The sequence below is a fragment of the Microscilla marina ATCC 23134 genome (genome assembly GCF_000169175.1).
Lineage (GTDB): Bacteria > Bacteroidota > Bacteroidia > Cytophagales > Microscillaceae > Microscilla > Microscilla marina.
Map to the genome: position 1 here is coordinate 1 of NZ_AAWS01000008.1, position 57,671 is coordinate 57,671.

Annotated in this window: 42 protein-coding genes; 24 read left to right on the plus strand and 18 right to left on the minus strand. The window is 42.5% G+C overall.

Going from position 1 to position 57,671, the window contains the following annotated elements:
• Nucleotides 1-410: 410 nt before the first annotated feature.
• Entirely contained in the window at nt 411-1,778 is a 1,368-nt protein-coding gene (locus M23134_RS08475) for a 1-acyl-sn-glycerol-3-phosphate acyltransferase (protein ID WP_002695458.1), read from the minus strand.
• Nucleotides 1,779-2,137: 359 nt separating this feature from the next.
• Here M23134_RS08475 and M23134_RS08480 point away from each other — a divergent pair, with 359 nt between their 5' ends.
• A complete protein-coding gene (locus M23134_RS08480; RefSeq protein WP_002695459.1) occupies nt 2,138-2,398 on the plus strand; it encodes an acyl-CoA-binding protein in 261 nt (86 codons plus the stop codon).
• Between the two features lie 542 nt (nt 2,399-2,940).
• On the opposite strand, the gene M23134_RS08485 is transcribed toward M23134_RS08480, so the two are convergent.
• The 4 genes from M23134_RS08485 to M23134_RS37735 all read right to left on the minus strand — a co-directional run bounded on the left by M23134_RS08485 (nt 2,941) and on the right by M23134_RS37735 (nt 6,982).
• On the minus strand, nt 2,941-3,456 hold the full coding sequence (locus M23134_RS08485; RefSeq protein ID WP_002695462.1) for a DUF2480 family protein: 516 nt from the start codon (nt 3,454-3,456) through the stop codon (nt 2,941-2,943).
• A gap of 81 nt (nt 3,457-3,537) precedes the next feature.
• Nucleotides 3,538-4,230 carry a tRNA (adenosine(37)-N6)-threonylcarbamoyltransferase complex dimerization subunit type 1 TsaB gene (gene tsaB / locus M23134_RS08490; RefSeq protein ID WP_002695463.1) on the minus strand — a complete coding sequence of 231 codons (693 nt, stop codon included), beginning with the start codon at nt 4,228-4,230 and terminating at the stop codon, nt 3,538-3,540.
• 242 nt (nt 4,231-4,472) lie between these two features.
• On the minus strand, nt 4,473-5,867 hold the full coding sequence (gene radA, locus M23134_RS08495; RefSeq protein ID WP_002695464.1) for a DNA repair protein RadA: 1,395 nt from the start codon (nt 5,865-5,867) through the stop codon (nt 4,473-4,475).
• Between the two features lie 290 nt (nt 5,868-6,157).
• Nucleotides 6,158-6,982 (minus strand): leucine-rich repeat domain-containing protein, encoded by an 825-nt coding sequence (locus M23134_RS37735; RefSeq protein WP_053337270.1) that lies wholly within the window; start codon nt 6,980-6,982, stop codon nt 6,158-6,160.
• A gap of 521 nt (nt 6,983-7,503) precedes the next feature.
• Between M23134_RS37735 and trpA the strand changes: the two genes are divergently transcribed.
• From trpA to M23134_RS08520, 5 genes are all read left to right on the plus strand, one after another.
• Complete coding sequence (gene trpA, locus M23134_RS08505; protein WP_002695466.1) at nt 7,504-8,295, plus strand: tryptophan synthase subunit alpha; 792 nt, start codon at nt 7,504-7,506, stop codon at nt 8,293-8,295.
• A gap of 414 nt (nt 8,296-8,709) precedes the next feature.
• Complete coding sequence (locus M23134_RS41005) at nt 8,710-8,871, plus strand: hypothetical protein (protein WP_002695467.1); 162 nt, start codon at nt 8,710-8,712, stop codon at nt 8,869-8,871.
• Nucleotides 8,850-9,107, plus strand: a complete 258-nt coding sequence (locus tag M23134_RS08510; RefSeq protein ID WP_053337271.1) for a hypothetical protein — start codon at nt 8,850-8,852, stop codon at nt 9,105-9,107. The genes M23134_RS41005 and M23134_RS08510 overlap by 22 nt, the downstream gene beginning before the upstream one ends.
• A 41-nt stretch (nt 9,108-9,148) precedes the next feature.
• Entirely contained in the window at nt 9,149-9,646 is a 498-nt protein-coding gene (locus M23134_RS08515) for a hypothetical protein (protein WP_045113249.1), read from the plus strand.
• Nucleotides 9,583-10,095, plus strand: coding sequence for a transposase (locus M23134_RS08520; RefSeq protein WP_157558396.1), 513 nt, complete (start codon nt 9,583-9,585; stop codon nt 10,093-10,095). The genes M23134_RS08515 and M23134_RS08520 overlap by 64 nt, the downstream gene beginning before the upstream one ends.
• 481 nt (nt 10,096-10,576) lie before the next feature.
• Here M23134_RS08520 and M23134_RS08525 read toward each other — a convergent pair whose 3' ends face one another.
• Together M23134_RS08525 and M23134_RS08530 are read right to left on the minus strand one after the other, a co-directional pair.
• Nucleotides 10,577-13,081, minus strand: coding sequence for a hypothetical protein (locus M23134_RS08525; RefSeq protein WP_002695473.1), 2,505 nt, complete (start codon nt 13,079-13,081; stop codon nt 10,577-10,579).
• 520 nt (nt 13,082-13,601) lie between these two features.
• Nucleotides 13,602-15,512 (minus strand): transglutaminase-like domain-containing protein, encoded by a 1,911-nt coding sequence (locus tag M23134_RS08530; protein WP_002695475.1) that lies wholly within the window; start codon nt 15,510-15,512, stop codon nt 13,602-13,604.
• 331 nt (nt 15,513-15,843) lie between these two features.
• On the opposite strand from M23134_RS08530, the gene htpG reads away from it, so the two are divergent.
• Together htpG and M23134_RS08540 are read left to right on the plus strand one after the other, a co-directional pair.
• Nucleotides 15,844-17,667: a molecular chaperone HtpG gene (gene htpG, locus M23134_RS08535; protein WP_002695481.1), complete on the plus strand. Its 1,824-nt coding sequence runs from the start codon at nt 15,844-15,846 to the stop codon at nt 17,665-17,667.
• Nucleotides 17,668-18,748: 1,081 nt separating this feature from the next.
• On the plus strand, nt 18,749-19,285 hold the full coding sequence (locus tag M23134_RS08540; RefSeq protein WP_157558397.1) for a CIA30 family protein: 537 nt from the start codon (nt 18,749-18,751) through the stop codon (nt 19,283-19,285).
• Between the two features lie 63 nt (nt 19,286-19,348).
• Here M23134_RS08540 and M23134_RS08545 read toward each other — a convergent pair whose 3' ends face one another.
• From M23134_RS08545 to M23134_RS08555, 3 genes are all read right to left on the minus strand, one after another.
• Nucleotides 19,349-20,017 (minus strand): hypothetical protein, encoded by a 669-nt coding sequence (locus M23134_RS08545; protein WP_002695485.1) that lies wholly within the window; start codon nt 20,015-20,017, stop codon nt 19,349-19,351.
• Between the two features lie 98 nt (nt 20,018-20,115).
• Entirely contained in the window at nt 20,116-22,017 is a 1,902-nt protein-coding gene (locus M23134_RS08550; RefSeq protein WP_002695487.1) for a PP2C family protein-serine/threonine phosphatase, read from the minus strand.
• Nucleotides 22,018-22,369: 352 nt separating this feature from the next.
• Complete coding sequence (locus M23134_RS08555) at nt 22,370-22,990, minus strand: TlpA family protein disulfide reductase (RefSeq protein WP_002695489.1); 621 nt, start codon at nt 22,988-22,990, stop codon at nt 22,370-22,372.
• Between the two features lie 349 nt (nt 22,991-23,339).
• On the opposite strand from M23134_RS08555, the gene M23134_RS37740 reads away from it, so the two are divergent.
• Complete coding sequence (locus tag M23134_RS37740; protein ID WP_002695491.1) at nt 23,340-24,809, plus strand: PorP/SprF family type IX secretion system membrane protein; 1,470 nt, start codon at nt 23,340-23,342, stop codon at nt 24,807-24,809.
• A gap of 115 nt (nt 24,810-24,924) precedes the next feature.
• On the opposite strand, the gene lpcA is transcribed toward M23134_RS37740, so the two are convergent.
• Complete coding sequence (lpcA, locus tag M23134_RS08565; RefSeq protein WP_002695492.1) at nt 24,925-25,503, minus strand: D-sedoheptulose 7-phosphate isomerase; 579 nt, start codon at nt 25,501-25,503, stop codon at nt 24,925-24,927.
• A 398-nt stretch (nt 25,504-25,901) separates the two neighbouring features.
• On the opposite strand from lpcA, the gene M23134_RS08570 reads away from it, so the two are divergent.
• Nucleotides 25,902-26,783: a phosphatidylserine decarboxylase gene (locus M23134_RS08570; protein ID WP_002695493.1), complete on the plus strand. Its 882-nt coding sequence runs from the start codon at nt 25,902-25,904 to the stop codon at nt 26,781-26,783.
• A 32-nt stretch (nt 26,784-26,815) separates the two neighbouring features.
• Here the strand turns inward: M23134_RS08570 and M23134_RS08575 are convergent, their stop codons facing one another.
• From M23134_RS08575 to M23134_RS08595, 5 genes are all read right to left on the minus strand, one after another.
• The gene (locus M23134_RS08575) at nt 26,816-30,064 is read right to left on the minus strand and encodes a SpoIIE family protein phosphatase (RefSeq protein WP_002695494.1); all 3,249 of its coding nucleotides are present in this window, start codon (nt 30,062-30,064) and stop codon (nt 26,816-26,818) included.
• A gap of 142 nt (nt 30,065-30,206) precedes the next feature.
• Nucleotides 30,207-31,358 (minus strand): leucine-rich repeat domain-containing protein, encoded by a 1,152-nt coding sequence (locus tag M23134_RS08580; protein WP_002695495.1) that lies wholly within the window; start codon nt 31,356-31,358, stop codon nt 30,207-30,209.
• A 278-nt stretch (nt 31,359-31,636) separates the two neighbouring features.
• The gene (locus M23134_RS08585) at nt 31,637-32,026 is read right to left on the minus strand and encodes a hypothetical protein (RefSeq protein ID WP_002695496.1); all 390 of its coding nucleotides are present in this window, start codon (nt 32,024-32,026) and stop codon (nt 31,637-31,639) included.
• A 326-nt stretch (nt 32,027-32,352) separates the two neighbouring features.
• A complete protein-coding gene (locus M23134_RS08590) occupies nt 32,353-33,354 on the minus strand; it encodes a glycosyltransferase (RefSeq protein WP_002695497.1) in 1,002 nt (333 codons plus the stop codon).
• Between the two features lie 131 nt (nt 33,355-33,485).
• Nucleotides 33,486-35,537 (minus strand): SpoIIE family protein phosphatase, encoded by a 2,052-nt coding sequence (locus M23134_RS08595; RefSeq protein WP_045113251.1) that lies wholly within the window; start codon nt 35,535-35,537, stop codon nt 33,486-33,488.
• 511 nt (nt 35,538-36,048) lie between these two features.
• On the opposite strand from M23134_RS08595, the gene M23134_RS08600 reads away from it, so the two are divergent.
• The 3 genes from M23134_RS08600 (at nt 36,049) to M23134_RS08610 (ending at nt 39,984) form a co-directional block, all read left to right on the plus strand.
• Nucleotides 36,049-36,657: a hypothetical protein gene (locus M23134_RS08600; protein WP_002695505.1), complete on the plus strand. Its 609-nt coding sequence runs from the start codon at nt 36,049-36,051 to the stop codon at nt 36,655-36,657.
• A gap of 241 nt (nt 36,658-36,898) precedes the next feature.
• On the plus strand, nt 36,899-37,360 hold the full coding sequence (locus M23134_RS08605) for a (2Fe-2S)-binding protein (RefSeq protein ID WP_045113252.1): 462 nt from the start codon (nt 36,899-36,901) through the stop codon (nt 37,358-37,360).
• A gap of 455 nt (nt 37,361-37,815) precedes the next feature.
• Nucleotides 37,816-39,984 carry a xanthine dehydrogenase family protein molybdopterin-binding subunit gene (locus M23134_RS08610; RefSeq protein WP_045113253.1) on the plus strand — a complete coding sequence of 723 codons (2,169 nt, stop codon included), beginning with the start codon at nt 37,816-37,818 and terminating at the stop codon, nt 39,982-39,984.
• 258 nt (nt 39,985-40,242) lie between these two features.
• On the opposite strand, the gene M23134_RS42455 is transcribed toward M23134_RS08610, so the two are convergent.
• Nucleotides 40,243-40,368 (minus strand): hypothetical protein, encoded by a 126-nt coding sequence (locus tag M23134_RS42455; protein ID WP_262492895.1) that lies wholly within the window; start codon nt 40,366-40,368, stop codon nt 40,243-40,245.
• 94 nt (nt 40,369-40,462) lie between these two features.
• Here M23134_RS42455 and M23134_RS08615 point away from each other — a divergent pair, with 94 nt between their 5' ends.
• From M23134_RS08615 to M23134_RS41010, 10 genes are all read left to right on the plus strand, one after another.
• A complete protein-coding gene (locus tag M23134_RS08615) occupies nt 40,463-41,389 on the plus strand; it encodes a hypothetical protein (RefSeq protein ID WP_157558398.1) in 927 nt (308 codons plus the stop codon).
• 388 nt (nt 41,390-41,777) lie between these two features.
• Nucleotides 41,778-43,358 (plus strand): glutamate--tRNA ligase, encoded by a 1,581-nt coding sequence (gene gltX / locus M23134_RS08620; protein WP_002695509.1) that lies wholly within the window; start codon nt 41,778-41,780, stop codon nt 43,356-43,358.
• 313 nt (nt 43,359-43,671) lie between these two features.
• Entirely contained in the window at nt 43,672-43,863 is a 192-nt protein-coding gene (locus tag M23134_RS08625; protein WP_045113283.1) for a hypothetical protein, read from the plus strand.
• Between the two features lie 92 nt (nt 43,864-43,955).
• On the plus strand, nt 43,956-45,404 hold the full coding sequence (locus M23134_RS08630) for an AIM24 family protein (RefSeq protein WP_002695511.1): 1,449 nt from the start codon (nt 43,956-43,958) through the stop codon (nt 45,402-45,404).
• A 112-nt stretch (nt 45,405-45,516) separates the two neighbouring features.
• The gene (locus M23134_RS08635; RefSeq protein WP_002695512.1) at nt 45,517-45,990 is read left to right on the plus strand and encodes a DUF4293 domain-containing protein; all 474 of its coding nucleotides are present in this window, start codon (nt 45,517-45,519) and stop codon (nt 45,988-45,990) included.
• Between the two features lie 383 nt (nt 45,991-46,373).
• Nucleotides 46,374-50,249 (plus strand): IPT/TIG domain-containing protein, encoded by a 3,876-nt coding sequence (locus M23134_RS37745; RefSeq protein WP_002695513.1) that lies wholly within the window; start codon nt 46,374-46,376, stop codon nt 50,247-50,249.
• Nucleotides 50,250-50,253: 4 nt separating this feature from the next.
• Nucleotides 50,254-51,165: a PorP/SprF family type IX secretion system membrane protein gene (locus M23134_RS08645; protein WP_002695514.1), complete on the plus strand. Its 912-nt coding sequence runs from the start codon at nt 50,254-50,256 to the stop codon at nt 51,163-51,165.
• Between the two features lie 1,875 nt (nt 51,166-53,040).
• A complete protein-coding gene (locus M23134_RS08650; RefSeq protein WP_002695517.1) occupies nt 53,041-53,298 on the plus strand; it encodes a hypothetical protein in 258 nt (85 codons plus the stop codon).
• Nucleotides 53,299-53,325: 27 nt separating this feature from the next.
• Entirely contained in the window at nt 53,326-54,825 is a 1,500-nt protein-coding gene (locus M23134_RS08655; RefSeq protein ID WP_002695519.1) for an RtcB family protein, read from the plus strand.
• Nucleotides 54,826-55,251: 426 nt separating this feature from the next.
• Nucleotides 55,252-55,410: a hypothetical protein gene (locus M23134_RS41010; RefSeq protein ID WP_157558399.1), complete on the plus strand. Its 159-nt coding sequence runs from the start codon at nt 55,252-55,254 to the stop codon at nt 55,408-55,410.
• A gap of 149 nt (nt 55,411-55,559) precedes the next feature.
• On the opposite strand, the gene M23134_RS08660 is transcribed toward M23134_RS41010, so the two are convergent.
• Nucleotides 55,560-57,017 (minus strand): sodium:solute symporter, encoded by a 1,458-nt coding sequence (locus tag M23134_RS08660; protein WP_045113285.1) that lies wholly within the window; start codon nt 57,015-57,017, stop codon nt 55,560-55,562.
• A gap of 157 nt (nt 57,018-57,174) precedes the next feature.
• Between M23134_RS08660 and M23134_RS08665 the strand changes: the two genes are divergently transcribed.
• Nucleotides 57,175-57,447 carry an ATP-dependent Clp protease adaptor ClpS gene (locus M23134_RS08665; protein ID WP_002695523.1) on the plus strand — a complete coding sequence of 91 codons (273 nt, stop codon included), beginning with the start codon at nt 57,175-57,177 and terminating at the stop codon, nt 57,445-57,447.
• Nucleotides 57,448-57,671: the final 224 nt, after the last annotated feature.

Consider the following 57,671-nt stretch of genomic DNA (forward strand, 5'->3'; position numbering starts at 1 on the left):
CTTCGTGTAGATATTTTTTAAGTACTTTACCACAAAACCCGGTATCCATTTGAGCAGCTTAGGATTTTTGTCAGCAATCACTCGTTTAATATCTATAAATTTCTGTTGATCAGACATGAAACAATAAATTTAATATAAAATAAAAGTAATAGTTGTTTTCTCAAAATATTGTAGATGCATATAGTGTAATAAGCATGCATATTTATTGATTTTATAGCTTTTAGCCATCAACAACTCTTTTGTGCAAACAACAAAACTAATAAAATTAACTTAAGTATTTAATGGGGAATTATCGTATTTTAAAAACATTGAATCAAATATGATAAAAAAAACAAAACCTCCTTAAATAATTCAACATTATTTGAGAAGGTCTGTTTTTTTTTGTTAAGTAGCGCCGCCAAGGCAAAACTTTAATCTTCTTCGCGGCTAAACCCTTTGATCAGGGTGGGAATCCAGCCTACCAATGGTACATAGAGCAGCAATACTTCGGGATTTTTGAGAATAGTATCTGTAGCAGTTTTAACCAAGCCTACCAGTGACTCTTCGCGGGGCTTTTCGTTGAGGTAAGCTTCTTTGTATGCTTCACGAGCGTCTTCAGCCAGTTGGGCAAGGCGTGTCTTAAAACGACGGTAGCGGCGTTCGTGCTCGGTAAATAAAAATGGCCAGGCTATAGGCACAAAGTAAGGAAGCTTGCTAAAGTTTTGTAAAATAGTGCGGAAGAAACCACCCCAGTCATAAGGGTTTTGTCCGTACATCTCTACCATGCGGCTTAACTCTGCCTGCATGTTTTTCTGAATTTTTTTACTAATTTCTCTAAACTCCTCCAAAGTGATTTCTTCGAAAGGTTTGTCAATCATTTCATAAGGTTTGATACGTTTGCCACGTACATAGGTAAGTTTTGCCGGAGCGGCAAAGTAAAACATCCAGGGCTGGAGCAAAATAAGGGTGGTAAGTGGTCCTACTGGAATAAAAGGAATGCCAATGCTTTGAACAATGTCATCGAGCCATTTCAGGCTATAGCTGAACGGGTTGATATATTCGGCATTGATGGTGGCAAAAGGGATAATATCTGTTTTGTATTTGATGCTCATGCGTACTGCCGATGACGACACCCGCTGTAATTGGTACCTCTTGTCAAACCCTTTGCCTATACCCTTGATGCCCTCTGGGTAAATCAAAAAATTAGACTCACCATAGTGCATCATAGTTTCAAAATTGAGCGATGTGGCATCAATTCCTCCCGCTCTTTTCCAAAAATTATGGATCAAAAACGGGTTCATCAGGTTGGTTTGTGATAGCATAGGCGACGCCAACCCTCTGGCAGCTTTGTCTAACCTGTATCCGTTCATTTTCATCAAGGCCGACGCAAATACCATCCCGTCCCAGGGGAAAGCCATTCCCGAATGATTGCTTACAAAAATCAGTGGGCGTTGGGGATTATTTCTTGCCGGAAACTCGCCCAGTTCTTCGTCAAAACCAATGAGTGTAGCCCTAAAATAGTACTTATCTATTGGTTCCAGCAATTTAGCGAGGCTCTTGGCGTAATCAAGGTCAAAAAACTCCTCAAATATATGGGTATTGTCTTTTATTTCCTGGGTAAGCAACTCATCGTCAGCAGCCATTACTTCTTCGGCTACTACTTCCACAATTTCTTCGTTGTTTGTAGCATCAGGGTTGGCAGTTGGTATTTGCAACTCTGATGTTTTTGTTGCTACATTTGGAGTACTCTGCAGAGCAGTGGCAGTTTTTGCTTCTTTTTGGGTGATTTTTTTTGCCATAATTCAGTGTAAGAAGTATTTTGAGGGCGAGATTTGAAAGGTCACTATTGCAGTGTATACCCAGCAAATCAATTTTAAATACGCCCTAAGGTCGTAAGTTGTTTGTGATACAAAACCCTGAAACCTTATGGTTGATTAGGTAGTGTATCCAAATTTAATAAAATTTAGGATAAATAGGTTAATTTTTTTGCTATAAATTGCCTAAAACTTACGTGTGAAATATTTGCATTTAAGCAAAGTGTTGATAAACAGCAATATACAAGCACGTAAGATTTCTATTTATCAATGACTATCAGTCATTAAATTACTAATAATATTGTATTTTTTTTATAACTCTCTAAATATTTAATTTTTCAGACATGGGATTAACAGAAGATTTCGAAGCCGCAGCAGCACGTTCCAAGCAATTGACCAAACGCCCCAGCAACGAAGAGTTGCTACAGATGTATGCTTTGTTTAAGCAAGCCAGCCAAGGCGATGTAAGCGGTAGTCGCCCCGGAATGATGGATTTTAAGGGGAGAGCCAAGTATGACGCCTGGGCAAAAATAAAAGGCAAGGACAGCGAAGAGGCCAAACAAGCGTATGTAAACCTGGTAAATGGATTGTTTGAGAAGGAGTAAGCCTGCAACGTAGAAAATTACCACTAACAAAAGGCAAAGAATTCAATAGTGAATTCTTTGCCTTTTGTTTGCCTAGAGTGCAATCAGGTACTCTACCCTACTATTTTTTCGCCTCAGTTTGTGTCTCCACAACCGAGTTTATGAGTCCTTAGATACCGAGGCATCGGTGCTCAGCAAAGCTAAATCGCCTTGTTGTAGTGCCTGTAAATAGTGTTTTTCAGGGTTTCGATCAGCTCGTAGAGACACGAGCTGAGGCGATGAAGTTACTTTTGAAAAACCGAAACTATTTCTAAATCCCGATTCATCGGGGCAGCTTTACTGTACTGAGCTCAATGAAGTTAAAAGTCCCGACAGGGGCAAGCTTCAAGCGACAAGTCGCAAGTCCTTAGATACCGATGAATATCGGTGCTACACCCTGTTTAACTGCGTTGAGCTCATCACAGCAAACTGCTGTAGATTCGGTTCACAAGTAACTACACTTTTGTATCCCGTTGATTTTCAGTAGCTTACAAAAAGCGTAGTTAAAAGCTGGGTAGAGTAACTTATTTCTTTTTCCTTTGTTTAAATAAAGGCACCGTGCTGCAAGGTTCGCCATACATCATAGTGGCTACTACCGGGCGCAGCAAACGGGTAAGCTCTACATAAGCATATTCGGGAATGGGCAAATCACCACAACCTTTGATGACAACTTTTTTGTCGCGAAACTCTTCTACCTCAATGTTGTGGAGGGCTTTTTGAAACAAGGCTTGTTCGAGAACCGCCAAATCGCCAAAAACAAAATGGTGGGCATAAGGTTCAAGCTGTAGTGCCAGTAACATATATGCCCAGGTGGGCACTATAGCATCTACCGAACAAATAATGGCCACATTTTTATCTTGGTATTGGCTCCAGTCATGTTCTTTTACAAACGCCCTGAAATCTTTTTCCCGTAAAATCATTTCCTGAAAAAGATTGTCTTTTATATCATAAACCACCCGTTCGTGGTGGCTGTAGTAGTCTTCCAAATTAAACGTAATAAGAGCGCTTTGCGCTACCCGGTTTACAATTTCGTCTTCCATAGTTTTTTGTTTTTAACCCATCAAAAAGTACAGCTGGCAGGCATATACATTACAAAAGAGAGCAGTTGCAGGTAGATCAAGTTACAGTTTAAACTTCTTGGTGGGCTTAAGTGCCACAAAGTCTTTGAGATAAAAAGGCTCAAAGTAAGCAAGATCTTCTGTTTGCCCTTTTACAAAAGCCTTGTGCGCCAATTGACCCACCGAGCGGGCTGTTGGGTGGAAATTGTCAACAAATAAGGCGTTGGAATTGTTCCCTAATACTTCTTTACATTTGGCTGCCCCGTCGCCAAAAAACACTACCTTTTGGGTGCTCAAAATATCTTCAAAAGAATTCGCGTCTATAATTTTGGCTTCAGTGGCTTGTTGTTCTTGCAAGTCTTCGTCATACACAGCGCAGTACACCTCCATACGGCGGGCGTCTATCATAGGGCAAAACCAGTGTTTATCTACCGAAGTGTGTTGCAGGGCAGCTGCCATTGCGTGCAACGAATTGATGGCTACCAAGGGTTTGTCAAGGGCAAAGCATAAGCCTTTGGCAGTGGCAGTGCCAATGCGCAGCCCAGTATAAGAGCCAGGGCCTTTGCCTAGTGCTATTGCGTCCAGGTCTTCTAGTTTTTGTTGGGCGTGGCTTACCACATCTTTTATAAGAGAGGTAAGCATGACAGAATGTGATTGTGCTACCCAAAGTGTAGCATCACCTAATAGCTCACCTTCTTGGTGCAGTGCCACCGAACAAACTTTGGTGGAGGTTTCTATACTTACAATTAAACTCAAGATTTATTTTGTTTATTCAGCTCTAAAAAATTAAGGCAAAGTTAAAAAATGAGGTTGTTATAAAAAATATTTGTCGAAGGTGAAAGCTATCCTTGTCACCGAATTGTTTATTACTACTTGAGTAGTTTGCCCTTCAGTGGTGCGTTTGGTTTCATCGGATGATTCATTACATACTCAAAGCAGGGGAGGGGTTTATTCAAAAAAAAGGGCGTACTAAAATACGCCCTATTAGGTTTGGGTGGCTAACCAAATAAATCTTCAAATACCTCTTCTACTTTACCAAAGGCTTTTATTTTGATGGTATAGTTGTCCTGGTTTACGCTCTTGAGGGCATATTTAGAAATGTATATTTCTTTAAAACCCAGCTTTTCGGCTTCCGAAATGCGATTTTCTACTTTGTTTACCGCCCTTATTTCGCCCCCCAAGCCCACTTCTGCCGCAAAACACATGTCGTTTGACACACTGATGTCGTTGTAAGACGATGCCACCGACACACACACTGCTAAGTCTATAGCAGGGTCTTCTATCTTAAGCCCTCCGGTAATGTTCAAAAATACGTCTTGATTGCCCAGCATAAAGCCACCTCTTTTCTCAAGCACGGCAAGCAGCATATTCAACCGTTTGCCGTCAAACCCGGTACTGCTGCGCTGAGGAGTGCCATAGTTTGAAGTGCTCACCAACGACTGCACCTCTATCAGTAAAGGGCGGTTGCCCTCTAGGGTTGCCCCAATAGAAATACCACTGAGGTCATCGTCGCGTTGAGAAATTAATATTTCTGAAGGATTACTTACTTCGCGCAAGCCATCGCCCAGCATCTCATAAATGGCCAGTTCAGAGGTGGAGCCAAAGCGGTTTTTGGTGGCGCGTAAAATTCTGTATACCAGGTGGCGGTCACCCTCGAACTGTAGTACAGTGTCTACCATGTGTTCCAGCACCTTGGGGCCAGCTATGCTCCCTTCTTTGTTGATGTGCCCAATCAGAAATACTGGAGTTTGACTTTCTTTGGCAAACTTGAGCAGCTCAGCCGTGCATTCGCGTACTTGCGATACAGTGCCCGCGCTCGACTCTAAAAAGCTGGAGTGCAAGGTTTGGATCGAGTCTATGACCAAAATTTGAGGAGCAAATTCTTCTATTTGCTTAAATATATTTTGAGTAGAGGTTTCGGTCAAAATGTAGCAGTTTTCGCGGCTGGCCACCAAGCCCTCGTTTTGTTGGGTAATCCGGTCGGCACGCATTTTTATCTGTTGCTCACTTTCTTCCCCCGATACATACAACACCTTCATTTGGTGCATAGTAAGGGCTATTTGTAGCATTAAGGTAGACTTACCTATGCCTGGTTCTCCGCCAATAAGCACCAGCGAACCAGGCACAATGCCACCACCCAGCACACGGTTAAGTTCTTCGTCAGGGGTAATGACCCGTTCCTGGGCGCTAAACTTAATTTCTTTGAGCAAACGGGGTTTGTTTGCTACTTTGCGTGAGGTGGAGGTTTTCCAGTCGCCTTTTTTGGCTTCTTCTTTCTGCACAATTTCTTCTACCAAAGTATTCCACGAATCACAGGAGGGACACTTTCCCATCCATTTGGGCGATTGGTGCCCACAACTTTGGCAAAAATAGGCTTTTTTTATCTTGGTCATTTTATTGGAGGTTAATCATAGCCCCAACAAGGTTCTAGGGACTAGGTGCAAGGTTCCCCGCAAGCGGGATGTCGGCATAGCCTCCACTAGGTGTACCCTGTTTAACTGCGTTGAGCTCATCACAGCAAGCATCAGGCAATTCAAGTATAATTTACGAAACAGGGTGAACCCAACTTATGCACCACGCAACAAAAATTCGTAAATTTTGCTCAAAAAGCAACCATAATGCTCATATTTTTAGTAATTGTAGCACATCTCTGAGCAAACGTTCATTATATTGCCCTCTCCTTTTAAAATCTTTTGAGTTCATTTTCATAATATTCGGGGATCACCAACTTATCCGTAATGATCTTGGTATGTGGCATTTGTTGGGCAAGTGCGCGTACTTTGGGCAAGTAATTAAAACCAGTTCTGCTTAAATTTAAGATTTTCAGCTGTTTGAGTTCAGGCAACCAGGCAGGCATTTTTTCTAAATAGTAATTGTGTGCTAAACTTAGCCACTCTAGTTTTTGCAAGCGAACCATTTCATCAGGCAATTTTAATAAATAGCTGTTGTGACTCAAATCAAGTGATTTGAGGTTCGGCAACTGCCCAATCTCGGCTGGCAAAAATTGAAAATTGTTTTCGCTCAGGTCTAAATGAACCAGCGAAGTAAGTAGCCTTATTTCGGGGGACAAAACAGGGTTTGCATAGTACCCCTTTATCTGTAACTTCAAAGATTTTAAACAGGTGAGTTGCTCCAGGCCTTTCGGCAAACTTGCGCCATTATCCAGCTGCATTGTCAAGGTTTTTATAGAAGGCAAATGCCCCAGGTCATTGGGTTGGTGAGCGGTCACGGCGAGCTTAATCTCTTTCAACAATGGGTTGTGGTAATTTTGTAGCGTATGCAATGGCACCAAGTCATCTATTTTGCGCACATGGTGATGAGGCAGGTACAAGTTGTATTGAAAGCAAGCTGCGCCATATTTACTGCGTAACTCATTGATAAAGTGATATGGAAGTTGAAAACCTTTCAATAAAGTAAAGCCTAGCCGTAAGTTGTCTTCATCTTCGGTTTCGAGCAGTTGTTTGACTTTTTGCAGCTGTTCATTTGTGATCAAGGGAAGTGCCATCATATATACAGTGTTGGTTTTACGACCTAGCCAATATAAGTTCCTTATGCTACTTGTATTGCTTTTGGGGTCTTTATATTATAAGTCTTGGGGCAGAAGGTAACCCTCAAGACAATCGAAACGCCGTATGAGAGTTTACTTTAGCCAAATAAATAATGTACCTTTGTTTGAGGGACTAGTACAATGGGGATTAAGTAAATAATGAATTAATTTGGATGGATTAACTTCGTTGAGCTCGCGAAAAGCTCGGTTTTGTTCTCTAACGAATCGTTAAAATGGCGGATAGTTCGCTTTCTGAATTCCGATGCATATCGGAACCTTAGCTATCTAACTTTTTGGCGATGAAGTAAGAGGGCAAAAGTCGCTGAATAAATCATTAGGAATTTAGTTCCCGTTGTACTAGGCCCCCCGCAAGTGGGATGTCAGCATAGTCTCCACTCTCCCAAAGCAACCAACTATTGTTTATATAAAAACTACTTTTGCAAAGGGAATTTACACAACTTTACAAGACAGTAACAAAAGCAATGAATAACAGATTAACCAACCTTTTTGCCCATAAAAAAGAAAACCTGCTGGCCATTTACTTTACGGCGGGGTTTCCGGCGCTTGACCAAACTATAGAAATAGCCAAAGCTACTGCTGAGGCGGGCGCCGATATTATCGAAATAGGCATGCCTTTTTCTGACCCAGTGGCCGATGGAGAAACCATTCAACAAAGCAACCAACAGGCGCTCGACAATGGAATGCATCTAGAGTTGCTCTTCAGCCAGTTAGCAAACCTTCGCAAAGAAGTAGAAGTACCAGTGCTGTTGATGGGTTACTTAAACCCGGTGATGCAGTTTGGGCTGGAAAAATTTTGCCAAAAAGCCGCCGAAGTAGGCGTAGATGGTTTAATATTGCCCGATTTGCCCATGCAAGAGTATGAAGAGGTTTATCGCCCGGTTTTTGAGCAGTACAACTTATCCAATGTGTTTTTAATGACTCCCCAAACGTCAGAAGAGCGCATTAGAAAAATAGATGCGCTTACCAATGGCTTTATTTATGTAATGTCGTCAGCAAGTACCACTGGTAAAACAGGGGCCATCTCTACTGAGCAAGAAGCTTATTTTGAAAGAGTGGCAAAAATGAATTTGAAAAATCCGCGTCTGATCGGGTTTGGTATTTCAGACAATGCCAGCTTTAGCAAAGCCTGCCAACACGCCAACGGAGCCATTATAGGCAGTGCTTTTATCAAAACTTTGGCGCAAAGCCAGCAGTTAAACAAAGACATTGGCACCTTTATAAAAACAGTAAAAGGTGAAACCGTATTGTCATAAATAGAGTAATTAAATAAGAGCCATCCACTCACCAGTGCACCCATCTTTCGCCTGCGTTTTAATCAAGAAAATCACTCGTTGATTATAGATCGTAGCACAGGGGCCTTCAGTGTGGTTTGCTGTCACAAGTAAATATTTGCTTGTTTGTCAGCAACAGGAATAGTTTAACGGACTCCGCTCCTGTGCTCTTTTTTTGCCCTTCTTTTTAACAATACTCTGCAGTGATTTTAGTCAAAGTTGTTTGCTGGTTATCAGTTATATAGTACCTGCCCGGAAACTCAAAAATAAGCATTCTGATGTCACTATGGGTCATTTTCTTGTTGTCTTGCTTTCAAAAAAACATCAATACTTTGAAAAACGATTAAGTTTTGTGCATTTTATGCTTATGACTTCATTATAAAAAACAGGATAAAAATGAGAAATCGTTTACCCAATACCGCAGAAACGGGTGCCACCGCCATCGAATCTGTGAAAATCAGCAAAAATAAGCGCAGCAGTCGTGATGCTCTGCCTCAATTATTATTTGGTTTTCAGGCATTGTATTCTAACAAGCCATGTGCCTGTGGCAAATCTTAGTTTTAGGTGTAGTCCGAGTTGGGAAAGGCTTAAGCTATGCGGGATTACTCGATTTAGTTAATAATCACCTTGCTTTGCGTGGTATGATGGGTCTGGGGGGATTAGATGATGATTTTTCCGAGCAAACTTTGAATGAAAATGTCCATTTATTGACAGATGAACTACTTCATTCCATTAACGCTTTACTAGTGGATGCAGGCAATGATTTGTTAAAAAAAACGATTCGGAAGTTGTAAATTCCGAAAAAGAAAGGCGGAGTTTAAAAACGGATTCATTTGTGGTAGAAGCGAATGTGTGTTTTCCCTCAGACTTAAAACTATTGTTTCAAAGTGCAAAGAAATGCTTATGTGTACTTGGTAAACTCCGATTAATAATTGATTTGCCAGGTTGGGGAAAGCATCATTACTGGTATAAACGCTTAACAGAGAGTAGTTTTAAGGTGACTAAAATATACAGAAACAAAGGCAAAGGTTACCAAAAGCGCCTAAAGCAGGTAGTAAAAGAACATTTAGCTATATGTAGTAAAATATCGATAAAAATCGATAGCAGCTTACTGATAATCAAAGAGTTAATCAATCAAGAAGCGGTTACAAAGGCTTCGCTGATGCCGCTGTATGAAGAGTTAGTTTTATTTTTCGCTTATTTTAGCAAGCATCAGGATTTAGTCAAACGTCGTATTATTGATGGAGAAAAATCCCGCATGAGGAAAAGTTGTTTTCGCTATATGAACCTCATAATGAGTGGGTTAGTAAAGGAAAGAGTAATAAAAAAGTAGCGCTTGGACACGCCGTTTGCATTACAACCAATCAGCACCACTTCTGTATGCATTGGCAAGTAATGGAAAAACAACACGATGTAGATATGCCTCTGATTATCAGAGACTTTATTCAAAGTAAACACGGGAAATACCGTATAGAATCCTGGAGTTTTGACCGAAATTTTGGCTCACCGGAAAACAGAGAGGGGCTTGCAGAGCAGGTAGACTGCCTGGTAATGCCCAAAAAAGGAAGGATTTCTAAAAAAGAACAAAAACAACAGGAAGAAGCGGAATTTAAAAAATACCGAAAGAAGCACTCTACTATAGAAGCTAATATTAACCAATTGGAATGCTTAGGAGCTGGCAAATGCCGGGATAAAACAATTGAAGGATTCAAAAGATATGTAGGCTTAAGCGTTTTAGCCTATAACCTACATAGACTTGGAAAAATTCGCAGAAGGTACTGAATTGTACTTTTTGAATTTTTATAGACTTTCCGGACAGATACTAACTCTAACCACTTTCTTGGCTTTGGTCTTAGTGAAACGAGACCAGAGCATACCAACGCCCGAAACATCGTATACAAGATGAGCGCGAAGCGAGGCTAAAGGATCCCTACAAACAGCTCAAGAAAAGGATAAAGGCTAAATCCAATCATAGCTCAAGAAAAAGCTAAAGGCTAAACCACGCAAAGAACACAAAAAGCTAAAGGCTAAAGCTAATCATAGTTCAAAAAAAGACTAAAGGCTAAAAGCTAAACCACGCAAAGAACAAAAAAAGCTAAAGGCTAAAACCCATCGTAGTTCAAGAAAAGGCTAAAAGCCCTCTACAAACAGCTCAATAAAAAGCTAAAAGCCCCCTACAAACAGCTCAATAAAAGGCTAAAAACAGCTCAAGAAAAAACTCTCGTCTAACGACTCCCATTAAAAAATAACTTAGAAAACCAAGTTAATCACTGCTGCCCTCACCCCCCAAAGTTTTAAACAATTCGGAAAGGTCTGCCAGTACATCAGGGTCACGCAGTTTAGAGTCTGCCGATAACGCCTCCAAAAGTTTACCCAAAGCACTTACAGGTATATCGCCGCCTGTTTGCACATTTACTGAGTTTTGCATAAAATCAGTGGGTTTAAGTGCATCGCTCCCCGACAAGTTGCTGCCAGCATTGCCAGTAGCCACCGTAATATCAGGCGCTCCACAGTTGCACGGAGACTCAGACCAGTCCCAAAACACCTCATCGTTTACCTTTTCGCAAGTGTTGCAATGCCCCAAAATACCCTCAGAAAAAATACCACGTGTGGGCATTGTAATATGCTCTTTGGTGACAATGGGAGTCTGGTGGTCTAACTGATAATCGTTTACTTTAAACGCCACACAATTGCCCTGAATGGCAATAGGCTCATTTTTGATCTGATTGATCAAAGGCTCTCCACCAACCAATACATTTTCAAAACGAATGGCTCTTTCGTCGGCATCTTCATACAGCCAAATTGCCTTATTGTAATGCAACTTATTGCAATTAAGGTGTCTGAGTAACCTTTTTGCACAACAAGCAGTGCCAGCGTCTGTGCCCGCACCAACAGCACCTCCCCCCGGAGTATCGTCTTCGTATTCATAAGTAGTGCGTTCGGGACTGGTGGGGTATGTTTTGCGGTCAGACTTTGCCATACTTACATTGTTGCCATTGTTCAACAACGAAAACAACCCACCTATTTCAACTGTGGTGTAATTGACCTTGATGTGGTCTAGTAGAAACTTAGCATCGCTTGCCTCATCAGGTTCGCTTCTGAGGGTAATCTGTTGAATATCAGACACCTTTACCGGGCTCGATAAGTTAAAGGCAAACGAATAAGTTTCTCCTTGTTTATACCGTTTTCTGAATGCTTTTTTGGTTCCTATGGGCTCTAGTGGGTTGCCGTGTATTACCTCGTTTAGCCCAGCCACCGTAATCTCCAGGTACAGTTCCCCGTCAAAAGCAGCTCCTGCGGTATCGCCTATTTTTATTTCCCCTTCAATTCGTTGCGTATGCAAGTCTTCGGTGATAGTAGTTGTTTCTCCACCGCCGGAACTGCCTGCACACAAAAAAGATTTTTCTAAAGCCTCAAAGCAGGGCAACAATGATGGATCCAGTAAGGCATTTTTTAACAAATGTTGATAACGAATTACATTTTCTTCGGTAAAACCATTGTTTTCGTACTGTACCCAGTAAATATCTCCTTCACCTATAAAAGTGTTTTGGATAAGGTAGTGTTGTATTACCTGGTAATAAAACACATTGAGGGTGTGGCAATGGTTATGATTACAAAGGGCGCGGGTGATCACACTTTCCTGCGCTACCTGATTGGCTTCCATCACTATAGAGCTGCTATAACGGCGGGCAAGGTTGGCCCTTTGTTGGATGTTGTCTACCATGCTTTGGGTAGACTCGGCGGCAATCTGACGACGACCACTGCTATAGCCAACACCAACGTTTACAAAGCTGGTAACGGCAGAAGACAAAGCCCCTCCCAAACCTATAGTTGCTCCTTTTAGGGGAATGCTTGCATTGCCACTGGCAGAAGCTTTGTTGCTATTGCCTACACCTGTTTGAACCCCCAACGAAAAGGAACGCTCCTGAAGGCTGGCAGACAAAATTTCCTGTGCAAACAAACTGCGGTTGTACTGACTGATGTAAGTCTCCTGATAAAAGTTGTTTTCCTGGCGGTAAGCCTGTTCCTGCCTCATCCAGTCGATGACCGCAATGCGTACCGACTCGCAGGGAGCCAGCGTAACAGAATAAAGCAACTCGCCCAGTGAATAACCTTTGGGAATGATGTCAAGCTTGTATTCCTGAAGCTTGCCCTCTCCTATAGCTGTCGCCTTTACTTTTTCACTACAATCATCATTTGCCAAAGCTGCTATAGTGACATTTTCTATAGGAGCATTTTTCTTGACAATTTCACCATATTGGTAAGTGTAAGTTGTGTTGTGCGCAGGAATCAAACGAGAGCAATCGCCACTGCCCAACGTAAGCTGGGGTTGAGCAGCCAACGAACCTGGAGAAATGTGGTAGTCTAATGGATCGGGGGTTTGAATGCTGAGAAAACTTTGATCTTTGCCGCTTGCTATCGCACTACGAATGTTAGAAGTGTCACTGTACTCCAGTTCAATGGCTGACATGCTTCCTTGTGCCTGTAACATAGGGAAAACATCTTGAGCTAAGTGGTCAAGTCCCAGCGGAGCAAGCAAAATTGCTTTGATTTCTGTGTGTGGCGCTATGGCAAATTTAAATGAAACATATCCATTAGAATCGGTAGAAAGAATGCCCAGGTGTTGTTCTTTTTTATCAGATTGGATAATTTTTGCCACCATAGGTAGCTGTACAATGGCTTGGTTGTCTGCGTCTTTGATAAATGCCCGAAGACTTTGGCTGAAGGTAGACCTGCCTGAATGCTGGCTGATACTAGATTTTTGCATAAAATATTTAATTTTAAAGGTTGGAACAATCACATTTGTGATTGTCTATTTGCTTAGATAGAATAGAGAAAGGCAAATATGTCCCTTGAGCTTGGGCATTTTTTTACAAGTTCGGGTGAGGAAATTACGAACCGACCGGAGGGAGCTCTGCTTTAGCTAATGGGCGCAAAGCTTTTCAATTACGAATTAATTACGAATTACGAATGGGCTCAAGCGACGCTAAAAGCCCCCTACAAACAGCCAAACAAAAGCTAAAGGCTAAATCCAATCATAGCTCAAGAAAAAGCTAAAGGCTAAAAGCCCCTACAAACAGCCAAACAAAAGCTAAAGGCTAAAAGCCAATCGTAGCTCAAGAAAAGGCTAAAGGCTAAACCACGCAAAGAACAAAAAAGCTAAAGGCTAAACCACGCAAAGAACAAAAAAAGCTATAGGCTAAAACCCATCGTAGCTCAAGAAAAGCTCTGGACTTAATTATGAATGGCTTCGCCCAATTCGTAATTGAACCATTCGTAATTTCTAATTACTCCCCCTGTTTCTTCACCAGCACCACCTGATCTTCGTAAATTTTATTGAGTTGGATAATACATTCATTCCAGGTTTTAAAACACTCTTTAGGTATGATGCCATCGCCTACTACTATCTCTTTGATATACAGCAGCTTACCCTTGTTTTGCTCAAACTTTACTCTAAACGAAAACTTATGGTGCATAAACTCCATATTGGCGGGTAGGTGTTTCACCTTATATCCTTTGGGTATTTCCAGTGTAATGTTGGTCAGGTTGAGCACCTTCTCCGGAAACTTTACATAAGACAAACGATTGGTATCTATAATAGAAGCTTTGTATTCTTTGGCGTAGTCAATATCAATGTACAGTTCATTGCCAAACTTGTTGACTTGGGCTTTATTTTGAAAACGGTATTGAATCTCGAAAGGCTGTTCGCGGTTATGTACGTTGCTGGTTCGGCTCGATAACACCTCGAAGTTTTGGTTGCGCGACGAAATCACCCCTTTGATAAAACGGGGGCGGCGTTGGGTAGGGGTCGTGTGCAAATAGTAAAGCAACATTTGCTTGTTTTCTCCTGATAGCTCCATGGTACCTTTGCCTTGCAGTGCCCCATCTTTGATAAAAGCTTTTTGGGTGCCAATCACCAGGTTGCGGGTATTGCTCAATACGGGCACCTTGTCCAAAATATATTTATCTCCATTTTCTATCAAAATCGGGCGCCCCTGAATACGTTCGGCATAATCACCCAAAGCGTTGAACTTTTCGGTGGCATCTAAAATATACCGTTTGCCTTTCAGCCATACTGTGCATACCATGTGGTTGTCTACCGCCAGCGAAGGAATAGAGTAGTCGTAGGCCAAATGATTGGTACCTATCCAGGTGAGGCGCGCATCGTAACCAGCCAGCTTGAGCAACGCCTTGGTAAGGTTAGCCATTCCTTTACAATCGCCATACTTTTGGTCAAACACCTTGTTGGCCGACTGAGGTTTAAACCCGGCAATGCCATCTTCAAAAGCAATGTAACGGATGTTGTCTTGTACCCAGTAATAAATTGCCTTGATTTTGCCCACATCACTTTGTTTGCCTTGTATGATATGCTGGAGCAGGGGGCGCAGGTTTTGCGGTTGGTTTTTTACCTGATTGGTCAGGCTAGAATACCAGGCATACAAGTCGTCGGTAGACGCCAGCAGGGTTTGGCGTTGTTGGTTTTTGGTAAAACTTTTGGCAAGCACCAACACATGCGGGTATACGTGCGAATTGCCCGGCATAAAGTATTCTCTGGAGAGGGCAGTCAGGTTGTGCGCCTCATAAGTGTATTGCCAGGCTTTGCGTTGGGCAAGGTATTTTTTTGTTTTCGAAACCTCAAAAGGCTTAAAGTTAAACTCCTTCAGTTCCACCTCCATCCATTCGGGTATGATAAAAACTATCTTTTTGGTGCTGGTGGGCAAATCTTCGTGAAAATATACACTCGTGAGGTATTTTACATCATTGTATTGCTTGAGAGTTTTGAGGCTCAGGGTTTGTCCAGCGTTTTTGAATTTGAGTGGGTAACGGCAAATTTGGGCATCAGAATAAAAAATTCCCTGAATAGAGTGGTTGCCACATTGTATTTCGCCCATTTTCTGTTGTTGTCCGTCGCTGTTGAGGCATTCTGCCTTGACAATACGCGAGTGTTGGTCGTAAAACTTGGCGCGGTAAAGCGTTTGTTGTGGCTCAAGCCCGATTACCCGGTCAAGGGTACGCTCTATTACCTGGGGCAGTTGGTGGTGTTTGTTCCAGACAAACTCATAAGTAATGCTAGACTCTAGCAACATAGATGACAATGAGGCAGGAGATGCCTGACGGTATGTTTTGTGTTGAGCAATAATGGCATTAGGGAGAAAACCAACATACAACAGGAGCAGATAAAAGTGTGTTCTTTTCATAGGGTTAGTTGTGTTTTTTTGTAAATAGACTAATTGCCAGCTTTGAATATAGTATAGATTGATATAAGCGTTGGGTGCAAATTATGTAAAAAAATAAAATATAAAAGGAATGTTTTGTATAAAACGTATATGATAAAATAATTGTTTGTAATAAGGCTTTTGTTTGGTTTTTTGTGGTTGTTTATGCCAATATGGCATACTGCCTTGTTTGGAATAGGTTTTGAACACAGCCATTTTAATCAAAAAAACACACTACCAGGTATCTGGGCACAGGCCCAAAAAAAATGCGTGGTAGTTTGGTAAAAGAATCTAAAAAAAAGGCTTAAAAATCATGCAAGAAAAAGGAACAATTTCCGTAAGCACCGAAAATATCTTTCCTATTATCAAGAAGTTTTTGTATTCCGACCACGAAATCTTCTTGCGAGAGTTGGTAGCCAACGCAATGGATGCCAGCCAAAAGCTCAAAAGACTGGCGGCTATAGGCGAGTACCAGGGCGAAGTAGGTGAGCTAAAAGTACAGGTAAGCATCGACGAAGAAGCGGGCACCATTACCGTGAGCGATGCTGGGATTGGAATGACTGCCGAAGATATTAAAAAGTATATCAACCAGGTAGCGTTCTCTGGGGCTACCGAGTTTATAGAACAATACAAAGACAGCGATCAGGGAGACAGCAAAGAAATTATTGGACACTTTGGTATGGGTTTTTACTCAGCTTTTATGGTGGCCGACAAGGTGAAAATTGTATCACTTTCGCATAAAGAAGGCGCTGAAGCTGCCCAGTGGGAGTGTGAGGGCAGTACCGAATTTGAGATTTCGCCAGGAGAAAAAAAAGAGCGTGGAACCGACATTGTATTGCAGGTAGCTGAAGACTCTAAAGAGTTTTTGAACAAGGCGCGCCTGCGTGGTATCTTAGATAAGTATTGCAAGTTTTTACCTATTACCATAGAGCTCGATGGCGAGCAAATCAACAATACGACTCCTATCTGGACCAAGTCGCCCAGCGAACTAAAAGATGAAGACTACCTTGCCTTCTTCAAAGAGTTGTACCCCATGTCGCCCGATCCATTGTTTTGGATTCACCTCAATGTAGACTACCCTTTTAACTTGACCGGGGTGTTGTACTTCCCAAAAATCACCAACAACTTTGACCTTTACAAAGACAAAATTCAGCTGTATTCTCGTCAGGTATTTATTACCGATGAAGTAAAAGACGTAGTGCCTGAGTTTTTGATGTTATTGCGTGGAGTCATCGATTCTCCAGACATTCCATTGAACGTGTCGCGTAGTTACCTGCAATCAGACGCCAACGTGAAAAAGATCAACGGCTACGTTACCCGCAAAGTGGCGGACAAACTAGAGGAGTTGTTTAAGAAAGAGCGTACTGCGTTTGAAGAAAAATGGGAAAGCGTTGGGTTCTTTGTAAAATATGGTATTCTAAGCGACGAGAAGTTTTATGACAAGGCAAAGAATATATGCTTGCTCAAAAACAGTGAAGGCAAGTACTTTACCCTGGACGAATACCGTGAGCACATACAGGCGGCACAAACCGACAAAAACGAGAATGTGGTATACTTGTATTCTAACGACCCCGACAAGCAAGATGCCTACATCAGTTCGGCACGCAAACAAAACTATGATGTCCTACTCTTAGACAACCAAATGATTGATAGTCATTTTGTGGGTTCTTTAGAGTCTAAAATACCCAACTCAAGCTTTAAAAGGGTAGATGCCGACACGATGGACAAGCTGATAGACACAGGTACAGAGAAAGAAAGCGTATTGTCGGAAGAGGAAGCTACCAAGATCAAAGAAGTATTTGAGAAAACGCTGAACAACAATGCGTTGAATCTTCAGGTAGAAGCTTTACCTACCGATGAGTTACCTGTGGTAATTACGGTGCCTGAATTTATGCGTCGTGCGCAAGAGATGGCAAAAACAAGCGGAATGATGGGCTTAGGTGAGTTTCCTTCGGCACTTACGGTGTCTATTAACGGAAACCACAGCATTATTCAAAAAATATTAAAAGCCGAAGAAGCAGCGCAAAAAGCCTTGGTATTGCAGGCTTACGACCTGGCGTTGCTTTCTCAAAACTTGCTTTCTGGTGCAAACCTTACCAAGTTTATCGAGCGAAGTGTAGAAATGGTTGGAAAGTAAACCACTGCCAAAATATTTTAGAGTTCTTTTCAAAATGCTGCCTCCTGCTGGAGGTGGCATTTTTACTTTTCAAGACTTGAGTACATTGTTGCCTCTGCCAAATAAACTTACAGGCGTAACATACGCATTGAAAGCTGACTTTTATCAATAAAAACAGGCTTTGAGCAAAAGTTTTGTAAGAGGAGGCACCACTGTATTTTTGGCAAAGTAAAAATTAAGGCAAATAAAGTGTCTTATTGCTGAAACAAATTACATTAGTTTATTGGTTTTAATGAAATTATTTGTGTAATTGCAGGTGTAATGAAATTAAATTTTGTGTTATGTCTAAATAATGCAATTTTGTACTGAATTATATCTTTATATAGTTAATTCATGACGATTAAAAGTTGTGTGTTTAAAACAGTGTAAAATGAATGTGTAATACAAACTCATCAGGCCACACAACTTATTCTTAGGTCTCCCCCAATTGTTTTCCCATTGAATTTATAATCATAAAAAAGGCTGATCATTGCTGATCAGCCCCCCTTAACAAATAAACAAGCGCTTAGTCCTGAGTTAGTTCCAAAAAGCAAACAAGGTGTTTATATTGCCCTCTGTAATTAATACTTGTTGTTAATAAGTGCTACTCTATTTAGCTTTTTTTAAAATACCATCACCACCTCGCTTGCTCTCCGAAAACAAGCTCGGAGTTGTGAACCGAACTTGATTCGGAGGTTGTGTGTCCTCACCATAGCCGTCAGATTAAGAGAAAAAGAGTGAAAAAATCACTTAAAAATACCGTCACCGCCTCAGCGAGTGTCCCCACGCGCTGATCGAATCGCCAAAACTTGGATACTGAAAGATGTTTCACGGAGCGAAAAAAATAGTAGCCTGACGGCTATGGTGTCCTCACCAACCGATCGAAACCCTAAAATCAGCTGTTTTTTGGGTACCGATATACATCGGTATCTAAGGAAGTGAGTAGCCAGATAGTCATAAATTATTTTGGCTTGTATATAGTTACGTTTGTAGTAATAAACCAATTGGCTGTTCAAACAGTTAATCAAAAAAACGGATGGATTGGCAAACATTGAATTCAATTATGAAATATATAATCACAGCAATCATTATGACTTTAACTTCAACAACCCCCTCAAAAGTAATTTTCAACTTTGACAAAAATGTCGATATCGAGGCTTGGCGTATTGTAGATGACGTAGTAATGGGGGGCAACTCTTCGGGAGTTTTTAAACTTAGCCCAGATGGTTTTGGGGTGTTTGAGGGAGCAGTATCACTGGAAAATAACGGGGGTTTTTCATCGGTAAGATACCAGTCGGGCAAGGTAGCAGTAGCAGGCTACACCAAGGTAGTAATCAAGCTAAAGGGAGACGGTAAAAAATACCAGTTTCGGCTGAAGTCCAATGCCAACGACTACTATTCTTACATTACCACCTTTACTACTTCGGGCGAGTGGCAGGAGGTGAGTGTGCCGTTAAAAGACCTGGCACCTTCGTTTAGAGGGAGAATGTTAGATATGCCCCACTTTTCTTCAGAGGCATTTGAAGAATTGGCTTTTTTGATTGCCAATAAAAAAGCAGAAAAATTCAGGCTGTTAATTGATCGCATACTATTGAAGTAGCCAACCAACGTTACACAACAGCTCAAACAAGGCTGTCCATTGCTCAATGAACCGCCTTGTTTGTCATAATCCAATGCCAAAACCGTACAAAGCCCTGATGCCTATGGTATACACTCCGTTGAGTTCTGGAGTGAGCGTAGAGTAACCTTCCAGCGTTACAACGCCACTGCCTACCTTCATTCTACCCCCCAAGTGTAAATAAATGCCTTGCAAAGGCACAGTAGCTTTGCTATAATCGGGAGTAATGGTAGGATCAGCTATTACACTTTCGGTGATGCGGTTCAGCAGGCTATTGTTTATAAGGTGTATGTTAGAGTAACTGTAGCCTATGCCTACAAAACCACCAAATTGTTCAAACGAGTTTTTGGTAGCACCCGCCCCCAGGTTTAGATTAAACGACAGGGTAGACATAAATGCCCAGGATTTTTTTTCAAAACTGCTAGACAATAAGTTACCAAATAAAAAATCGTTGTTGAGGTTGATAGAAAAACTGCTGCTTCCTTCGCCATCTTCTTCAAAAAAATTGAAACGAGGTGAGTAAGATATGCCCGGAAAATATTGGGCGTCTTTTACCTCTGCCAGGTTTGTGTTTTGTGTATTGACTCCATATTCATACCTCAAAAACAAATTACTTACCCCTGCTTCATGCATTACTTCTATGCTGGTTTGCGCCTGGAGTGTGGGCAAAAAAACAATGGTAATAAAGAGTAACAGTACACTTAGTTTTTTCATTGTATTTATACTTAAAGCTTTTCATTGCAAAGTAAGTGCACATCTGCTAAACTGAAGGGTTTATACTTAGGAAAACGCAAAAAGTGAGTAAACCACTATTATTCTATAGTTGAATTTGTCTGGTTCAGCTTTAATACCTGCTGAGATACGTGTTCGTCAAATTTAAATCCAATCAATAAAACATCATCTATTTGTGCACCCTTGCCAATCCAGTCCAGCAGAGTTTGCTCATATACTGCTTTTTGCTTTTCAAAATCTAATTGGTGGTGATCCAGCAACATCTGACGCAAACGCTTGCCCATAAATTTTCTTTTTTCAGGTCCCCCAAACTGGTCTTGGTAACCGTCTGAAAACATATAACATACCGTAGTATGGTCAAGGGCAATGGTATGCTTGGTAAAAGTGCGTTCGTCTTTGTTGATCACCACATCTCCAATCGGATAACGATCTCCTTTGATGGTGTGTAGCTCACCTTGCTGAATATACACCAAAGGATTTTTGGCGCCCGCAAAATGCAATTGCTGGGTAACTGTATCTATTACTATCATTGCCATATCCATACCGTCTTGATTGAGGGTGTCTTTTTGGCGCAACGAATCACGAATGCCTATGTGCAAGTTTTTGAGAATGAGGTCAGGTTCAGTGACCTGTTTTTGATTTACTATTTCGTTGAGCAATGCACTACCCACCATACTCATAAAAGCCCCTGGTACACCGTGCCCGGTACAATCTATAGCAGCATAAACCACTTTTTTGTCAACCACCCCAAACCAATAAAAATCACCACTGACAATTTGATAAGGACGGTAATAAATAAACGACTGAGGAAGCACAGTTTTAATCAAGGTTTGGTCGGGCAAAATGGCTTGCTGAATGCGTTGGGCGTAGTTGATACTTTCGGTAATTTTTTTGTTCTTGCTGCCTATCTGCTCATTTTTATTTCTTATTTCTTCGTTTTGCTGCTCAATTTCAAAGTTTCGTTCTTTTAGTTGATTGCGTTGTACAGTAAGCAACGCGTTGGTATGTTTTTGTATTCGGTTATTTCTATATAACACAAATGCCAGCACCAGCAGCAATACAAGCCCTACCGTAATCGACGAAATCAAGGTGCGTTGTCGAGCCTTGTCCAGCTCTAGTCTATCTAGCTTTTGGCGTTGTTTGAGCAGTTGCAAGGCGCCATCTTTTAACTTTAGTTGGTTGTTTTTAATTTCCAACTCTTTGATTACCAAACTATCGGCAAGTTTTAAGCGTATCGACTCTGCAATAAACAAACTGTCAGAAAGACTATCTTTGGCGAGTTCCAGTAGTTTTTGAGCTATTTCACGTTGCTGTAGTTTTATTCCTGCACTTTTCAGGCGTTTATCTATAGCTTTTAGTTTGGTTTGTTTGGCAAGCAATTCCCGTTCCTTGGCCCTCAGTTCTACATCCTTGTCTTTGAGTTCATACTCTTTAGAGCTTAATTTATCTTTGGTAGAAGTGGCAAGAAAAGTAAGGTAATCGGTAAACTCTACATATAGTTTTTGATAATATTTGCGTGCTTTTCGGTAGCGACCTTTCTTTTTTTCACGCAGCGTATTATAGGTAGGAATGGCATTTTCGGTCAAAAAACGGTATACCTGCCATTTGTCTATAGCGTTGTTGCGGTACAGTTCACGGTAAATGTCATAAGCTTTTTCGTAATATTTGGCGGCCGCTAGGTAATCATCACGAAAAGACGCTGACAAATCGCCCAGATTGGTATAAGCCATGGCCATGCCAGTAGTATAAGAAATGTCCATTGCCAGTCCTAAGGCACGTTTGGTATAACTCTCGGCTGCACTTGGGCTGCTCTTCTGGAGCAAGCCACCCAGTTTGTTCAATACATCTACTTGGTTATTGTCTTTTTTGCTTGCGTCTACCAGTATTTTTAGGCTGTTAATTTTATGGCTTTGTGCCTCAACCATGGCTGGAAGAAAAGGTAGCACAATGGCAAACAACACACCCAATAATTTATTTATCACATCTACAACTTTAAATTCGAAAGATAGCCCAAATGATTGTGCTGAACTTAAGGAAAGTTCTGTGCTAAGTAATGGACAAAAAATAATCTTTCGATTTAGGAAATGACCTTCACTACTGATACTTCGTTATTTTTAGCCTTTGGCAGAGCTCGGCACAGCAAAGCTGTAGCCATCGGTTATTGCTCGTAGCGCTGCTACGAACGCAAAAAACGCCTCGTCTCAGTGGTAAATCTCTATCTCCAAATGGATACCTTATTTTTCAACCATTACTAAAAAGGCAAAAACTATACCCAGCCCTTGTTGCACTATGCAGTTTTAAACTACTTTGGGCGATATTTGTTGTTCGAAGCTTTTAGTTTTTTGCCTGAGCAACATCCATCAGTAATTTTTTAAACTTATCGGTATTGTAAGCCGCCATCCCAGTATGTTTTACTACGATTTTGCCTTGTGGCGAAATCACAAAAGTAGTAGGGATAGTTTTCGAACTATAAGCAGGGGGCAATGCGGTTGCTTGAGTATACACCGGAAAACTGTACCCTTTACGCTGAATAAATCGGGCAGCTTTTTTAGGGTCGTCATCCAGCGACAGCATCACAAACTTGATATGTTTAGAATGCACTTCTTTGTATAATTGATGAATATCGGGCATTTCGGCAATGCAAGGAGGGCACCACGAAGCCCATATATTCAAAAAAACGGTTTTACCCCTTAGGTCGTTAAAGTTGAAAAGTTTGCCGTCCAACGACCGCAGTTGAAAATTATAAGGAGCAGTCGTTTGTGCTTCTTTTTTGTGAGCGCTTGCCTGTACAAAGCCTGTTTTTAGTACCATTTGCTGCATGCCTGAGGCAAGGTCTTTATACCAACCTGTGACCCACAAAATGCCTATGACTGTTAGGAATACTGCCCACTCGATAAGTTCTCGCTTGAGCGATTTCTTTTTTTTCTTCTTTGAGTGTTTTTCTTGATTTGTCATTCTTGATCTTCGATCTAATTACTACCACAAAACAAAGGCAATGGTAAAATAATTCACTGTAGTGACCGCCTTTTATCTGCTTGGTATGCTACATGTGTTGTTGTTGTACGTGGTGATAAGTGGTAACCTTTGCAAAAGATGCAAAGCACTTATACGGATTTGTAATACATAGGTTGCTACCTATAAATACTGCTATTATGAACTTGTAACCATTCTCTGAAATCACCGTTTAGATCATAGCTAACTGCTTGAAATATTGAGAATTATCATTTGATGCGTGTGCATGAAATGATGATTTATATTGAGATATATAAGTTTATTATAAAAATAGTACAAAATATTGAATGCAATGAATTACAAATGTCTGCTATTAAGTTTATTTACCTTTACCCTAATCGTTCATAATCAACTCATCGCCCAAACTGCCACTTATTCGCAGTATCACCTTTCGCCTATGCAAACCAATCCGGCAATGATAGGTACGTATAACCAACCCTTTGCCCTGGCGAGTTACCGTCAGGTAAGCCTGGGAAGCGGTTTATTAGGCTCCAACACTGCCTTCGAGACACCTATGATGTCGTTGTTGTACCCCATAAAGTCTAAAAACAAAGGAAGGCTCGGTGGCACTGGTTTTTCAGTGATCAATGACCGGGCAGGCGGGGGAGGCACCCTACAGACCACTGGTCTACAGGCGGGGTTTGCGTATAATCAGCAACTAGGCAAAACCCATTATTTAAGCATGGGGGTGCAAGGAGGTTATTTTTGGCAAAACCTCAATACATCTCAACTTACTACCGGCAATCAATGGGTTGATGGGCAGTTTTTGGGCGAAATAGCCAGCAACGAAGCAATAGGAGTAGCCCCCGTGAGTTTCCCTACTGCGAGTGCTGGTTTATACTGGTACTTTACCAATGCCGACTCTACTTCTGACATAAAGGCTTACCTTGGAGTGTCGGGGCAAAACCTAAACCGTCCTGATGTATCTTTTAACCCCAACCAACAAGAACTGTTACCGATCAACCTGGTGGTAACAGGAGGCATTACTGTATTTGACAATCAAACCATCAAAGTGATGCCCAATGTTCGGTGGGTAGAACGAATAGGCTTAAGTCGACAGATCAACGCTGGTACTTTGCTTTGGTACCAGTTGGGCTCTCCCGAAGACCAACCTCAGACAAATGTAGGACTGGGTATGTGGTACAACTCGCACGGCATAGCCAATGTATCGTTTGAGTTTAACCAGCCTCACTATATGGTAGCCATTGGGTATGGTTTTGCGGCTACTAAAAGCGCTCCACAGGTAAATACCTTTGAGGTAAAATTAGGGCTAAAAATTGGCAAGCCTTATGTGAAAAACACTTTTGAACGAAAAAAACGACCAAAGAAAATTACCGTAGTGCCCCAGGAAGAAAAGGTAGTACCATCGCCATCAGTAGCCACTAACAAAAAGGCTCCTGCTGAAAAGCACCTGGAGTTGTTGGCAAAATCAGTGTATTTTGAATACAAAAAGAATTACCTGATCAACCCGGCAAAAGCATACCTCAATCAAGTGGTCAATGTATTGAAGAAATACCCGGAGATCGAGCTCGAAATACAAGGGCATACTTGTGATATTAGCCAGTCAGAAGCCAATAACCAACAATTGTCGGAAGACAGAGCGCAAAAAGTGAAGGCTTATCTGGTTAAAAACGGGATAAATGCCCAAAGACTCACTACTACTGGTTTTGGCTCAAAACAGCCTGCTTTCCCTAACGATGACTACTACAACCGGGTAAGAAACCGCCGGGTACAGTTTAAGGTAGTCAAAGACAAAAAGTAGAGAGTTAGGGAAAGAGCAAAGCAATAGACCTGAACCATTAAAAAAAAGGTGAACATTTCGACAGTGTTCACCTTTACCTTCTTTAGTGTCTGGAGTGCTTGGGACTTGCCCAATGTTATTGTACTACCAATTGTTGTTCAATTAAGCCAATCAGAATGTGGATAATTTTGATGTGGATTTCCTGAATACGGTCGGCATAGCCAAAGTGAGGCACTACAATTTCAACATCTGCCATACCCGCAAGTTTACCCCCGTCTTTTCCTGTCAGTATGACTGTTTTCATTCCCTTGGCTTGAGCCGCTTCTACAGCCTTTATGATATTGTTTGAATTGCCACTGGTGCTCAGGCCCAACAGCACATCTTCTGCTTTGCCCAAGCCCTCTACAAAACGAGAAAAAACAAATTCATAACCATAGTCATTAGACACACAAGACATGTGGCTGGGGTCGGAGATGGCAAGCGCTGCCAATGCCTGGCGGTTATCGCGATAACGCCCTGAAAGTTCTTCGGCAAAGTGCATGGCGTCGCAGTGTGACCCCCCGTTGCCACAAGACATTACCTTGCCGCCTTGTCGCATGGCACTTGCCATTATTTGGGCTGCTTGAGCTATTTTCTGAATATTTTCGGGCTGGTTAACAAACTTTTCCAGTACCGATTGAGCCTCGGTCAGCTCTTTTAATATAAATTGTTCCATAAAAAAGTCTAATTCAAGTGAGGGAGTTGTATTCCCTGCGGTTGGCAAAATTAGTACTTTAGGGCAATGGTAAAAATTTAGTGATTGGTTTCTTTATAAGGGCAATATAGTAGGGTAGGCAGTCGTGGTGATACTTGGGTTTGAGTAGCAGGAGGGAGTAGGTTTGTAGTAGCCAAATTGTGAGCTAAAGAAAGCCTGTTGCCAATTGTAAAAAAGCTATAGACTAAGTAACAATAAGCCTTGACTACACATATCAATACAATTAACTACAAATGGACTTTGCCCACTTATAGTGGGTTAATTATATTCGCTTGTCAGATATATTTAATTGTGGCTCAGTACTTAACCAAAAAAAACTATACTTTTACACCCCAATCAAAGTAAAAAAGACTATCAGAATGCAGGAAATAAAGTATATAGATCGAAAAACCCAACAAATTATTTACGAAAATCCACCCGGAGAGGGCTTATTAAAGTTTTTATACTACAATCCTTTTGGGCAACTTCCGTTGCATTTGGTGGTCAAGCGTAAACTGTTGTCAACTTTGTATGGCAAACTTATGAGCAGCCCCCGTTCAAAAAAGAACATCCAACCCTTTGTAGATACATACAACATTGACATGAGCGAAGCCTTACTGCCTACCAGTGAGTTTAATTCGTTCAATGAGTTTTTTTATCGTAAGCTAAAGCCTGAAGTAAGACCAATAGAAGAGGGGGTGGTATCGCCGGCAGATGGCAAAATGCTGGTTTTTGAAAATATAAGCGAGTTGCGTAGTTTTTTTGTCAAAGGCAATCAGTTTACCCTCGAAAAATTTCTGAAAGATCAGGCACTGGCAGCAAAATACCAAAATGCATCGTTGATACTGGTGCGTTTGGCACCTACCGATTATCACAGGTTTCATTTTCCCCTAAGTGGCGTTGCGTATGCCTCCTACAACATTTCGGGCAGGTATTATTCAGTATCGCCTTATGCTGTTACCCCCGACTTTGCCAGGGTTTTTTGTGAAAACAAAAGAACATATACTATTTTGTCAAGCCCCACCAGAGGCGATGTGCTCATAAGCCCGGTAGGAGCCACCATGGTGGGTACTATTATCAATACTTATGAACCCAATACTCAGGTAAACAAAGGAGACGAAATGGGATATTTCGCTTTTGGTGGTTCTTCGTTGTTAATGTTGATCGACCGGGATCAAGTACAATTGGATGAAGACCTGCTGGCCAACACCCGTCAGGGAATGGAGACATCGGTATTGATGGGTGAAAGAATAGGTGTTTAGATGCACGATTTCAGGGCAATCGTCACCGAATGTTAAACCTTGATGCCCATCCACAAAATATCATCACGTTGGGCTGCGGTTTCCATGTGTTCACTCAATTCTTTTTCTATGATTTCCTTCTGTTCGTCCAGTGGTAGCCATGCAATGTCCTGTAGCAACTGTTCGAGGCGTCTTGCCCCAAACTTTTTGCGCTCAGGATTGTTTTGATCTACCAAACCGTCAGACCCTACATAGATGAGGCTGTCTTTGGGGAGAATCAGTTGGTGTTTTTCAAACGAAATTGTTTTATTTTGCAATCCTCCGATCGATTTTCGGGTACCTTTGACTATATGCATTTCGTCTTTTTGTTTGGGAGTAAGGTAATACAAAGGACGACGCGCACTGGCAAAAGTGAGTTGGGTTGCTTCGTTACGAGTGTCTTCCATTACCATAATAATTACATCCATCCCGTTGATGTTGTTAGAGCTGGGTTGCTTAAGTGCTATTGCTACTTGTTCATGTAGTTGGTTGAGTATGTCTACTGGGTCATAACAGTCTTGTTGCAAAATAATTTTGTTGAAAAGGTTGTATCCAATCAAACTCATAAAAGCCCCTGGTACTCCGTGCCCGGTACAGTCTGCTGCAATTACTATCGTTTTATTACCCACCTTTTCTATCCAGTAAAAATCTCCCGACACAATGTCTTTAGGGTGGTATACAATAAAATAATTAGACAAAAAGGTTTTTACCCTGGAGTCAAAGGGTAAAAATGCTTGTTGGATAGTAAGGGCTGACTTAATACTTTGCTGAATCATTGTATTTTTTTGCAGCAAATGTTTATTTTGATCTTCTATATAGCTTCTTTGTGCCAAAATCTCATCCTGATTTTGTATAAGTTCTTCGTTTTGTGCCATGATCTCCTCGGTTCTTTCTTGCACTACCAGTTCCAGCACTACTTTTTGCTTGATAAGGCGCCTTGAGTTAAGCCAGGCAATCAGCCCAATCAGGGCAATGCTCAGCACCACATACAAAGTGTAAGCCCACCAGGTACGGTACCAGGGAGGGCGTATTTCAAACGAAAAAGTATTGATTTTACTTTCTTTGTCGTACACATTGCGGGCTTTAACAGCAAAAGTATACGTGCCTTCTGGCAAATTGGTAAAATTGGCCTGGGGCTGCTTGTTCCACGCTGACCACTGATCTTGAAAACCTTCTAAACGATAGCGGTAACGGGTTTTTTCAATTTTTTCGTAGGTAATTGCGGCAAATTGTGCATTGATATTGTTTAGACCATAAGGCAATACTATCTTGGTGCGTTGTCTGCCATATTTAAATATGCTAGAGTCTTTTGCCTGAATATTTTTTATGATGACCCGGTAGCTTTGGTCAATGTTGGTAGGTTTTACCACATTGTAAATGAGCAACTTGTTAAGGTTGCCAATCAGTACTTCTTTTTCGGAAGGGGTAACCAGCACTGGAGCATCTACATCTACTCTAAGCCCGTTGGTGGCTATTTCTATGTTATTAAATAAGTTGGTAATCAGCTTAAAAGATCCATTGGCTTGTTTCTTAAGTACACCCGCCACTTCACGGTTGTAGGGCGCTCCTTGCCCCAGCCAGCAGTATATATTGCCTTTAGTATCTTCCTGAAAAGTGTATACACAATACTTGTCGCCTAGTGCCTGGTTGAAGCGTTTTATCGGAACAAACTTGTCTTTGGCGGCACTGTATTCATAAAAACCTTGAATGGTAGTAAATACTATTTTGCCGCTTTGAAGCCTGTACATACGGGTGTTGCGGTTAGAGGGTAACCCGCTTTTGTCGTTATAAAATGTTTGACTAATAACCGAATCGCGTTGAGGGTTGAGTTTGAGTTTGTATACCCCCATGTTGTAGTGCGATATCCATAAATGTCCAGCATCGTCTTCTTTTATAAAGCGGGTTTCCTTTTCAAAGCCCTTGATTTTATGGGTTTTCCATTGGTCACCTTCTTTTTTTAGCAACCATATTCCTGTATTGTAGGTTCCTACTACAAAATGATTTTCCGGAGCTTTGAGCTTGGTCAGTGAATGTGCATAACGATAACGCATCAATCTTTTGGCTACACTGTCTTTTACCTGGTATATACCCCAACTATTGGCAAGCAAGGTTTGGGAGCCATAATTGTAAAAATTCCAGCAATCGCCATACAAGTTTTTTACCTTCTTTATTTTCCCCTCTTCTTTGGTATAATAATAGGCACCGTGGTTGGTACCTATATAGGTGTAATGACTGTTGTTGCCCAGACTATAGATGACTCCTTTAAACCCATCTTTATTGTCGAAGTGGGTCAAGGGCGAATTAAGCATGATGGTAGCAATGCCATAGTCCATGGCCAGCCATAGGTTACCTTGGTGGTCGTAGTGCAAACCATTGATCTTGTTATTAATCGTTGCAGTACTTGCTTTTATCTTATGTATAAGCTTACCGTTTTTGTCTAGGATAAATAAGTACTCATAACTTTTCAAAGCCATTTGTTGATTAGGCAGGCGGGTAATTTTTGCCAGGTACTCGTTTTTGAGGTAGGGAGCCAGTTGTTGAGGGGCTGCTTGTATTTTTTTGTCTTTGGAGGCTTTAGAGTCGTAAATCCAGATTTTCTTTTTTACATCTACAATCATCCATTTGTTGTCCGAAAAAGGGGCAATGAGGCTTAGTTGAGATAAGTCGAAACCCTCAATTAAGTTGGATACCTGAAATTTACCTTGTTGGTATACCCACAGTTTGCCTTTACGTTTAATGTAAAGCTTATTGTTGAGTATATACGTACGAAACCGGCTAATTTTGACTACAGTAAATTTATTGTTTTTGTAAATAAACATTTGCGTGTTACTCAAAAAAATCACCTGATCTTCAATAATATAGGTTTGATGGATGGTTTTTATATTTTTGACTTGTTGCTTGAGTTGGGCTTTGAGCGATGTAAAAACCCATTTGCCTTTTGAGTCGCGGGCAAAATACCCCATGTCTTCTACTGCACCCACAAATATTCGCCCATCGGCAGCCAAAGCAAGCGAATAAACAAAAGCTTTGTTAGGGAGGGTAATAAGGTTCCACTGCAAACCATCGTATTGCAGTATACCATCGTTGTTGGCTACATACATCATTCCCGACTTGCCCTGTATAATGTTCCAGTTTTGCCCGGCACCCCGGTATTCTTTAGGCGGGTAATTCTTGATAAATGGCTGTTGAGCGTAGGCAAAAGGAGATAGAAGGCATAAAAAGAAAATTAGATAATTATAATTTGCTTTGGGGATGTTTGCCACAATGATTGGTTTAAAGTTAACGAAATAATTTAGCCTGCTATTAATCTAAGCAAAATATTTGCCGTGCTTACACAAAAGTATCGCGTTATTTACCGATAGGATAATAACCGTAGAATATCTATTAATTTTTTTGAAGATTTACTCAGGCACTTCTTTGAAATGTACAACCTGTCATATATACCTGCAGTTGTTGGCATATACTGTCTATTTTTTCAGGTTCTCCTGTGATATACAAATACTGCAGATTTTTTTGTTGCGCAAGCTGTTTGATAGACGCTTCTGCTACAGGAAGATCAACGTAAAGCGTTTTTAGATTGGGAAGCATAGCTACAACATCAGGCAGTTTATCAAAGGCATTACCTCTAATATCAAGCGCCTTTAGTGATACCAATGTTTTTAAACTGTTAGGTAAGTCTGTAAGCAAGTTGTTACGCAAATCGAGCGATGAAAGTTTAGATAATTGCCCTATAGCATCAGGTAAACGGGTAATTTTGTTGTTTCTGAGTTCAAGGTTTTGGAGTTGTTCGAGCAAATGTATATTGGAGGGCAGGGCAGCAAGCTGATTGTTTTTTAAATCTATGTGTTGCAAGTTGGGCATAAGCAGGAGTGCTTCTGGAAAACTGACAAAATGGTTGCGCGACAGATTAAAGCTTTCGCGGTGGTTGAGCTCGTGTAGGTTGGCAAGCGATAGCGGCAAGGTTTGCAAAGCATTGCTTTGTAGGGTGATACTTTCGAGTTGGCTTAGTTTGCCTATTTCTTCAGGCAGGCTACGCAATTGATTGCCCTTGAGTTCAAGTACTTTGAGTTGCTTTAGTTGACCAATGCTTTGGGGTAGTTCACGCAAACGGTTTCCCCGGACATCCAATTTTTCCAGGTTTTTCATTTGCCCTATTTCTTCGGGTAACTCCTTTATTTGATTGTTGTTAATAATCAACCCTCTCAAGTTGTCTAAATGGACAATGTCAGTAGGAAGGTGCTTGAGCAAGTTGCGCGACAGGTGCAGGTGTTTGAGTGACTTGAGCCAGACAAGTTCTTGTGGTACTTGGGTAAGTTGGCGGTTGGTGACAAATAATCGTTGCCAACCCATGACCTGGTGCATTTGGGCAATGGCCAATACTGTACTTTTTTGGGTAGGATAATACCAGTGCCATATTTTTTGGTAGGGTTTGAGCATAGTTTTTCTGATGAGCCCTCCTTCCATTTGCTGGAAAAACAGTTCTACCGCCCATTTTTCTCCTGTTTGGAGCAATTCGAGCATTTTTACCTCAAACTCATTCAAGTCTTCAATTTTCATATCCTGGTTTCAAACAACTGGCGTTAAATTTACCCAAAGACAAAAATAAGCGATTATATTACTTTTACAACAATAATGGAGGTTATGCTATAGCAGATGCTATTTTTTTGTGGACTTTCTGATAAGGGTTATTCCTGAGTGTTGGTGGGCAATCCCGTGTAGAGCGTCTTGGTTGGCTTGTAGGAGTAATGAGGTGCATTTTGCCAGTAAATACAGGACTTTCGTCAAACCTTATAAGAAAGCCCTGCAGTGTTTACAAGTTTTACAACGCCAAAACACTATGAAGACATCAACCACTCTTCGGCTTGAGCCACAGTTTCAAAGATTTGAACATTTTCTTTGATTGTGGGGGCGTGTTTGCTTATCTTTTCCTTGATTTGCTCGGCTATCAGGTTGTTAAAGATATCTTGTGAGACCACACGCGCTATTTTTACCTTTTTTTCAGACAATTGCTTGCCCAACACATCTACTGCCCATTGGCGCGATTTGGCGGGCAAAGCCTTGCCTAATGTAGCATCATACAGTATTTTTTGCTGTTCATCACTCATCAAAGGCATTGTCTTGCCCCACATTTCCTGCATTTCTTCAAAGTTCATAAAACCCAATACCTTCATGTGTATAATATTGGTTTCTGTGTTTTTGCTTACAACATAATTCTTCTTTTTCATAAGTAGATGGTATTTATTATAGGTGTTACTAAATACTGGTGAAAGTGTATTTTAGGAGTTGTAAATGATGGTTTTTTGGGGATTAGCTTTCTTTAGGTTGGATAAGAATTTTTTGCCAGGGATATAAAAAAACATCTTTACAACATTACTATAACTGTAATCATTGTCAATAGGTTTATAATTTAACGTGAGTTAAAGGTTTAACTCACGTTATTTTTAATAAAGCAAATACCTTCTTGTAGCTTTTGGTTGTTTACTTTTTATCACATACTTAACATAATTATAAGTTATAATACAAATAAGTGTGTAATAACCTGACAGGGCAATCAACTTGCCAACAAAAAGTCAATACCCTCACAATAACCCAACTTTAACAGGTGTGCCCTGATCTGGTCACGTGCTCCCCAATTGCCCACATAAGATACAATAAAGAGCTTGCCAGGCGGTGGAATGTCGTGAAAATGCAGACAGGGAACATTTAGACGATGGTGACTACTTAAGTCAAAATACCCCTGAATACTGGTACCTAATTGTTCAAGCAACCGGGCACGCTTACGCGATAACTTGCCTGCTCCCCATACCCATATATCGGGTGCATGTATGTTGTGCTTTTGTAGCCATTGGGCAAGATAATAGGCCTTGGTTTTATAAAATTCTTGTGGCGAATAACGAGCATCAGTGCGCGAGAGTCGAGTAGGGGCATCGTTCCATACAAGCAAGGTTTCGGGCACCTTTGCCATGTGTGCCCCTTGCCCAAGCCAACGCAACCACAGCTCATAGTCTTCAGGAAAATTACCTTGCCTGTAGTTGCCCCATTGTTTGACCGCACTTGCCCTAAACAAAACACTTGGGTGTGCCAGTGGTGACTCGACAAAACGGTGAAGGTTAATGTCGGTCGAGGTAATCAATGTATTGATCCAATCTACATAACGTTGGTAGCCCTTGGTTTGTAATTCGGTGCTTTGGTGTCGTACCAAACAGCTCACCAAGTGTATGGCAGGGTGCTGCTCTAAAAAGTTCAGCTGTTTTTCCAGTCTTTGGGGCAAGGCAATGTCATCTGCATCCATACGGGCAATATAAGGGGTAGTAATGTGGGCAAGCCCGGTATTGAGCGCGTATGCTATGCCTGCTTGTGGTTCGTCTATCAGCAAAACACGGTCATCTTTAGTAGCAAAACTTTGGGCAATAGCCCGGCTTTGGTCGGTAGAGGCATTGTTTACCAACACCAGCCTAAAGTTGGGCAACGTTTGAGCAAGTATGCTTTCTATAGCCTGAGCAAGGGTTTTTTCTGCATTATAAAAAGGCAATAGCACAGAAAGTAGACACATATAAGCGTGGGTTTGTAAGTGCTGAACCGTAACTACAGGTAGCTAATTGCTATATGTAATTACTTTATTATGAGTAGCTATAGGCAAGCAAAGGTATAGAATTAATTTGCCTCATAAAAACCTGCGACTCCCTAAAAGCTATTGGGTGCATAGGCCAACTTGCTTGATGTATGGTATTTCTGAAAATCTTCAGCAGTAAACCAAAAACCCATCAGCAAAATATCGTCAATCTGAAACTCACTGCCCTGCCAATCTTCCAAACGTTGTGCTATCAGGCTACACTGTAGGTTCATAGGCAGTGTGCAAGTTTGAGCAATGGCATTTTTGAGCCTTTTGGAGCTAAATTTGGCCTGCGATCTTTCTCCAAACTGATCGGTAATACCATCAGAAAATAAGTAAACCCGGTCGTTTACCTGTAGGTCAATATTTACCGTTTCCAAGTGGTCGTTGTCGTGCATGCGTTGGGTTCTTTTGTTAAAATAATCAGCCCCACCCCCAATCGACCATTTGTTGCCCTTAAACTCTACCAGTTGTTTGTTGCGCACGACGTATAATGGGCGGTTGGCACCACAAAACTCTAGTTGGCGTTGTGCCATGTCTACCACACACAGCGACAAGTCCATGCCATCGCTTACCCGTTCGTTTTCGTTTACTTTTGACGATTCGCCCTGGTGTAGCAGGGTCTTTACCCGTTTGTTGAGGTGGTGTAAAATAACCACCGGATTGGTGTTTTTTTCTACGTCTACAATCTGGTGCAACATATTATACGCAATCACGCTCATGAAAGCCCCTGGTACGCCGTGCCCGGTACAGTCAATGGCCGCAATGACCATTTTTTCGCCTTCATCAGATAATTTAACCCGGCTGACCCAATAAAAATCGCCCGATACCATATCACGGGGTTTGAAAATGATAAAGTGTTGAGACAGCAATTCTTTTATTTCACCTTTGGTAGGCAACAGCACATTTTGCAAACGTTCGGCGTAAGAAATGCTCTCTGTGATTTGGCTGCGTTGCTCTTCTATTTCTTTGTTTTGTTCTTCTATCTCGTGTATCTTGAGGTTCAGCTTTCTGTTCAAGTCGTCCTGTTCTTGCATCTTAAAGCGGAGTTGACCTGCCATCCAGGTAAGACTACGGTGCAAAAATTTGCGTTCGTCGTTGGATTTAAAACTGATATTTGCCCAAAAATTACCTTTGCCATACTCTTGCGCCAACTTAGCAAGCAATACTATAGGACGCGAAAAATAATGGGCAAACAGCAAGGCAATGACAATGGCTACAAGAATGATAGGGATAAAACTAAGCAACAAAACATTACGAAGCTTGGTAGTGGGGGCATAGGCTACCTTTTTGGGTATACTCATCACCAGTATCCAGCCGCTGCCCTTGTAGTTGAGGTAGCCTGGTTCGCGGCTATAAAAAAATATTCGACCGTCTTTTTCAAAGGTGCTTTGCTTTTTACGTTGTTGAGACTTATTCCACAAATGCTGACGAAGCAGGGCCAAATTAGGGTGTTTTTTTACCAATATATTTTTTGGATGACTGCTCGAATACAACAACCTGCCCTGCGTATCTATCAAGTCTATTTTTACTCCTTTGTTGAGCTCATGTAAGGGAATAGCAGGGCTAAAAACCTCGTACAAACGCTTGATGAGCACCCGCGAAACTACTATGCCTATTTTTTTTCCGTTTTTATTGCGAATGGTTTGGGCAAAGTGCATAACTGCCTTGCCCAACGACTCAGACAAGGAAACGTCTAAAGCTGACTCTTGCCTGGTAAGCTGAGTCCAATATTTGGTATAACTATGTTGTTGCCCTATTTTCAACCCTTTGGTATCGGCTATTCTTACCCGTTGGGCATCAAAAAAAGAAAAGCTTTCATACAAAGGATTTTCTTTTTTTATACTTAATAAATGGTTGGTGATTTTCCGAGGGTGTTGGTGAATACCTGGCTGTTGAAATATGGCATCTTTGGCGATATGGCGGATATCTGAATGACGTTCAAACACAAAATAATCGATGCTGTTGATGATATAATCAGACTGGTTTTTGAGCTTACGTTTGATCTGCATCTCTAGCGAGTTTTCGGTGTTTTTTTTAGTAATCAGATAGAAAGCTATGGCGGTAAAAAACACCAGCACCATGCTAAAGACAGTCACCTTAAGGTAAATACTAATCTTCATTCTTTTTTCAATTATCCCTTGGCAGTTTTAAATGTTTTCGGACTCAAACCTGGGGCTAAACGATTAGGAGGTGATTGGACAGCCTAAAGGAAAATCCAGGTTGAATTCAACCACAAAACTACGGCTTTTGTCCATAGCATTTGCTTGTCAGGTGTTACCTAATTATTAAATATACACAAGGTGCTGATTTATGGTGTAAATGTTTGATTGTTAGTGATTTATGTTTTGTTGAAATGATTCAAAAACAACATCAAAAAATACAAAAAACAATCAGTCGTTTGGCAAAATCTGAGGTAAAATGAAGCATTTACTCTGGTACATCGGGGGTGAAATAAATATGGCGTATTGAGTGTATACAAGTAAAAAATCTAAAGGTATATCCAAGGAGCTATTCCTTATACCCATAAAAAGTGTTGCATTACCTGTGTTTTGTGTTGGAACTTTTCCATATTAAATATTTGTTTTGCGTGAGTTTTAATTTTACAAAAATCTCATTTACCTACTAAAGCTTATGAAAATAAACCCAATCCACACTGTTTGGCTGTCGTTGGCAGTACTTATTACTAGTGCAGCTGTGCCCATTACCCAGCCTTTTAAAAACCACCACCATTCAACAATCCCCCAGGTTTACTCACCCGATCAGGCATTTGACAAAATGATGCGTGTACTCATGCACAAACGTTGTATGAATTGTCACCCCTCAGACGATCGCCCCCGCCAAGGCGAAGACAGTCATGTGCACAACTTTGGGGTACAGCGAGGCAAAGACAACCACGGCACCTTAAGCCTGCGATGCCAAACTTGTCATCAATCCGAAAACAATCCGTATTCTGGTGTACCAGGGGCACCTCATTGGGGACTTGCGCCAAAGTCGATGGGCTGGCAGGGGCTAAGCAAGGTAGCTATAGCCAAAGCCTTACTAGACCCTGCTAAAAACGGGGGGAGAAGCTTGACCGATATTGTAAAGCACCTGACCGAAGACAAACTGGTAGCCTGGGCGTGGAACCCTGGGATAGATGCCAGTGGCAAGGCTAGAGAAACCCCACCTGTATCAAGACAAGAATTTATAAAAGCCGTAAAACAATGGGCAGATGCAGGTGCCAAAATACCTGAGAAATAGTATTAGTCCAGAGTTAATTAGTCTGGAGTCGGTAGCTTCTACAGCGTCAAGCTTTTAGCAATAAGCTTCAAGTTTGACGCTGATCTATCAGCAATTTACTGATTCATAAAGTATTGATTTTTAAACACTTATGAAGAAAGTAGGTGGGAGTCTCCCTGTAGCGTCAAGTTCTTATATGCTGATTACGCCATAAAAATAGCCTTATAAACCGTTGAATTTAAAAAACCACATTTATAAAAATATGAAAATTTCATTTACCATCAATGGAAAAGCGCAAACAGTAGAAACTGACGAAAACACTCCGCTTTTGTGGGTCATTAGAGACAGGCTGGGGCTCAAGGGCACCAAGTTTGGCTGTGGCAAAGCCGCCTGCGGTGCTTGCACCATTCACATAGATGGGGGAGCGGTGCGTTCTTGCTCTTATGCCGCCAAATTTGCCCAGGGCAAGTCCATTACTACTATAGAAGGGCTCTCTAAAGGCAAAGATTTACACCCTGTACAACAAGCCTGGATGGAAGAAATTGTGCCCCAGTGTGGCTATTGCCAACCGGGTTTTATGATGGCTACAGCCGCCTTGCTCGACAAAATCCCACAGCCGTCGGACGACGATATTGACGAAAATATTGTAAATGTATGTCGCTGTGGCACTTACTACCGCATGCGCAAAGCCATTCATCGGGCAGCAAAGATCAAACAAGGTTGAGTGATCATTTTTTTCATTAGTTGTTGTACATCATCCTATTCAAGCCATTCATAGATAAGCGCCGGTATGCATTGGTGCCTAAGGACTTGTGGCTTGTCGCTTAGGAACATGTTCAAAATAAGTGTCGAGATTGAGGGCGTATACTCGACTGAGGCACTTTTTGCAGTCGTAGCCATAGCTACGGCGAAAACCGATGGCTGCAGCCCTGCTGCGCCGAGCTCTGCCAAAGGCTAAAAGTAACGAAAGTCAGTAAAGAGAACCGTAGAACGAAGTTCAAGCTCTGCGAAGCTAATATGTTCTAAACCGGACAGCTTCAAAGTTCCGATTTCTTATCGGGGTTATTGTTGAGGGCTATGCCCGAAATCCCGTTTACGGGGCGATCACGTTCCTTAAAGCTTGCCCCTATTAGGGCTACTGACTATAAAGACTATCCGCTAATTTTCAAATATGATTATATGAAAGATAACAACTCAGCAAACAACATAAAATCAAAAACAAGACGCCGCTTTCTCATCAAAGCTTCTATAGGCACCGCTGTCATATTGGGTGCCTGGGCTAGTATAGCTCCTGTACGCCGCATGGTAGCCAAAAAGATCAATGAAATAGACCTTGAGTATGAAAACAGCGACGAGCCCATTACCTGGTTTGAGGTAAAGGCTGATAATACCATTGTGTTGCATTCGCCCAAGGTAGAAATGGGGCAAGGGGTGTTTACCGGAATGGCGCAAATTGTCGCTGAAGAGCTAGAGGTAGGCATTGCCCAAGTACAAGTGGTAAACGCTTCGAGCCTTGGCCGCCCCGTTGACAAGTTTGCCACTGGGGGCAGTACTTCTATTGCGGGTTTGTGGGACGTATTGCGTGAGCTTGCCGCCCAAATGCGTGAAATGTTGCACAACAGCGCTGCCAAAATCTGGAATGTGCCAGCCGAAAGTCTCACCATAAAAAATGGGGTAGTAATGGGCAAAGGACAACAACTTACCTACGGTCAAATTGTACAGAAAACTACTGAATGGAAGGTGCCCAAAGAGGTAAAACTCAAAGATAAAAAAGACTATAAGGTAATAGGCAAAGCCATTCCAAGAATAGACCTGAAGCCCAAAGTAATGGGGGAGCCTATATTTGGGTTAGATGTAAGCATGCCTGGTATGTTGTACGGGGCAGTAGTGCGCCCTGACAAGATAGATGCTATTTTTAAAAGTGCAGACACAAGCCAGGCAGAAAAAATGCCAGGTGTAGTAAAAGTGGTGCTTGAAAAAGATTTTGTGGGAGTGGTGGCAAAAACCTATATCCAGGCACACGACGCCAAAAAAGCCATCAAGGTACAATGGAAGGTAAACCGGGTATGGCAGCAAAAAGACATTGAGGACATGCTAAAAGTGGGAGAGGGCACAGACTTCGTCATTCAGAAGAAAGGGTCAGCAAAAAGAGCTTTGCGCGAAGAAGGGGTCATTGAAGCCTCTTTTAACACCCCCATTGGCGCCCACGCTCACCTGGAGCCCAATGGAGCAGTGGCATTGGTGGAAAAAGACAAAGCTACGATCAAGATTTCCACGCAAGTGGTAAACATGACCCGCGAAGAAGTGGCCAAACGCCTCGAACTAAAAACCAGCCAGGTAGAGGTACAAGCCACATTTTTGGGGGGTGGTTTTGGGCGGAGGCTACACACCCCCAACGCAGTACAGGCAGCGGTACTCTCTAAAGCAGTGGGTAAACCTGTACACGTATTTTTTGATCGACAAGAAGAATTTCAAAATGACACCTTTCGCCCACCTACCCACCATATGCTCCGTGCTACCCTCAACAAAAAAGGGCTCATTCACGCTATAGAGCACAATGTATCAAGCGGTGATGTGGCTTTTGGTTCTCCGCTTACCCCAGGTTATGCTGAAATACTGGCTGGGGCAGATTTTGGCGCTTGGCGGGGTGGAATGATTCAATATGAGGCAATTCCTAACTTTAGAGCTGTATCGTGGCGGGTAAAGCTGCCCTTTGCTACCAGTTGGTGGCGTAGTCTGGGTTTGCTTGCCAATACTTTTGCTATTGAGAGTTTTATAGATGAGCTTGCCCTAAAGACAGGCAAAGACCCGGTGCAATTTCGCTTGGCGCAGATTCAGAACGATGAACGGGGGCAACGTTTGAAAGGAGTAATAGAGGCTGCCGCCAAAAAAGCCAATTGGGGCAAACCTGTACCCAAGGGCAGAGCGTTGGGTTTTGCGGCTTCTACCGATGCCAACACTCCTGTGGCGCAGGTAGCAGAGGTAAGTATAGACAACGGGCGTATAAAAGTGCACAAGGTAACCTGTGCCATTGATCCCGGTATAGTGGTAAACCCCGATGGGGTGCGGGCGCAGTGTGAAGGAGCCATTATTATGGGAATAAGCGCCAGCATGTTTGAAAAAATGGAAATAAAAGATGGGGCAGTAGGTCCTACCATTTATGGGGCATACGAGATGGCATTGATGCGCGACGCCCCCAAAGAAATAGACGTGGTATTATTGGAAGGAAGCAGCAAGCCTTCTGGAGTAGGAGAACCCCCGCTGGGTCCTATAGGGGCGGCTATTGCCAATGCTGTATACCGACTCACCAATCAACGTTTGCGCTCGCTGCCTTTGACCCTTACATAATTAATTACGAATTTGAGAATTATGGGTTAGTCAATTACGAATTTGAGAATTACGAATTACGAATTGGGCGAAGCCATTCGTAATTTAGTCTAGAGTCGGGAGTCAGTAGACCGTAGTTTTTAGCGTCGCTTGCGCTCATTCGTAATTAAAAAGCTTCGCACCCATTGGGAATTAGCTTACGCAGAGCTCACTACGGTCGGTTAAACCATTCGTAATTCGTAATTGACCCACTCGTAATTAAACCATTCGTAATTTAGTCTAGAGTCGGGAGTCAGTAGACCATAGTTTTTTAGCGTCGCTTTGCGCCAATTCGTAATTGATCCATTCGTAATTCGTAATTAAAAAGCGTCGCTTGCGCTCATTCGTAATTCGTAATTGATCCATTCGTAATTAAACCATTCGTAATTAAAAAAGCCCAACATTTCGTAGCCGTTTGATAAATATGTAATTTTGCGTCGGAAATTACAAACATTTTAGAATGAAGACTTTATATAATAGTATAATTGCCTGTTTGATGCTGGTTTGTCTGAGTTGTGCCCAACAAAAGGGGCGAGGTGAGGCACCCAACGATGAGATACCTTTAGACAGCATGCTGTTTGCGCTGGGGGTAAGTCAAGGTGAGTTGCAATACAAAAAAATTGATGAAGCCTCAGGCTTGGTAGCGAGCCGAAACAACCCCCACGCCTTGTGGACACACAATGACAGTGGAGGCAAGAGTCGCCTATTTTTGATTGGCGACAAAGGAGAACACCTGGCTGTATATAAACTTGAGGGCATCAAAGCCCGCGATTGGGAGGACATTACCCTGGGACCTGGTCCCAAGCAGGGAGTCAACTATTTGTATGTGGGCGATATTGGCGACAACAAGGCACGTTATGAAGAGAAAATGATTTATCGCTTTCCAGAGCCCGATGTGAGCAATGTAAGTGGTGGAGTAAAAAAGAAGATTGAAAAAAGCGCCATCGAAACCATTCGTTTTCAGTTTCCGGATGGCAACCGCGATGTAGAAGCCATGATGATAGACCCTGCCACCAAGGATATTTTCTTTGTGACCAAGCGTGAAGAAAACGTACGGATGTATGTGGCCCGCTATCCTCAGTCTACCACCGAACTAAACCAGCTCGAATTTATTGGTACCTTGCCCATGCATAAAATAGTGGCAGGAGATATTTCGCTTACTGGCAACGAAGTGCTCATTAAAGATTATGGCAATATATATTATTGGCAAAAAGAAGAAAACGAATCTATAGAAGAGGTGCTTAAAACCCCACCAGTTCGCTTGCCTTATGAAGATGAGCCTCAGGGTGAGTCTATCGCCTGGAAGTTAGATGGTTCGGGCTATTATACCCTCAGCGAAAAGCGGTTCGAGATAGAGCCAGTACTGTATTTTTATAAGCGGAAGTAGTTCTTTAGTTGGTAGTCTGTTAGTCGGGAGTTGGGAGCGTTTGCAAGGTGCCCCATAAACACGCTGTAATTTGAAGCACCGATATGTATCGGTATCTAAGGACTTGCCCCTGTTGGGGTTCCTGATTTTTAACTAACAAATTTATAAACCACTGAAAGTAAGTATACTATGAATTTGTTAGTTGCCTATAGAACAGGGTGTACCTAGCACCTAGCGCCTAGTTCCTAGAACCTTGTCAGCGCTATGGACTATTAAACTAAATTTGCTATTTTTGCCCGATGTATCCGGCAAACCGGAAAAAAGAAGATAAGTATTATTTTAATTTAATGTAAGACAAACAAATCAATGCCTTTGAATAGATCATAGGCAAACGATTTGAACAAACGCAATGGATAAACCTGTAAGAGTACGATTTGCTCCAAGTCCAACTGGAGCCTTACACATTGGTGGTGTTCGCACCGCTTTGTACAATTATTTATTTGCCAAAAAAGAAGAAGGTACTTTTGTTTTGAGAATAGAAGACACCGACCAGGCAAGGTATGTACAAGGTGCCGAAGAATATATCATGCAAAGCCTCGAATGGTTGGGCATAGTGCCTGATGAATCGCCGATACACGGCGGAGAGTTTGGACCCTACCGTCAATCAGAGCGCAAACACATTTACCGTCAATATGCCGAACAGTTGGTGAAATCTGGCCATGCTTACTATGCCTTTGATACTCCACAGGAACTGGATGCCATGCGTAAACGCTTAGAAGCAGCGAAGTCTAAAAACCCTACCTATAATGCCATTACCCGTAAGGACATGACCAACTCGTTTACGCTGTCGCCCGAAGAGGTGCAAAAGCGACTTGAGTCGGGTGAGCCTTATGTGATCAGAGTGAAAATACCCCACCGTGAAGAAGTCCGTTTCAACGATGTGATCCGGGGTTGGGTAATGGTGCACGGCTCTACCCTGGACGACAAAGTGATTATGAAAGGCGATGGCATGCCTACTTATCACCTGGCAAATGTGGTAGACGATTATTTAATGAAAATTACCCAGGTAATCAGGGGTGAAGAGTGGTTGCCCTCGTTGCCTTTGCACGTGCTTTTGTACCAGTTTTTGGGTTGGGAAGCCGATATGCCCCAGTTTGCTCACCTACCTTTGTTGCTCAACCCTCCGGGCAAAGAAGGCAAACTAAGCAAACGTCAGGCAGACAACCTCGGCGTTCCGGTGTTTCCGATGCCTTGGGCTGACCCCGAAAAGGGAGAGACTTATTTAAACTTTAATCAAGCGGGGTTTTTGCCTGAAGCGTTGCTCAACTTTTTGGCGTTATTGGGATGGAGCCCTGGTAACAACCAGGAAATGTTTGACATCAGTCAATTAGAGAAAGACTTTGACTTGACCAAAATAACCAAAGCCGGAATCAAGTTTGACTATGATAAAGCTTGTTGGTTCAATGAAGAATACATTAAACAGCGCAAGCCTGAAGAGTTGGTGCCCTTGATGCTAGAGGTGTTGAAAGCCAATGGCATAGCTGTAGATAGCATTGATGCGGAAAAGGCATTGCAAATTGTACAATTGTTTCAAAGCAGGGTAACCCTCATTCCTGATTTTTGGGATAAACTAGAGCCTTCGGGCAAAAGGTTGCCTCAGGGAAAGGTATTGTTTGTAAGCCCCACCGAGTATGACGAAAAAACAGCCCGTAAAAAATGGACTGGTGAAGCTGCTGATGTGGTAGATACCTACAAAGAGCATTTGACCAACCTTGACAATTGGGTAGCCGATGATATTAAAACAACTCTAGAGGCCATTCTTACTTCTAAAGGAGTAAAAATAGGCAAGGTAATGCCTGCGGTTCGTCTTGCGGTAACCGGCTTGAGCAAAGGTGCCGACTTAATGGCAACAATGGAGATCATTGGTAAAGAAGAAACCATTAAACGCCTTGAAAATGCCTTGAATACCTTGGGGCAACAGGTGAGCTAATCACATGGACGGGCTGTTGGTCATTTTTAGTTTTTTGTAATGAGAAGTTATTGGCGGCAGCCTGTTTACAGGGTTTTAGGTTCAACCTGTTTTGCTGTATTGAGCAGCGGTAAGTAACGAGTCAGAATTAAATATACCTAATGAGTAGGTGTAACAGCCATATTATAAATGAGTTACCCTTACTTGTAGCTTATAGCTAATTACTTGCTGCTACTTATTGATAGAAAGTTAAATATAAACGGCTTTGTTGTTCACTGAATTTGTAATGTATTGCGAAACAATGGAACAACAAAGCCCTATAACAATAGATACTATGAGCAAAGGAAAAAAGAAAAATAAGGTAAACCCTGAGTTGGAAGGTTTAAATGTAGAAGTAGATACTTTTGGCGAGATTAAATTTAACTACAATATTGACAAAATCAATGAGTTTTTGGACAAGAATGTAGACGACAAAAAATTGAACAAGAAGCCTAAAGGTGAAAATACTGATGACGACAAGCACTAATCACACCATGTAATACAAAAACAGGGTTGTCTTGTGGCAAGTTGCATCAAGATCAAGGGTCATACTTTAAATAACCACCTATCAATCAAACAATGAAATCGCACTCGGTACAATACAAAATTATTGGAGACTTTACCCAAATACTGGAAGTAAACCTGCCTCCCGAAAAAACCATCATTACCGATGCGACTTTTTTGTTATATTTTGATGAAGAGGTAGCGCTCCAGCAACGCAATACCGATGGAGCAGATGAAGTAGAGGAGGAGATAGAAGAAGACGAAGAAGGAGGGCTGGAGGAGGAATCAGAAGGCGATGAGTTTGACGAAACACCAGAGGGCTTTGAGGATGAATTTGGCGAGGCAGACCCCTTTGTGGCAGACGAACCTGAACTTGAGGGGCTGGATGATAGCATTATGGGCGACCTCGATGAAGAAGAAGAGTTGCCCGAGACAGAGTTTGAATCGGAAGAGGAGGTAGACCCTAGTAAGGGCAACCTCTTGGGTAAGCTCTGGACTGCCACCCGTAAAAAAGTACAGTCTATTAAGCTGGGAAGTGGAAGTAGCCAGGAGGAAGACGAGGAAAACGATGAGGAGTTTACACCTGATGAAGAAGGTGGTTTGCCCGAAGGTTTTGACCCTGAAAGCATTGGTGGGGCACTGGATGGCATAGACGAGGAAGGTTTGCCTGATTTTGATGAAGAAATACCTGAGCCTGAGCCCGAACCTGTACCAGAACGTATATTTACTCACCTAAGCAATCAAAGCGAATTTATAAGAAAAGTAGCCCTGGCGCCTGCACAGCCTTGCCATGTGTTGGACATTAATTTGGGCGAACTGGAAGACAATGCGGTACATATTTGTAAGGGGAGTTTTATAGCGGCAGCCAAAGGGACTGAAGTAAGTACTTTTGCCGAAACCGATATTTTACTGCGCCCTCACCACGACGAGGGTTTGGTAATAGAAAAACTAGAAGGCGATGGAATGGTGTTTCTCAAAGCCAAGGGCGATGTGGTAGAACGTATTCTGGAAGACGATGCCATTCGGGTAAACCTGGCTTCGGTGGTGGCTTTTGAGCCTTCTATAGAGTTAGACATGGACAGTATTCAAAGCCTGGAAAGTTTGCAAGACGCCGATCCGGTGATTTTAGCATTGTTTAGTGGGTCGGGTATGTTGTGGCTACAGTCCAACCAAATGACCCCTCACATTATTCAACACATTACGCAACAGGTAGAGCCTACACCAGTGACTGAAACTGCACCTGAGTTGCCACCAGTGGCTATGTTTGATGCCGATGAACCTGATGAATCTCCAGAGCTTGAGTTGCCCAATATGGGAGACGAGTTGCCACCATTGGAGGGCATAGATGACGAGTTGCCTCCTATACCTGGTTTGGGCGAAGGAGACCTGCCAGAAGGAGAGACCCTGGATGCACCACCAGCCAATGACAAAAAAGCGGAAGAAAAGCCGGAAGCCAGAGACGATGACGACGATGATGATTTGCTACCCCCCGAAATAAGGGCATTGACAGATGGTGAAGATTAGCCCAAAGAGACTATAAAAATATTTTTAAGTCGTTGCACAGTTTCTTAAAATAAATATTTACTTATTTTTGCACCGAATTTTTAACTGAGACTTAAAAAGTATAGAAGAAATTATGATACAACGTGTTCAAAGCGTGTTTTTGTCTATAGTAGTAGTGTGTATGGTTTGTACCTTCTTTTTTCCGGTACTTAAGAAAACCAATGCTCAAGGCGCTACTGTAGAGCTTAGCTATACCAAAATGACTTTTACCGCTAAAGATAAAACTCAAAAAACAACCCCTACTTTTTATATGGCTATTTTGGCTGCTTTAGCTGCAGTCACCTCTGTATTTTCCATTTCAAGCTTCAAAAAACGTTTATTACAAATGAAACTTGGCTTGTTAAACTCATTGTTGATGGCGGGTATTTTAGCCTTTACTATGTTCTTTATCTCTCAGGGGGAAAAGTTTATAGGAATGAATATAGGGTATAAAAGCTTTGGCATAGGTTTCTTTTTGCCTGTAATTGCCTTGGTTTGCAATATTTTGGCAAATCGTTACATTCGAAAAGATGAGCGTTTGGTACGCGAATCGGACAGAATGCGCTAAAATAAGCTTAAATTTGCTACAAAAAGGCGGAATAACGAGTACCTAAAGTACTTGTTATTTCGCCTTTTTAGTTAACGACCATAACCTATGCTTTTTTAAATAAGAAATCAGTAGGTCACCTGAGGCTGGATTGATAGTTAAATAACCAACCCCTATTGCTTATTAACCGATCCACTATTGCAATGAATTGAACCTGTTTTTTATTGCATAAGTACCAAAACCCAGGCTTTTCTATATTTATCCTTTATTATAAGATATTCTTACGCTCCTGCATTTTATTCATCCTCTTGGTTTAAATTGCCCCCTCCTAAAAGACTATTAAAACCACCGTTTTTATAGTACTATCTATGCCTATAAGTTAACCAAACCACATTTTTATTATAATGAAACTACTACAACAACTGCTAACGTTGGTTTTATTGCTGGGCTTTGTTCATGGTGTACAAGCGCAGGAATGGACACAACAAATGCAACAAGCCAATCCCAATTTTAACACAATAAAAAAATCGTTTGACAACTATTGGAAAGACCGCCCCTACGAACGAGGACGTGGCTATAAGCAGTACAAACGCTGGGAATATTTCTGGGAAAAACGGGTCTCGCCTAACGGTGATTTCCCTCAGGCAGGTATCAAACAACAGGAGTGGGCCCAATACCTGCAAACCCACCCCAACCTCAAAAATCCCCAAAAACAACGCACAACAAACAACACTGCTGGCAATTGGACATCACTGGGTCCCAACTCTTCGCCGGGGGGCTACCAGGGAGTAGGCCGTATCAACTGTGTGACTTTTCACCCATCCAATGTCAATATTTTTTATGTAGGTACTCCTGCCGGAGGCCTATGGCGAACCACTGATGGAGGCAGCACCTGGAGCAACCTTACTGACAACTTGCCCATTATCGGTGTATCTTCTGTAGTCATTCACCCTACCAATACCAACACAATATACATTGCTACCGGAGATGCCGACGGAGGAGACACTCCTAGTATTGGAGTAATGAAGTCTACCGATGGAGGCGCCAACTGGAGCAAAACCGGGCTGGACTGGTCAATGAGCCAAGGGCGCAGAATTTCGGTATTGCTCATGCATCCAGCCGATGCCAATACCTTAATTGCGGCTACTTCGTTGGGGATTTATAAAACTACCGACGCTGGTGCCAATTGGACAAGAACTAAAACGGGTAACTTTAGAGATATGAAATTTAAACCTGGAGCCCCTGCTACTATTTACATTACTGGAAAAGAATCAGGCAGTAGTGCCCATCAAGTATTTGTGTCTAATGATACTGGAGCCAACTGGAGCAAAAGTACGAATTTTAGTGGAGTAAACCGGATATCTATAGCTGTATCGCCCGCAAATGATGGGCTGGTAGCCGCATTGAACAGTGGCAACGACAATGGATTTGCTGGCTTTTATGTGTCTACCAATAGTGGAGCCTCATTTACTGAAAAATTTAGCAAAAGCTCTAAAAACCTGTTAGGCTGGAAAGCAGATGGGAGCGATAGTGGAGGACAAGGTTGGTATGACCTGGCGCTGGCAATATCGCCTACTGACGCCAACGAAATGTTTGTAGGGGGAGTAAATACCTGGAAAAGTAGCGATGGTGGCGCCAGCTGGAGCCTTAATAGTCACTGGTCATGGGGGGGGGCTGGCATTCCTGTAGTGCACGCTGATAAGCATTTTCTGATGTACCACCCACAGCAAACCGGAACTTTGTATGAGTGCAACGATGGTGGAATTTATAAAACCACCAATGGAGGAACTAACTGGACTGACCTCACCAATGGTATGGTGCATACGCAGTTTTATAAAATTGGTGTATCGCAAACCGACGCAAGCTATGTAGTAGCAGGGGCTCAAGACAATGGTACTAAACTAAGGGGAGGTACTAGCTGGACAAACATAGGCGGAGGAGATGGAATGGAGTGTATCATTGACCCTACCAACAAAGACATTCAATACTATAGCCTGTATTATGGCAACATTACCCGACGAGTAAATGGAGTACGTAAAAATATTTCTGACAATGTGCCAGGTACACCCAAAGGTGCTTGGGTAACCCCTTATGTGCTTGACCCCAACGACGCCAACACCATTGTGGTGGGTTACCAAGATGTGTTTCGCTCTAATAACCAAGGTGATAGCTGGACGAATATTTCAAATGGGCAAACAGGTACTGCTAACTTAAATGCAATAGCCATTGCCCCTTCTAACTCTAATACCATTTATGCGGCAAGTTATTATAAAATTTACCGCACTACCAACGCCAACACCTGGACCAACATTACCACAGGATTACCTGTATCAAGCGGCGCTATTACTTATATCGCGGTGTCACCGTCTGACCCCAATACGGTATGGGTTACTTTCTCTGGGTATTCAAGTGGCAAAAAAGTGTATAAGTCTACCAATGGGGGTGGTTCCTGGACAAATATTTCGGGTACTTTGCCCAACTTACCTGTCAACTGCATTTTGCACGATGATGTAAGCAGCGACGAAAGCTTGTACATTGGTACTGATGTGGGCATCTTTTATCGCAACAATACCCTGGGCGACTGGCAGGCGTTTAGCAATGGCTTGCCCAATGTGGTCGTAAGAGAGTTAGAGATTCAACGTTCGTCTAAAAAACTAAGAGCAGGTACCTACGGACGTGGTTTGTGGGAGTCTGACTTGTATGGAGTGGCATCAGCGGCAAACCCTCCGGTAGTGACTAGCTTTACCCCAGCCAGTGGCAATGTAGGTACCATTGTCACCGTTCAGGGCAACTTCTTTACTGGAGCCACTGCCGTGAAATTTAACGGCACCACTGCTACAGTATTTAATGTAGTATCAGACAGTAAAATTACTGCCACCGTACCCGCTGGTACCACTACAGGTAAAATATCGGTCATTACTCCTGGTGGAACAGGCAATAGTGCCGCAAATTTTATCATAGAAGTTTTACCTAAAATCATCAGCTTTACTCCCGGAGCAGGCAACGAGGGAATGGCAGTGACCATTACCGGAGAAAACTTTGGGGCCACCATTGCAGCCAATACGGTAAAGTTTAACGGCACGGTAGCCATTGTAAGCAACGCCAGCCCCACGCAACTGGATGTTACCGTACCCAACAGAGCTACTACAGGTAAAATAACTGTGGAAGTGGACGGTAAAATTGCCACAAGTGCCACCGATTTTGTCATTACTACTAATAACTCTGACCCCGTAATTACCGACTTTACGCCAAAAGCGGGTACAGTAGACACCGAAGTGGTGATTACCGGAGCTAACTTTGACGCATTAGCCACCAACAATACTGTGAAATTTAACGGTACCGTGGCTAATGTAACCGCAGCTACTACGACCGAATTGAAAGTAACGGTACCTGCTGGAGCCACTACGGGTAAAATAACCGTAGAGGTAGGTGGCAAAACAGCCACTAGCACAGCCGATTTTACCATCATTGAAAATGCGGCTGACCTTGCCATTGCCGATTTTACGCCCAAATCAGGTATTATAGGCACCGAGGTAACCATTATTGGGGTAAACTTTGATGCAGTGGCTGCTAACAACACCGTGAAGTTTAACGGCACCGAAGCTGTAGTAACTGCGGCTACCACTACCGAGCTAAGAACCAATGTACCAGTAGGCGCTACCACGGGTAAAATAAGTGTGGAAGTGGGCGATAAAATGGCCACCAGTACCGCCGACTTTACTGTTACCGAAAACGCCACCGATCCAGCCATTGCTGATTTTACCCCCAAAGAGGGAGCTAAAGATACGGTAGTGACTATTTTTGGGAACAACTTTGATGCAATTGCCGATAACAACACCGTGAAGTTTAATGGTACAGTAGCCACAGTGCTTGCGGGCACTACTACCGAACTAAAGGCCACAGTACCTGCGGGCGCTACCACGGGTAAAATAAGTGTGGAAGTAAGCGGGGTAACCGCTACCAGTACTGCCGACTTTACGGTATTAGAGGATAGCAAAGCGCTTCAGTTCAACATCAAACCCGCCAAAGTAATTACTCCCAATGGCGATATGATCAACGATACCTGGCGAATAGAAGGAATAGAAAAACTCACCGATTATCATATCAGGGTATTCTCCAAAACCGGACAACTGGTGTATGAATCTACCAAGTATGAAACCCCTTGGGATGGCACCGCCAATGGCAGCTCATTGGTGTCAGGGATATATTATTACAACATTCAAATGAGTGCCCGTGGAGTAAAAGAAAGTAAAACCGGTTATATCACCCTAATCAAATAAAGCAATGTATTCGATTCATCAAATATTCCGTCTGTGTGCCCTGGTAGTCATTGCGCAACTATGGGCAAACACCACCCAGGCGCAGGTAGCCCCGGTGCAAAACCAGTTTTACCTCAACCCCTACATATACAATCCTGCCTGGGTAGGCAGCAACGACCAAAACCAATTATTTTTGGGAGTAAAAAAACAATGGGTAGGTGTAGAAGGTGCCCCTACTATAGCCACGCTTACCTACGAACACGCGATGGAAGACAACCCCGCAAGTATGGGAGTGCAGGTGGTAAACATCAGCGAAGGTCCCATTAATACTTTGGCAGCCAGGGTAACGGCGGGGTATCGTTTAGAAACCGGACTGGACAGTTACCTCTACTTTGGTATGTCGCTGGGCTTGGTGCACAATGCTTTTAATGCCAATGCCCTGGACGCAGCCAATGACCCTTTGGTAGCCGAGCAAAACGCGCACTCGATCAGTTTTGATGGTGGTTTTGGTTTCGGCTATGAGTCTAACGGATTGAGAATGGGGCTTGCCTTGCCACGTTTTACGGCACCTCGTCCTTTTGTAAAAAACAACGATGGCAAAGACCCCTACAGCCCCTGGGACTATATGATTGGCTCGTTGAGCTATACCTTTGAGCCCGACCTTGACTGGGAGTTTACCCCTGCTTTTTTGTACCACATGCAAAAAGGCTTTAACAACCAGTGGGAGCTAGGGCTTACCGCGACTTATCAGAAAACGCTCAACCTGGGAACTATTTACCGTCAAAATAATGGGTTGACGGTGTTGGCAGGCTTTAGCCTCAGCGAAAACTTGAGTTTGAATTACATGTACAGTTTTTCGAGCCCCACCGCCAAGCTCCCCAACGACAGCCACGAGTTGGTGATCAGGTTGGCAATGGGTAGAAAGGGGAGAAGGTAGGTTTTTTTACTCTCAATTTTGCAATGATGATAAAAGCAAGGCACTGGCGCTTTAGAGCGGTTGCCTTGCTTTTTTTTGTGGTGTGGGTGTTGGTTTTAAAGTGTTAAATTCGATTCAAATGTCTTTTGTAGGGGCAATCCTTTATGGTTGCCCTCGCCTGTTAAATTCCAAATGAGGCATTCAGTCAAATTACCTGCGAAAACCAGCCAGAGTTGTATGAAGACGCTAAAAATTCTGGCAGGTTGGGTGTGGGTGGGTGTTGGTTTTAAAGTGTTAAATTCTATTCAAACACCTTTTGTAGGGGCAATCCTTTATGGTTGCCCTCGCCTAGTAAATTCCAAATGAGGCATTCAATCAAATTACCTGCGAAAACCAGCCAGAGTTGTATGAAGACGCTAAAAATTCTGGCAGGTTGGTGTGGGTGGGTGTTGGTTTTAAAGTGTTAAATTCGATTCAAATGTCTTTTGTAGGGGCAATCCTTTATGGTTGCCCTCGCCTGTTAAATTCCAAATGAGGCATTCAATCAAATTACCTGCGAAAACCAGCCAGAGTTGTATGAAGACGCTAAAAATTCTGGCAGGTTGGGTGTGGTTGGGTGTTGGTTTTAAAGTGTTAAATTCTATTCAAACGCCTTTTGTAGGGGCAATCCTTTATGGTTGCCCTGGCCTAGTAAATTCCAAATGAGGCGTTCAATCAAATTACCTGCGAAAACCAGCCAGAGTTGTATGAAGACGCTAAAAATTCTGGCTGGTTGGTGTGGGTGGGTGTTGGTTTTAAAGTGTTAAATTCGATGCAAATGTCTTTTGTAGGGGCAATCCTTTATGGTTGCCCTCGCCTGTTAAATTCCAAATGAGGCATTCAATCAAATTACCTGCGAAAACCAGCCAGAGTTGTATGAAGACGCTAAAAATTCTGGCAGGTTGGGTGTTGGTTTTAAAGTGTTAAATTCGATTCAAATGCCTTTTGTAGGGGCAATCCTTTATGGTTGCCCTGGCCTAGTAAATTCCAAATGAGGCGTTCAATCAAATTACCTGCGAAAACCAGCCAGAGTTGTATGAAGACGCTAAAAATTCTGGCTGGTTGGTGTGGGTGGGTGTTGGTTTTAAAGTGTTAAATTCGATGCAAATGTCTTTTGTAGGGGCAATCCTTTATGGTTGCCCTCGCCTGTTAAATTCCAAATGAGGCATTCAATCAAATTACCTGCGAAAACCAGCCAGAGTTGTATGAAGACGCTAAAAATTCTGGCAGGTTGGTGTGGGTGGGTGTTGGTTTTAAAGTGTTAAATTCGATGCAAATGTCTTTTGTAGGGGCAATCCTTTATGGTTGCCCTCGCCTGTTAAATTCCAAATGAGGCATTCAATCAAATTACCTGCGAAAACCAGCCAGAGTTGTATGAAGACGCTAAAAATTCTGGCAGGTTGGGTGTTGGTTTTAAAGTGTTAAATTCGATGCAAATGTCTTTTGTAGGGGCAATCCTTTATGGTTGCCCTCGCCTGTTAAATTCCATTCAAAGTGACCAGCCATGGGCTAGTCATTCGCTTGGCGATAGGTAGAAAGGGGAGAAAGTAGATTTTTTACCCTCAATTTTGCAATGATGATAAAAGTAAGGCACTGGCGCTTTAGAGCGAGTGTCTTGCTTTTTTTTGTGGGCTTTCGCCAAAATTTAGAGTAAACCGAGTTCTTCAGCGATGTCTTTGGTGAGTTTGGAAAGGGGGCGTTTGTTCAAGTCTTCTTCGTTGGTGTAGTTGCCGAGAATGAGGCGGTTGATGTCGTCCAGGCTGTTTTAGGTGTTCCGCAAGGGCACTCGAAACTTATAAGATAAAAAGAAGTCTCCGATCTTTACAAGACAGGCATAGTAGGGCTTTCTTATAAAAAATGAGCAACCTCTCTGAAACTTGCAAAGCACGAGGTTTCGATCGGGCGTGGAGACACTGTCCGAGGCGGAAATATGGTTTTTCGGGGGTATATTCTCCTAAAGATCCTTTTATAAGAAAACCCTGGACAGGCATAGTTACTTGTTTTATCATATTTGAGAATAAAGCCAGGGCTTTGCTCGCCCCCTTGCCCATCCCCCACAATTTTACTAACTTAGGCTTGCCAGCTGCCCAAAACTATATGCTTTGCAAACCATAGGGCTATACAATTTAACCATTAGATTACGTGAGAAGAACCAAAATCAGAAATCAGGATTTAAAAAAAATTGGCTATTACGAAGTTCCCCTGCTCAAGCTTGCCGGGAAAATTGCCAATAAGTTGATCGGACAAAAACAATCGAGCAAAGAAGCGCTCTTGCCCTTGTTGCAAGACCTGCTCGACCACCCCGATAATTACACCGAACCTCCTTTTGATGCGCTTGCCCAAAAGGTAAAAGAACACCAACCCGCCAACGACCTCAAGCGGCAAGACGAAGCCCAATACGAGCTCAAGCCCGAACCACTGCCTTACCCCGTGTTTGGCAAAGAAAAAATAGAAGCAGGGGCAATCAAGCAAATGGATACAGCCATGCAACTGCCCATTTCGTTGGCGGGTGCCCTCATGCCCGATGCCCACCAGGGGTATGGTTTGCCCATTGGCGGGGTGCTTGCCACCCAACACGATCGGGTAATACCCTATGCAGTAGGGGTAGACATTGCCTGCCGCATGTGTTTGTCGGTGTTTGAGCTGGAGGCAGACTACCTCAGCAAAAAACGCAATCACTTGAAAAACTTATTGCTCAAAAATACTTGCTTTGGCACAGGCAAGGGTTTTGAAAAGCCCATGCACGATGATTTATTTGATAAACCTGTCTGGAGAGAAACCAAGGTAATCCGTGACCTAAAGCGCAAAGCCATTCAGCAAATTGGTAGTTCGGGCACGGGCAACCATTTTGTAGAATGGGGCACTATAGACATACTGGAAGACAACTCCGAGCTGGGGTTGCCCAAAGGTCAGTATCTTGCCTTGTTGTCGCATTCGGGATCGCGGGGTTTTGGGGCAAACATTGCGGGGCACTATACCAACATTGCGATGGAAAAAACCAAGCTGCCCAAGCACGCCCGCCACCTTGCCTGGCTCGACCTCAACACCCAAGAGGGGCAGGAGTATTGGATTGGGATGAACCTGGCGGGTGAGTATGCCTCGGCAAACCACCACCAAATTCATAAAAGAATGGCGCAGTCGCTGGAAACCCAACCCCTGAAAATGATAGAGAACCACCATAACTTTGCCTGGCGCGACCAACTCGCCGATGGTACCGAGGTGATTGTTCACCGCAAAGGTGCCACTCCTGCCCACGAAAACGAATGGGGCATTATACCGGGGTCTATGACTGCCCCTGGCTATTTGGTGCAGGGCAAGGGCAAGGCTGAGGCAGTTTTTTCGGCATCGCACGGGGCAGGCAGACAACTTTCGCGCAACCAAGCCAAGAAAACCCTCGACGAAGACGATGTGCAGCGGGTGCTCAAGCAAAATGGGGTAACTTTAATCGGGGGCGACCTCGACGAGGCTCCTATGGCGTATAAGAACATTGATGAGGTAATGCAAATGCAACAGGCATTGGTAACCGTAGCAGGAAAGTTTACTCCTGCCATTGTACGTATGGCTGACAAGGAAAAGTGGATGGGACGAGGCAAGGGCAGACGCAACGAAAAAACGGGGGATATTTCTTTTAATGAAACGTGATTTAATTACGAATGGATCAATTACGAATTACGAATGAGCGCAAGCGACGCTAAAAAACTACAGTCTACTGACCCCGGACTAAATTACGAATGGTTTAATTACGAATGGATCAATTACGAATTACGAATGAGCGCAAGCGATGCTAAAAACTAGGGTCTACTGACTCCGGACTAAATTACGAATTACGAATGAGCGCAAGCGATGCTAAAAACTAGGGTCTACTGACTCCGGACTAAATTACGAATTACGAATGAGCGCAAGCGATGCTAAAAACTAGGGTCTACTGACTCCGGACTAAATTACGAATTACGAATGGTTTAATTACGAATGGATCAATTACGAATTACGAATGAGCGCAAGCGATGCTAAAAACTAGGGTCTACTGACTCCGGACTAAATTACGAATGGATCAATTACGAATTACGAATGAGCGCAAGCGACGCTAAAAAACTACAGTCTACTGACTCCGGACTAAATTACGAATGGATCAATTACGAATTACGAATGAGCGCAAGCGACGCTAAAAAACTACAGTCTACTGACTCCGGACTAAATTACGAATGGCTTTGCCCAATTCGTAATTAGCTTACGCAGAGCTCCCTCCGGTCGGTTCGTAATTCTCAAACTGACTCTGGACTAAATTACGAATGGCTTTGCCCAATTCGTAATTCGTAATTGATCCATTTGTAATTGACTAACCCGTAATTCTCAAATTCGTAATTCGTAATTCTCAACTATTCTGATTTACCCGTAGACAACAACCACAAGCCTAAAAAAGTAATGATGCCATTGACAATGAGTATTTCAAAGCCAAATTTAAAACCATTGAACCAAGTGGCTGAATAAAGGTTGAGAACGTAAGACAGCACCGGAGACGCCACACACACCAAAGGAACCCAACGGTCTTTTACGGCGGTTTTGGTGAGCATACCAAAGGTAAACAAACCCAGCAAAGGCCCATAAGTATAGCCCGCCGCAGTAAATAAGCTGCCAATAACGTTGCTCTCAGGGTGGGCGTCTTGAATTGCTTTAAACAACACGATCACCACTACCAACACCCCCGAAAAAACGATGTGTACCCGTCGAATCATTCGCTGGCGGGTGGCTTCTTCTTTCTTGTCAGCATCGAGAAAATCTACACAAAAAGAGGTAGTTAAAGCAGTGAGTGCCGAATCGGCGCTGGAATAAGTGGCCGCAATAATGCCCAGTAAAAAGCAAACACCAGCAAACAAACCAAAATGATTGAAAGCAAGGAAAGGAAATACTTTATCGGTTTGGGTGGGCAACTGAATGCCTTTTTCGGCGGCATACACATACAGCAAGGCTCCCAGAGACAAAAAGATGAAGTTGACAATGACCAAGACAATGCTAAACCAAAAAACGTTTTTTTGGGCATCTTTGAGGCTGCGACAAGTCAAGTTTTTCTGCATCATATCCTGGTCTAGCCCCGTCATTACCACTGCAATAGAGGCGCCCGCAAAAAACTGCTTGAAAAAATATTTAGGAGAATTGGTTTCCCAGAAAAATATTTTTGAAAATGAACTCTTGTCTATTTTTTGCGCCAGGGTACTATAGCTCCACTGCAGGTCTTCTTTCATGAGATAAATACTTACGACTGCTGCCAACAGCAAAAAAGTGGTTTGAAGGGTGTCTGTCCATACAATGGTTTTGATGCCCGCCCGATAAGTATAAATCCAGATGAGTACAATGCTAATGATGGTGGTTTGCCAAAAAGCTACTCCCCAAGCCTCAAATAGCCCCAGTTGTAGCACCATTGCTGCCAAAAATAAACGAAACGAAGCCCCTATAGTACGCGAAAGTAAAAAGTAAAAGGCGCCTGTTTTATACGACCAAAACCCAAAGCGTTGCTCAAGGTAGGCATAAATAGACACCAACTGAAGCCTGTAATACAAAGGCAAAAGCACCGCACCTATGATCAAGTACCCCAATAAGTACCCCAGCACCATCTGAAAGTAGGCAAATTGATTGGAAAGCACCGCACCTGGTACTGATATAAAGGTAACCCCCGACAATGAGGCGCCAATCATACCATACGCCACCAAATACCAGGGAGATTGTTTGTCGGCAGTAAAAAAAGATTGTGAATTGCTACCACGGGAAGTAACCGCTGAAATGAGCAGCAACACCAAAAAATAGGCAAGCACTACAGTAAAGACGAGTTCGGGGGTCATAGATTTGGGGGTAAAAACAGTCATCATCACTTGCCAAAAAACTATCAATAAGCCTTTTATACAAGTTTTCCAAAAAAAATTTATTTAAATCTCAACTGCCAAAACTCCTGATTTTTTTTTAATTTTGCTAAATCTTAGTTTAAAACTCGAAAGAACCATGTCACAAACTCAAGAACTCGAACTTCTGGAAGAAGAAGTTGTAACGGTAGAAGAACGTCAGCTTACAGTATTCAATGACGATATTAACACATTTGATCATGTAATTAACACCCTTATTGAAGTGTGTAACCACACCCCCGAACAAGCCGAGCAATGTACTTGGATTATCCATTACAAAGGCAAATGTTCGGTAAAAGTAGGTGAGTTCAATAAGCTGCGCCCCATGCGTGACGCCATCTGCGACCGTGGAATCTCGGCTGAAATTGTATAACGACCGATAACACACCCCTACAATAAATGTCTCGCTTTTGGCAAATCAACACAAAAGCAGGCAATTATTATTCGAGTGTTATTTATAATAATCATTATGAAAGTAATCCAGTCCATACAAACTTATCCAGAGGTGCGGACAAAAGCCTGACAGGTTTTTAAGACAACTCCGGCAAAACCTGTCGGTTTTTTTCTTTGGATGGACTTACTTTTGAATGATTGTTC

Excerpts from the sequence above, each read along its gene's own strand:
- M23134_RS08475 (WP_002695458.1), bottom strand. The coding sequence starts at position 1,778 with ATGGCAAAAAAAATCACCCAAAAAGAAGCAAAAACTGCCACTGCTCTG.
- M23134_RS08480 (WP_002695459.1), top strand. The coding sequence starts at position 2,138 with ATGGGATTAACAGAAGATTTCGAAGCCGCAGCAGCACGTTCCAAGCAA.
- M23134_RS08485 (WP_002695462.1), bottom strand. The coding sequence starts at position 3,456 with ATGGAAGACGAAATTGTAAACCGGGTAGCGCAAAGCGCTCTTATTACG.
- radA (WP_002695464.1), bottom strand. The coding sequence starts at position 5,867 with ATGACCAAGATAAAAAAAGCCTATTTTTGCCAAAGTTGTGGGCACCAA.
- M23134_RS37735 (WP_053337270.1), bottom strand. The coding sequence starts at position 6,982 with ATGATGGCACTTCCCTTGATCACAAATGAACAGCTGCAAAAAGTCAAA.
- trpA (WP_002695466.1), top strand. The coding sequence starts at position 7,504 with ATGAATAACAGATTAACCAACCTTTTTGCCCATAAAAAAGAAAACCTG.
- M23134_RS41005 (WP_002695467.1), top strand. The coding sequence starts at position 8,710 with ATGAGAAATCGTTTACCCAATACCGCAGAAACGGGTGCCACCGCCATC.
- M23134_RS08510 (WP_053337271.1), top strand. The coding sequence starts at position 8,850 with ATGTGCCTGTGGCAAATCTTAGTTTTAGGTGTAGTCCGAGTTGGGAAA.
- M23134_RS08525 (WP_002695473.1), bottom strand. The coding sequence starts at position 13,081 with ATGCAAAAATCTAGTATCAGCCAGCATTCAGGCAGGTCTACCTTCAGC.
- M23134_RS08530 (WP_002695475.1), bottom strand. The coding sequence starts at position 15,512 with ATGAAAAGAACACACTTTTATCTGCTCCTGTTGTATGTTGGTTTTCTC.
- htpG (WP_002695481.1), top strand. The coding sequence starts at position 15,844 with ATGCAAGAAAAAGGAACAATTTCCGTAAGCACCGAAAATATCTTTCCT.
- M23134_RS08540 (WP_157558397.1), top strand. The coding sequence starts at position 18,749 with ATGAAATATATAATCACAGCAATCATTATGACTTTAACTTCAACAACC.
- M23134_RS08545 (WP_002695485.1), bottom strand. The coding sequence starts at position 20,017 with ATGAAAAAACTAAGTGTACTGTTACTCTTTATTACCATTGTTTTTTTG.
- M23134_RS08555 (WP_002695489.1), bottom strand. The coding sequence starts at position 22,990 with ATGACAAATCAAGAAAAACACTCAAAGAAGAAAAAAAAGAAATCGCTC.
- M23134_RS37740 (WP_002695491.1), top strand. The coding sequence starts at position 23,340 with ATGAATTACAAATGTCTGCTATTAAGTTTATTTACCTTTACCCTAATC.
- lpcA (WP_002695492.1), bottom strand. The coding sequence starts at position 25,503 with ATGGAACAATTTATATTAAAAGAGCTGACCGAGGCTCAATCGGTACTG.
- M23134_RS08570 (WP_002695493.1), top strand. The coding sequence starts at position 25,902 with ATGCAGGAAATAAAGTATATAGATCGAAAAACCCAACAAATTATTTAC.
- M23134_RS08580 (WP_002695495.1), bottom strand. The coding sequence starts at position 31,358 with ATGAAAATTGAAGACTTGAATGAGTTTGAGGTAAAAATGCTCGAATTG.
- M23134_RS08585 (WP_002695496.1), bottom strand. The coding sequence starts at position 32,026 with ATGAAAAAGAAGAATTATGTTGTAAGCAAAAACACAGAAACCAATATT.
- M23134_RS08590 (WP_002695497.1), bottom strand. The coding sequence starts at position 33,354 with ATGTGTCTACTTTCTGTGCTATTGCCTTTTTATAATGCAGAAAAAACC.
- M23134_RS08595 (WP_045113251.1), bottom strand. The coding sequence starts at position 35,537 with ATGAAGATTAGTATTTACCTTAAGGTGACTGTCTTTAGCATGGTGCTG.
- M23134_RS08600 (WP_002695505.1), top strand. The coding sequence starts at position 36,049 with ATGAAAATAAACCCAATCCACACTGTTTGGCTGTCGTTGGCAGTACTT.
- M23134_RS08605 (WP_045113252.1), top strand. The coding sequence starts at position 36,899 with ATGAAAATTTCATTTACCATCAATGGAAAAGCGCAAACAGTAGAAACT.
- M23134_RS08610 (WP_045113253.1), top strand. The coding sequence starts at position 37,816 with ATGAAAGATAACAACTCAGCAAACAACATAAAATCAAAAACAAGACGC.
- M23134_RS42455 (WP_262492895.1), bottom strand. The coding sequence starts at position 40,368 with ATGGATCAATTACGAATTACGAATGAGCGCAAGCGACGCTTTTTAATT.
- M23134_RS08615 (WP_157558398.1), top strand. The coding sequence starts at position 40,463 with ATGAAGACTTTATATAATAGTATAATTGCCTGTTTGATGCTGGTTTGT.
- gltX (WP_002695509.1), top strand. The coding sequence starts at position 41,778 with ATGGATAAACCTGTAAGAGTACGATTTGCTCCAAGTCCAACTGGAGCC.
- M23134_RS08625 (WP_045113283.1), top strand. The coding sequence starts at position 43,672 with ATGAGCAAAGGAAAAAAGAAAAATAAGGTAAACCCTGAGTTGGAAGGT.
- M23134_RS08630 (WP_002695511.1), top strand. The coding sequence starts at position 43,956 with ATGAAATCGCACTCGGTACAATACAAAATTATTGGAGACTTTACCCAA.
- M23134_RS08635 (WP_002695512.1), top strand. The coding sequence starts at position 45,517 with ATGATACAACGTGTTCAAAGCGTGTTTTTGTCTATAGTAGTAGTGTGT.
- M23134_RS37745 (WP_002695513.1), top strand. The coding sequence starts at position 46,374 with ATGAAACTACTACAACAACTGCTAACGTTGGTTTTATTGCTGGGCTTT.
- M23134_RS08645 (WP_002695514.1), top strand. The coding sequence starts at position 50,254 with ATGTATTCGATTCATCAAATATTCCGTCTGTGTGCCCTGGTAGTCATT.
- M23134_RS08650 (WP_002695517.1), top strand. The coding sequence starts at position 53,041 with ATGAGCAACCTCTCTGAAACTTGCAAAGCACGAGGTTTCGATCGGGCG.
- M23134_RS41010 (WP_157558399.1), top strand. The coding sequence starts at position 55,252 with ATGAGCGCAAGCGACGCTAAAAAACTACAGTCTACTGACTCCGGACTA.
- M23134_RS08660 (WP_045113285.1), bottom strand. The coding sequence starts at position 57,017 with ATGACCCCCGAACTCGTCTTTACTGTAGTGCTTGCCTATTTTTTGGTG.
- M23134_RS08665 (WP_002695523.1), top strand. The coding sequence starts at position 57,175 with ATGTCACAAACTCAAGAACTCGAACTTCTGGAAGAAGAAGTTGTAACG.